36 protein-coding genes and 2 rRNA genes are annotated in these 55,028 nt (G+C 71.8%); 18 read left to right on the plus strand and 20 right to left on the minus strand.

The window, feature by feature from the left end:
• The 5 genes from G3I54_RS29410 to G3I54_RS29430 all read left to right on the plus strand — a co-directional run.
• Positions 1 to 1,524 (plus strand): FtsK/SpoIIIE domain-containing protein (locus tag G3I54_RS29410; protein WP_275408027.1); only part of this gene is annotated, 1,524 nt, incomplete at its 5' end.
• Between the two features lie 289 nt (positions 1,525 to 1,813).
• Positions 1,814 to 3,178 carry an ABC transporter substrate-binding protein gene (locus G3I54_RS29415; RefSeq protein ID WP_164618871.1) on the plus strand — a complete coding sequence of 455 codons (1,365 nt, stop codon included), beginning with the start codon at positions 1,814 to 1,816 and terminating at the stop codon, positions 3,176 to 3,178.
• Positions 3,179 to 3,284: 106 nt separating this feature from the next.
• Positions 3,285 to 4,571, plus strand: coding sequence for a sugar ABC transporter permease (locus G3I54_RS29420; RefSeq protein ID WP_164618873.1), 1,287 nt, complete (start codon positions 3,285 to 3,287; stop codon positions 4,569 to 4,571).
• Complete coding sequence (locus G3I54_RS29425) at positions 4,568 to 5,509, plus strand: carbohydrate ABC transporter permease (RefSeq protein ID WP_164618875.1); 942 nt, start codon at positions 4,568 to 4,570, stop codon at positions 5,507 to 5,509. Before G3I54_RS29420 ends, G3I54_RS29425 begins: the two co-directional genes overlap by 4 nt.
• 177 nt (positions 5,510 to 5,686) lie before the next feature.
• Positions 5,687 to 7,912 (plus strand): bifunctional glycosyltransferase family 2 protein/CDP-glycerol:glycerophosphate glycerophosphotransferase, encoded by a 2,226-nt coding sequence (locus tag G3I54_RS29430; protein WP_164618877.1) that lies wholly within the window; start codon positions 5,687 to 5,689, stop codon positions 7,910 to 7,912.
• Positions 7,913 to 7,936: 24 nt separating this feature from the next.
• On the opposite strand, the gene G3I54_RS29435 is transcribed toward G3I54_RS29430, so the two are convergent.
• The 6 genes from G3I54_RS29435 to G3I54_RS29460 all read right to left on the minus strand — a co-directional run bounded on the left by G3I54_RS29435 (position 7,937) and on the right by G3I54_RS29460 (position 18,623).
• On the minus strand, positions 7,937 to 9,079 hold the full coding sequence (locus G3I54_RS29435) for a glycosyltransferase (RefSeq protein WP_164618879.1): 1,143 nt from the start codon (positions 9,077 to 9,079) through the stop codon (positions 7,937 to 7,939).
• Positions 9,076 to 11,970 carry a CDP-glycerol:glycerophosphate glycerophosphotransferase gene (locus G3I54_RS29440; protein WP_164618881.1) on the minus strand — a complete coding sequence of 965 codons (2,895 nt, stop codon included), beginning with the start codon at positions 11,968 to 11,970 and terminating at the stop codon, positions 9,076 to 9,078. The genes G3I54_RS29435 and G3I54_RS29440 overlap by 4 nt, the downstream gene beginning before the upstream one ends.
• Complete coding sequence (locus G3I54_RS29445) at positions 11,967 to 15,416, minus strand: bifunctional glycosyltransferase/CDP-glycerol:glycerophosphate glycerophosphotransferase (RefSeq protein ID WP_164618883.1); 3,450 nt, start codon at positions 15,414 to 15,416, stop codon at positions 11,967 to 11,969. Before G3I54_RS29445 ends, G3I54_RS29440 begins: the two co-directional genes overlap by 4 nt.
• A 241-nt stretch (positions 15,417 to 15,657) precedes the next feature.
• Entirely contained in the window at positions 15,658 to 16,560 is a 903-nt protein-coding gene (locus G3I54_RS29450; protein WP_203687355.1) for a TylF/MycF/NovP-related O-methyltransferase, read from the minus strand.
• A gap of 11 nt (positions 16,561 to 16,571) precedes the next feature.
• Entirely contained in the window at positions 16,572 to 17,330 is a 759-nt protein-coding gene (locus tag G3I54_RS29455) for a methyltransferase domain-containing protein (protein WP_164618886.1), read from the minus strand.
• 117 nt (positions 17,331 to 17,447) lie between these two features.
• Positions 17,448 to 18,623, minus strand: a complete 1,176-nt coding sequence (locus G3I54_RS29460; RefSeq protein ID WP_164618888.1) for a CDP-glycerol glycerophosphotransferase family protein — start codon at positions 18,621 to 18,623, stop codon at positions 17,448 to 17,450.
• 101 nt (positions 18,624 to 18,724) lie between these two features.
• Between G3I54_RS29460 and G3I54_RS29465 the strand changes: the two genes are divergently transcribed.
• A complete protein-coding gene (locus G3I54_RS29465) occupies positions 18,725 to 22,678 on the plus strand; it encodes a CDP-glycerol glycerophosphotransferase family protein (protein ID WP_164618890.1) in 3,954 nt (1,317 codons plus the stop codon).
• An 85-nt stretch (positions 22,679 to 22,763) separates the two neighbouring features.
• Positions 22,764 to 23,999, plus strand: coding sequence for a hypothetical protein (locus G3I54_RS29470; protein WP_164618892.1), 1,236 nt, complete (start codon positions 22,764 to 22,766; stop codon positions 23,997 to 23,999).
• Positions 24,000 to 24,090: 91 nt separating this feature from the next.
• On the opposite strand, the gene G3I54_RS29475 is transcribed toward G3I54_RS29470, so the two are convergent.
• On the minus strand, positions 24,091 to 24,699 hold the full coding sequence (locus G3I54_RS29475) for a TetR/AcrR family transcriptional regulator (protein WP_203687356.1): 609 nt from the start codon (positions 24,697 to 24,699) through the stop codon (positions 24,091 to 24,093).
• A 156-nt stretch (positions 24,700 to 24,855) separates the two neighbouring features.
• Between G3I54_RS29475 and G3I54_RS29480 the strand changes: the two genes are divergently transcribed.
• Both G3I54_RS29480 and G3I54_RS29485 read left to right on the plus strand, forming a co-directional pair.
• A complete protein-coding gene (locus G3I54_RS29480; RefSeq protein ID WP_164618894.1) occupies positions 24,856 to 25,788 on the plus strand; it encodes an ABC transporter permease in 933 nt (310 codons plus the stop codon).
• Entirely contained in the window at positions 25,781 to 26,572 is a 792-nt protein-coding gene (locus G3I54_RS29485) for an ABC transporter ATP-binding protein (protein ID WP_164618896.1), read from the plus strand. Before G3I54_RS29480 ends, G3I54_RS29485 begins: the two co-directional genes overlap by 8 nt.
• Before the next feature lie 196 nt (positions 26,573 to 26,768).
• Here G3I54_RS29485 and G3I54_RS29490 read toward each other — a convergent pair whose 3' ends face one another.
• Complete coding sequence (locus G3I54_RS29490; protein WP_164618898.1) at positions 26,769 to 31,751, minus strand: NAD-glutamate dehydrogenase; 4,983 nt, start codon at positions 31,749 to 31,751, stop codon at positions 26,769 to 26,771.
• A 433-nt stretch (positions 31,752 to 32,184) separates the two neighbouring features.
• Between G3I54_RS29490 and G3I54_RS29495 the strand changes: the two genes are divergently transcribed.
• Complete coding sequence (locus tag G3I54_RS29495) at positions 32,185 to 32,739, plus strand: DJ-1/PfpI family protein (RefSeq protein ID WP_164618900.1); 555 nt, start codon at positions 32,185 to 32,187, stop codon at positions 32,737 to 32,739.
• A gap of 351 nt (positions 32,740 to 33,090) precedes the next feature.
• Here the strand turns inward: G3I54_RS29495 and G3I54_RS29500 are convergent, their stop codons facing one another.
• A complete protein-coding gene (locus G3I54_RS29500; RefSeq protein WP_164618902.1) occupies positions 33,091 to 33,777 on the minus strand; it encodes an HAD family hydrolase in 687 nt (228 codons plus the stop codon).
• Positions 33,778 to 33,839: 62 nt separating this feature from the next.
• The gene (locus G3I54_RS29505) at positions 33,840 to 34,346 is read right to left on the minus strand and encodes a hypothetical protein (protein WP_164618905.1); all 507 of its coding nucleotides are present in this window, start codon (positions 34,344 to 34,346) and stop codon (positions 33,840 to 33,842) included.
• 273 nt (positions 34,347 to 34,619) lie between these two features.
• Between G3I54_RS29505 and G3I54_RS29510 the strand changes: the two genes are divergently transcribed.
• Positions 34,620 to 35,066, plus strand: coding sequence for an Rv3235 family protein (locus G3I54_RS29510; RefSeq protein ID WP_164618906.1), 447 nt, complete (start codon positions 34,620 to 34,622; stop codon positions 35,064 to 35,066).
• 69 nt (positions 35,067 to 35,135) lie between these two features.
• Here the strand turns inward: G3I54_RS29510 and secA are convergent, their stop codons facing one another.
• Entirely contained in the window at positions 35,136 to 37,952 is a 2,817-nt protein-coding gene (gene secA, locus G3I54_RS29515) for a preprotein translocase subunit SecA (protein WP_164618916.1), read from the minus strand.
• A gap of 240 nt (positions 37,953 to 38,192) precedes the next feature.
• On the opposite strand from secA, the gene G3I54_RS29520 reads away from it, so the two are divergent.
• Together G3I54_RS29520 and G3I54_RS29525 are read left to right on the plus strand one after the other, a co-directional pair.
• The gene (locus G3I54_RS29520) at positions 38,193 to 38,804 is read left to right on the plus strand and encodes a GNAT family N-acetyltransferase (protein ID WP_164618918.1); all 612 of its coding nucleotides are present in this window, start codon (positions 38,193 to 38,195) and stop codon (positions 38,802 to 38,804) included.
• A 63-nt stretch (positions 38,805 to 38,867) separates the two neighbouring features.
• A complete protein-coding gene (locus G3I54_RS29525; RefSeq protein WP_164618920.1) occupies positions 38,868 to 40,055 on the plus strand; it encodes a crosslink repair DNA glycosylase YcaQ family protein in 1,188 nt (395 codons plus the stop codon).
• 20 nt (positions 40,056 to 40,075) lie between these two features.
• Here the strand turns inward: G3I54_RS29525 and G3I54_RS29530 are convergent, their stop codons facing one another.
• From G3I54_RS29530 to mtnA, 7 genes are all read right to left on the minus strand, one after another.
• Positions 40,076 to 40,831 carry a response regulator transcription factor gene (locus G3I54_RS29530; RefSeq protein ID WP_164618922.1) on the minus strand — a complete coding sequence of 252 codons (756 nt, stop codon included), beginning with the start codon at positions 40,829 to 40,831 and terminating at the stop codon, positions 40,076 to 40,078.
• Positions 40,832 to 41,014: 183 nt separating this feature from the next.
• Positions 41,015 to 41,704 carry a ribosome-associated translation inhibitor RaiA gene (raiA, locus tag G3I54_RS29535; RefSeq protein WP_103533270.1) on the minus strand — a complete coding sequence of 230 codons (690 nt, stop codon included), beginning with the start codon at positions 41,702 to 41,704 and terminating at the stop codon, positions 41,015 to 41,017.
• Between the two features lie 327 nt (positions 41,705 to 42,031).
• Positions 42,032 to 42,775, minus strand: a complete 744-nt coding sequence (locus tag G3I54_RS29540) for a ComF family protein (RefSeq protein ID WP_164618924.1) — start codon at positions 42,773 to 42,775, stop codon at positions 42,032 to 42,034.
• Positions 42,776 to 42,869: 94 nt separating this feature from the next.
• The gene (locus tag G3I54_RS29545) at positions 42,870 to 44,699 is read right to left on the minus strand and encodes an LpqB family beta-propeller domain-containing protein (RefSeq protein ID WP_164618940.1); all 1,830 of its coding nucleotides are present in this window, start codon (positions 44,697 to 44,699) and stop codon (positions 42,870 to 42,872) included.
• 34 nt (positions 44,700 to 44,733) lie between these two features.
• The gene (mtrB, locus tag G3I54_RS29550; RefSeq protein WP_164618926.1) at positions 44,734 to 46,773 is read right to left on the minus strand and encodes an MtrAB system histidine kinase MtrB; all 2,040 of its coding nucleotides are present in this window, start codon (positions 46,771 to 46,773) and stop codon (positions 44,734 to 44,736) included.
• Between the two features lies 1 nt (position 46,774).
• Positions 46,775 to 47,464 carry a two-component system response regulator MtrA gene (gene mtrA, locus G3I54_RS29555; RefSeq protein ID WP_007448372.1) on the minus strand — a complete coding sequence of 230 codons (690 nt, stop codon included), beginning with the start codon at positions 47,462 to 47,464 and terminating at the stop codon, positions 46,775 to 46,777.
• A 4-nt stretch (positions 47,465 to 47,468) separates the two neighbouring features.
• On the minus strand, positions 47,469 to 48,611 hold the full coding sequence (gene mtnA / locus G3I54_RS29560) for an S-methyl-5-thioribose-1-phosphate isomerase (RefSeq protein ID WP_164618928.1): 1,143 nt from the start codon (positions 48,609 to 48,611) through the stop codon (positions 47,469 to 47,471).
• A 152-nt stretch (positions 48,612 to 48,763) separates the two neighbouring features.
• Here mtnA and G3I54_RS29565 point away from each other — a divergent pair, with 152 nt between their 5' ends.
• The 5 genes from G3I54_RS29565 to G3I54_RS29585 are packed head-to-tail and all read left to right on the plus strand — an operon-like array spanning position 48,764 to position 54,271.
• A complete protein-coding gene (locus G3I54_RS29565; protein WP_164618930.1) occupies positions 48,764 to 49,975 on the plus strand; it encodes a hypothetical protein in 1,212 nt (403 codons plus the stop codon).
• 4 nt (positions 49,976 to 49,979) lie between these two features.
• Positions 49,980 to 50,669, plus strand: coding sequence for a DUF4129 domain-containing protein (locus G3I54_RS29570; protein ID WP_164618932.1), 690 nt, complete (start codon positions 49,980 to 49,982; stop codon positions 50,667 to 50,669).
• Positions 50,666 to 51,922: a DUF4350 domain-containing protein gene (locus tag G3I54_RS29575; RefSeq protein ID WP_164618934.1), complete on the plus strand. Its 1,257-nt coding sequence runs from the start codon at positions 50,666 to 50,668 to the stop codon at positions 51,920 to 51,922. The genes G3I54_RS29570 and G3I54_RS29575 overlap by 4 nt, the downstream gene beginning before the upstream one ends.
• Entirely contained in the window at positions 51,919 to 52,947 is a 1,029-nt protein-coding gene (locus G3I54_RS29580; protein ID WP_203687357.1) for a MoxR family ATPase, read from the plus strand. The genes G3I54_RS29575 and G3I54_RS29580 overlap by 4 nt, the downstream gene beginning before the upstream one ends.
• 10 nt (positions 52,948 to 52,957) lie before the next feature.
• A complete protein-coding gene (locus tag G3I54_RS29585) occupies positions 52,958 to 54,271 on the plus strand; it encodes a DUF58 domain-containing protein (protein ID WP_164618936.1) in 1,314 nt (437 codons plus the stop codon).
• A 148-nt stretch (positions 54,272 to 54,419) separates the two neighbouring features.
• Here the strand turns inward: G3I54_RS29585 and rrf are convergent.
• Both rrf and G3I54_RS29595 read right to left on the minus strand, forming a co-directional pair.
• A 5S ribosomal RNA gene (gene rrf, locus G3I54_RS29590) occupies positions 54,420 to 54,536 on the minus strand.
• A 77-nt stretch (positions 54,537 to 54,613) separates the two neighbouring features.
• A 23S ribosomal RNA gene (locus G3I54_RS29595) occupies positions 54,614 to 55,028 on the minus strand; the annotation flags it as partial.

Raw genomic sequence — 55,028 nt, forward strand, 5'->3', positions numbered from 1 at the left:
GCGCTGCCGCCGTCCGCCCGGCTGCTGGACGAGCTGGGCCTGGCCCGCGCCACTCCGGCCTCGCTGATGGCCCGCTGGGCGTCCACGGCGGAGGCCCAGCCCGGCGCCTCGGCGCCCCGGGCCTCGGCTGTCTCCGCGCGCCGCCAGGAGCTGGACAGCCCCAACTCCGGCCGCACCCTCAGCGCGGGCCCGCGCGTCGGACCCCAGCGCACGGCGGCCTCCTCGCAGCGCGACTCCGGCCGCACCCCGTACCCGGCGGCGGGCACCCCCGACCCGGACCGCACCCCGTACCCACCGCTGGACACCCGCGACACCGGCCGCACGCCCTATCCACCGCTGGACACCCGCGACACCCGCGACTCCGAGCGCACGCCCTACCTCGGTGCCCAGCGCTCCGGGCCGAGCCAGGGCTCCCGGGCCGGTGAGCAGGGCGACGCGGTCGCGGACCGGCCCACCGTGCACACCGGCCGGCCGGTCCTGGTGCTCGGGGCGGGCCCCCGGGGCCCCCTCAGCGTCGATCTCGCCGACGAGGGGCCGCATCTGCTGATCGAGGGGCCGCCGGGCAGCGGCCGCACCGAGCTGCTCCGGGCCGTCGCCGCCTCGCTCGCCTCCGCGGCCCGGCCCGACCGGCTCGGCATCCTGCTCGTCGACGGCTCCGGCGGTGAGCAGGGCGAGCGCGGCGAGGGCCTGCTGCCCTGTACGGAGCTGCCGCATGTCTTCACGCACCTCGTGGCGAGCGACCCGGTCCGGATGCGGGAGTTCGCGCAGGCCCTGGGCGGCGAGCTGAAGCGGCGCGCCGAGCTGCTCGGCGACCTGGACTTCGCCGCCTGGCACGAGCGGTACGCCCAACAGGAGGCTCAGCAGGAGGCCTCGCCCCGGATCGTGGGCCAGCGGCCGCCGAGCGGCGCCGAGCGGCGGGGCGATCTGGACTCCCCGGCCAGCGGCACCCTGCGGCTGCGCCCCGCCGCCCGGTCCGCGGACCCGGGCCCGTCCCCGCTGCCCCGGCTCGTCGTCCTCGCCGACGACTTCGACGCCCTGGTCGCCCCGGCGCTCGGCAGCCCGGGCCGGCCCGCCGCCGGTTCGGTGGTGCGGGCGCTGGAGGCCGTGGCCCGGGACGGCGGACGGCTCGGGGTGCATCTGGTCGCCGCCTCCGCGCGCCCCGACCGTACCGAGGACACCGAGCTGGCCCGCGGCGCCCGGCTGCGCATCGTGCTGGACGCCCCGGTGCTGCCGCCGTCCCCGGACGAACCGGCCCCCGGCCGGGGCCGGTTGGGGCATCCGGACGGCCGGGTGACGCCGTTCCAGGGGGGCCGGGTGACCGGCCGCATCCCGCGTACGGCGACGCTGCGCCCCACCGTGGTCCCGCTGGAGTGGGAGCGGATGGGCGATCCGCCGACCCGGCGCCCGGTCCGGGAGCTGGGCAACGGGCCGACCGACCTGGCGCTGCTCGCCAGTGCGCTGGAGCGCGCGGCCCGTTCGGTGAACGCCGAGCGGCTGCCCGCACTGGTCCCGTTCACGGCCTGAGACGACCTGGCACGACCCGCCCCCGACGCGCACAGGGCCACCGGCTCGACATGCCCTGTGCACGCGCACAGGGCCATCGGATCGACGCACCTCTGCCACTCCTCCCTGCCCCTGCCCGGAGCCATGGCCGACATGCACTGACATGACGTCACGAGGCGATCACGATCGCCGTGTTGGGCCCTCCGGCGGTATTGCGGGGCCCGTGCGCCGGGCGTAGGACTGTGCGCACGGACGACGTAGTCCGGGCATGCGGACATGGCCGGGTGCGTACGGAAGAGACGGGGCAGGAATGCGCACAACCCTTCGGATACGCAGGGCCGCACTCGTGTTCGCGGCGGTCGGCGCTCTGGCGCTCACCGGCTGCGGGGGCGACGGCGACGGCAAGAAGAAGACGGGCGACGGTTCAGGCAAGGGCACGGACAGCGCGTCCACGGTCGACCTGCCGAAGCTGGACGGGGAGAACGTCTCCGTCGCCGCGGTCTGGACCGGACCCGAGCAGGCCAACTTCACCAAGGTGCTGGACGAGTTCGAGAAGCGTACGGGCGCGAGCGTCACGTTCGTCCCGGCACAGGACCCGATCATCAACTTCCTGGGCACGAAGATCGCGGGCAAGCAGCCGCCGGACGTGGCGATGATCCCGCAGGTCGGCGCGATCCAGCAGGCGGCCGCGAAGAAGTGGGCCAAGCCGGTCGGACCCGAGGCGCGGGCCCAGCTCGGCCAGAACTACGCCAAGGTCTGGCAGGACCTCGGCGCGGTGGACGGCACCCAGTACGGCGTGTACTTCAAGGCCGCCAACAAGTCGCTGATCTGGTACAACGCCGCCGCGTTCGACAACGCGGGGGCCAGTGAGCCGAAGACCTGGAAGGACTTCCTGACGACCGCGGAGACCATCTCCGCCTCCGGCGTCACCCCGGTCTCGGTGGGCGGCGCGGACGGCTGGACCCTGACCGACTGGTTCGAGAACGTCTATCTCTCCCAGGCGGGTCCGGAGAAGTACGACCAGCTGGCGAAGCACGAGATCCCGTGGACCGACCCGTCCGTGAAGGACGCGCTGACCACGCTGGCCGAGCTGTTCGGGAAGCCGGAGCTGATCGCGGGCGGCGCGGACGGGGCGCTCCAGACGGAGTTCCCGGCCTCGGTCACCCAGACCTTCACCGGGGGCGACCAGCCCAAGGGCGCGATGGTCTTCGAGGGCGACTTCGTCTCGATCAACATCGCGCAGACCGAGGCGAAGATCGGTACGGACGCCAAGGTCTTCCCGTTCCCGGCGGTCGGCGCGGACTCCCCCGTGGTGACCGGCGGCGACGCGGCGGTGGCGCTGAAGGACACCAAGGGCGCGCAGGCGCTGCTGACCTGGCTGGCGTCGTCGGACGCGGCGAAGATCTGGGCCGAGGCGGGCGGGTTCATCTCCCCGAACAAGGGCCTGGACCTGAAGGCGTACCCGAACGACGTGCAGCGCACGATGGCCCAGGCGCTGATCGACGCCGGTGACGACGTCCGGTTCGACATGTCCGACCAGGCCCCGCAGTCGTTCGGCGGGACGCCCGGGAAGGGCGAGTGGAAGATCCTCCAGGACTTCCTGAAGAACCCGAAGGACATCGCGGGGACCCAGAAACAGCTGGAGTCCGAAGCGGTCAAGGCGTACAAGAGCTGACGCCGTGACGACAGCGACCGCGGGGGGCGCCGGTGCGGCGCCCCCCGCCGACGAGACGAGTCCGCGCCCGTCCCCGCCGCCGGATCCGAAGAGGTCCCGCCGGAGCGTGACCGGCACCCGCAGGGTCATCGCGGCGGCGTTCCTGCTGCCCGCGCTGGTGCTGCTCGGTGCGCTGGTGCTCTATCCGATCGGGTACTCGGTCTACCGGTCGTTCTTCGACCAGGCCGGTACGGGCTTCGCCGGGATCGACAACTACAAGGCGCTGTTCACCGACGCCACCATCCTCACGGCGGTGAAGAACAACGCGATCTGGGTGGTCTTCGCCCCGACGGTGGCCACCGCGCTCGGGCTGATCTTCGCGGTGCTGACCGAACGGATCCGCTGGGGCACGGCGTTCAAGCTGATCGTCTTCATGCCGATGGCGATCTCGATGCTGGCGGCGGGCATCATCTTCCGGCTGGTGTACGACCAGGCTCCGGAGCGCGGTGTCGCCAACGCGGTGGCGGTGAGCGTGCACGACACGTTCAACGAGTCCGCCGGCTTCCCGAAGGCCCGCCCGCTGCCCGTGCACCCGCTGGAGAAGGGCGACGGCGGGACGTATCTGTCCAAGGAGCCGATCCGGGCGGGTCAGCCGCTGCGGGTGCCGCTGGTCGGTGTGGCTCCGGCGAAGATGCCGGGTGACGCACGGCCCGCCGAGGGGTCTCCGACGGCCTCCGGTGACGGGATCAGCGGAACGGCCTGGCTGGACTTCACCCGGGGCGGCGGCGGTAAGCCGAATGTCGTCGACCCGAAGGAGCTGGGTCTGAAGGGCCTGAAGGTCGAGGCGGTGAAGGACGGCGAGGTCGTCGCCACCGCAACAGCGGGAGCGGACGGGGTGTTCACCCTGCCCGCCTCGGCGGACGGAGCCCAACTGCGCCTGCCCGCTGACAACTTCCGCGAGCCGTACAACGGCGTCGACTGGCTCGGGCCGTCCCTGGTGACGCCCGGGATCATCGGCAGTTACGTGTGGATGTGGGCCGGGTTCGCGATGGTGCTGATCGCGGCGGGCCTGGCCGGTCTGCCGCGTGAGCTGCTGGAGGCGGCCCGGGTGGACGGCGCCAACGAGTGGCAGGTGTTCCGCCGGATCACGGTGCCGATGCTGGCGCCGGTGCTGGCGGTGGTCCTGGTGACGCTGATGATCAACGTGCTGAAGGTGTTCGACCTGGTGTTCATCATCGCGCCGGGCTCCTCGCAGGACGATGCGAACGTGCTGGCGCTCCAGCTGTACCGCTCCTCGTTCGGCACGGACGCGGACCTCGGCATCGGCAGCGCCATCGCGGTGCTTCTGCTGCTGCTGGTGATCCCGGTGATGCTGTTCAACATCCGCCGGATCCGGAAGGAGGGACGCCGATGAGCGGCGCACCGGATGTGAACACCGCGCGCATCGGCCGCCAGAAGGCGGTCTCCCGGCAGCCGGGCGCTCCCGAGGCGCCCAGGGTCAGGCAGTCCCTCGGCGCCCGGATCGCCGCCCGGGCCGGCGGCGGGGCGATGCGGGTCTTCCTGATCCTGGTCGCCCTGTTCTGGCTGATGCCCACGATCGGTCTGCTGCTGTCCTCGCTGCGCGGTCCGCAGGACATCGCGGCGACGGGCTGGTGGAAGATCTTCACCGCCCCGTCCGAGCTGACCTTCGACAACTACCAGCGGCTGCTGGACAATTCGACGATCACCGGCTCGCTCGTCAGCACGATCATGATCACCGTGCCCTCCACGGTGCTGGTGGTGGTGATCGGCTCGCTCGCCGGATACGCCTTCGCGTGGATGGAGTTCCCGGGCCGCGACTGGTGGTTCCTGCTGGTCGTCGGGTTGCTGGTGGTTCCGGTGCAGGTCGCGCTGATCCCGGTCTCCGAACTCTTCGGCACCATCGGGATCTTCGAGACGACGCTCGGGGTGGTGCTGTTCCACACGGCGTTCGGCCTGCCGTTCGCGATCTTCCTGCTGCGGAACTTCTTCGCGGAGATCCCCCGTGAGCTGCTGGAGGCCGCGCGGCTGGACGGGGCGGGCGAGATCCGGCTCTTCACCCGGGTCGTGATGCCGCTGGGCGGTCCGGCGATCGCCTCGCTCGGCATCTTCCAGTTCCTGTGGGTGTGGAACGACATGCTGGTCGCGCTGATCTTCGCGAGTTCCGACTCGCCGCCGATCACCGTGGCGCTCCAGCAGCAGGTACGCCAGTTCGGCAACAACATCGACGTGCTCGCGCCCGGCGCGTTCGTGTCGATGGTGATCCCGCTGGCGGTGTTCTTCGCCTTCCAGCGGCAGTTCGTCTCCGGTGTGATGGCGGGCGCGGTCAAGTAGCCGACGCCGTACGGCCGTAGTACTGCACGTCTGTACGTCAACCAGGAGCGGCCCGGTTCCCCGGAACCGGGCCGCTTCGGCGTGCACGTCCCCCGAATGCCACGTCCGGCGTAACCCTGTCATTCCATCCGACGTTTGCGGGCCACCTGGTTCCCGCGAACGACCCATGGATGTGTAGTGCCCCGGTTCACTGTCATCGTGCCCGCATTCCGGGTCCAGGCGTATCTGCACGCGTGTCTGGATTCCGTGCTGAGTCAGTCCTTCAAGGACTACGAGATCATCGTGGTCGACGACTGCTCCCCCGACGCCTGCGGTCCGATCGCCGACGAGTACGCCCGCCGGGACCCCCGCGTCACCGCACTGCACCTGCCCCGCAACATCGGCCTGGGCCCGGCCCGTAACGCCGGCATGGGCCGGGCGGGCGGCGACTACCTGGTCTTCCTCGACGGCGACGACACCCTGCTGCCGGACGCGCTCCAGACCATCGCCGACCGGATCGACGCGACCGGCGAGCCCGACGTCCTGATGTACGACTACGCCCGTACGTACTGGACGGGCCGCAGCGTCCGCAACGTCCTGGCCGCCCACCTCGACGAGAGCGGCCCGGCCAGCTTCCGCCTCACCGACCGCCCCGAGCTGCTGCAACTCCTCATGGTCGTCTGGAACAAGGCGTACCGTCGCGCGTTCGTCGAGGCCGAGGGGTTCACCTTCCCGCCGGGCTACTACGAGGACACCCCCTGGACCTATCCGGTGCTGATGTCGGCCGGGTCGATCGCGGTGCTGGACGCGGTCTGCGTCTCCTACCGGCAGCGGCGGCGCGGCAACATCCTCTCCACCACCAGCGAGAAGCACTTCGACGTCTTCGACCAGTACGACCGGGTCTTCGCGTTCATCGACTCCCGCCCCGAACTCGCCCTGTGGCGGCCGGTGATGTTCCGCCGGATGCTGGACCACTTCTCGGCGCTGTTCGCCTCCCGGGACCGGCTGCCGCCGCACAGCCGCACCGCGTTCTTCCGCCGGGCGACCGCGTCCTGCCGCCGCTACCGCACCCCCGGGGCCCCGGTCCCGCGCCGCGCGCTGCTGCGGCACGGTCTGCTGCGGCTCGGCGCGCGGCGCACCTACCGGGCGCTGTCGGTGGCCCAGCGCCTCGGCGGACGGCTGCGCAAGGCGGCGGACGCCGTGCGCCGGGCGGTGCGGGGCGCGGCGCTGCGGGCGCACTACCGGATCCAGCTGCGGCTGCCGCTGCGCTCCCGGGACGCGGTGTTCACCGCCCAGGGCGGCCGGGGGTACGGGGGCAGCCCGGCGGCGATCGAGGCGAAGGTCCGCGAGCTGGTCCCGGGGGTGCGGACGGCCTGGATCTGCCGGCCGGTCGACGCCCACACCGTGCCGACCGGCAGCCGGCACCTCGCGCCCGGCACCTTCGCCCACTGGACGGCGCTGGCCCGTTCCGCGTACCTGGTGAACGACGGCTCCTTCGACCGGGGGCTGGTGAAGCGGCGGGGCCAGATCCTGTTGCAGACGCACGAGGGCACTCCGCTGCGGACCGTGGGCACCGATCTGCTGGACCGGCCCGCCGCCTCCCGGGGCACCGACTTCGAGCAGCTGCTGCGCTCGGTCGACACCTGGGACTTCTCCCTCTCGGCGAACCCGCACTCCACCCTCGTACGGGAGCGGGCCTATCCGTCCGCGTACACGACGCTGGAGTACGGCTCGCCGCGCAACGACGTGTACCACCGCACCGGTCCGGCCGAGGTGGCGCGGTTGCGCGAGACGCTGGGGATCCCGGCGGGCAGTACGGCCCTGCTGTACGCGCCGACGCACCGCGACTACCGGCGCGTCCAGCGGCCCGCCCTGGACCTGGAGCGGCTGATCCGGGTGCTGGGCCCGCAGTTCGTGATCCTGGCGCGCGCGCCCCGTCCGCCCGGCCCCGGGGGCGTCCGCCGTGCGCCGCATCCCCGGATCATCGACGTCCATGCGCACCGGTCGGTGGAGACGCTGGCGCTCGCCTCGGACGCCCTGATCACGGACTACGCGTCGCTGATGTTCGACTACGTCAATCTGGACCGCCCGGTGGTGCTGCACCTGGACGACATCGAGGCGTACGAGGCGGCCCGGGGCACGTACTTCGACATCACGGCGTTCCCGCCCGGCATCGTGGCCCGGGGTCAGGACGAGCTGTTCGACATCTTCGCCACGGACCACTGGCGGGGCTCCCGCTCGGCGCAGCTGCGGGCCGCGTTCCGGGCCCGGTTCTGCCCGTACGACGACGGATACGCCGCCGAGCGGGTGGTGCGGCGGGTGTTCCTCGGGGAGACGGACGGGCTGCCGGTGCCGTCCGCCGCCGGCCGGACGCCCGCCGCCCTGCCCGCGCAGGACGGGGCCGGGGCGGCCGTCGGAGGCTGAGCCCGGCCCGTACGCCAGGTCCGCTCAGCGTTCCAGGAAGGCGAACAGCTCCTCCCAGCGGCGCAGGGTCTCCGGCTCGGAGAACCGCTGGACGCCGGACCGGGCCCGCGCGCCCATGGAGTCGCGCAGCCGGGGGTTGCCGGTGAGCCGCAGCAGCCGGTCGGCGAGGGCGGCGACGTCCCCGGCGGGGGCCAGGAGCCCGTCCTCGCCGTCCCGGACGATCTCGCGCACCCCGGGCGCGCAGTCGAAGGCGGCGCAGGGCACGCCGCTGGCCATCGCCTCCAGGAGCGCGAGCGGGAAGCCCTCGCCCCGGGAGGACTGGACGAAGACGGAGGCCTCGGCGAGGGCCTGCTCGACGTCGTCGGTGCGGCCCATCCACTCCACCGAACCGTCGAGGCCGAGGGTGGTGCACTGCGCCTTCAGCGCGGCCTCGTCCTCGCCCGCCCCGTACACGCGCAGCCGCCAGTCCGGGCGGAAGGGAGCGACCTGGGCCCAGGTGTCCAGGAGCAGGTCGATGCCCTTCTGGTCGCTGAGCCGGCCGATGCTGGCGACGGTCCGCTCGGTGCGCGGGGAGGGCACGGCGGGGAGGCGGGAGAGGGCGTTGGGCAGGAAGCCGACGTTGTTCATGCCGTCCCCGGCCCACTGGTCGGCGTCCTCCTCGGTGAGGACGAGCCAGTGGTCGAGGTCCTTGTAGTGGTTCTTGATCCAGCGGTAGCGGTGGCTCGCGCGGGAGTAGCCGTAGGACTCGTGGCTCATGCCGATGACCCGCAGCCCGGTGGTGTCGGCCTCCCCGACCCACTCCATCGCCCAGACCTGGGTGACGATGACGACCGCGCCGGGGCGGGCGGTCGCGAAGAGCTCCGAGAGCCGTCCGACCGCCCGCTTCTTGGCGGCGACCCGGGCCGCCTCCTTGCGCCGGGTGGGGATCCGGAAGCGGTCGCGGATGCCGTGGGGCGTCCAGGGGGTCGGCGGGTGGGCGGGGTAGAGGGCGGTGACGGGGTGCGCGGGTGGTTCGGGCAGCACCATCGTGAGGTCGGAGGCGTGGATGCCGATGGCGTGCACCCGGTGGCCCTGGCCGGCGAGGAGGCGGGCGGTCTGGTGCATCCAGCCGGTGACGCCGCCGAGTTCGTCGGTGCTGTTGGAGACGATGAAGATGTCGCGGCTCATCGGCCGGCCCCCCGGTCGTGGTCGGTGATATGGCGGGAGCGGCCGGGTGCGAAGACGGCGGCGACGGTCCTGCGGGCCGCGTCGCCCCGGTCGTAGGACCCGAACCGCTCCGCGAATTCCCGGCGTTGCTCCGCGTACCGGGTGTCGGACTTCTTGAGTTCCGCGAGGGCGGCGAACAGCTCGTCCTGGGTCGCGGCCACCGGCCCGGGGGCGTTCTCCCGCAGGTCGAAGTAGCTGCCGCGGTCGTCCGCGTAGGCGTCGAGGTCGGGGGCGAACAGCACGACGGGCCGGTCGAGGAGTGCGAAGTCGAACATGATGGAGGAGTAGTCGGTGATCAACACATCGGTGAGGGCGAGGAGTTCGCTGACGTCGTGGTGGCGTGAGACGTCGACGACGGTGCCGGGCGGGCAGACCGGCAGCCGGGCGGACTCCAGGTAGTGGGACCGCACCAGCAGGGTGTGGGTGTCGCCGAACCGCTCCGCGAACTCCCGTACGTCCAGCAGGAGTCGGCTTCTGCGTTGCTTGCCGGGACCGCCCCGGAACGTCGGCGCGTACAGCACGGTCTTCTTGTGGTCGGCCAGCCCGAGCGCCGCGGCCAGCGGCGGGCGCGGCAGCCGCCCTTCGGTCTCGGACCGGTTCCGTTCGGCGATCAGGGCGTCGTTGCGCGGGTAGCCGGTGCGCAGGAGCTTCTCCTCGGGCAGCCGGTAGGCGCGGGCGAGGGTGTTCACATCGTGCTCGGAGCGGACGAGGAAGTGGTCGAAGCGGTCCACGGCCCGCTGGAGCCGTTCGCGCTGCGGGGCGTTCTGGAGCCGTACGCGGGTCTCGTCGAAGCCCATCCGCTTGTACGCGGAGCCGTGCCAGGTCTGGAGGTACGTGGTGTGCCGGGGCTTGCGCAGGTGCTGCGGGAAGCCCTGGTTGTCGACCCAGTACTCCGCGCGGGCCAGCGCCCACAGATAGCGCCAGGACCAGCGGCGTACGAGGCGGGCGTCGTCCGGGAAGCCGGCCGGGGCGGGGTCGTAGGACCAGGTGGCGTGCAGTTTCAGGCCCTGGCGGCGGATCTCCTCGTACAGGGCGCGCGGGCTGTCGCCGTAGCAGGTGCCCATGTGGCTCTCGAAGACGACGGAGCCCCGGCGTACGGGGAGCCGGGTGAGCCAGGTGTTGTAGGCGGCGGCCTTGAAGCCCCGGGAGCGGTAGCGGTCCAGGCGCTTGCGCAGGGCGCGGGCGAGGAGCTTCGCCTTGCGGGCGGGCCGGAAGCGGGTGGCGTAGCGGATCAGCCGGTGGGTGGTGCGGGCCGGGCGGCGGCGGGCGGTCAGCCGGAGCGCGAAGTGGTCCTTGAGCGTGATGTAGGGCTCCCAGGTGTCCCCGGCGAGCCGCCCGAGCCGGGGCCGGGCGGCGAACCGTACCGCTCCTGCCACCTGGTCCTGCGGGGCGAACAGATCGCTGACGGACCGGGGCCCGTCGGGGCCCTCCGCCTGTACGGTCAGCCGCGCGTCCCACGCCGTGTCACGGACGCCGACGGGGCGCAGACGGCGCGAGACGTCGGCCCGCGCGCGCCAGATGATCCCGTTGCCGTCGTGCCGGACCTCCTCGACCGGGAACGCGACGGCGCGCGCCCCGCCCCGGGCCCGGAACTCCAGGGTGGCGGTGAGGGGGGTGCCGGGGGCGGGTCCGCTGTGGCCGGGCAGCACGAGGCGGCCTTCGAGCAGCAGGCGGCCGTCCTCGGCGATGGCGCAGCGGGTGAGCCGGTTCATCAGCCGGATCTCGCCGAACGGGCGGTGCTGGTAGCCGAGTTCGGTGACGTCGAGGGGCGGCCCCGCCACGTCCTCGGCGACGCCGTCACCGTCGCCGCCCCAGGTCACCCGCCCGTCCGCGCCCGTCGTCAGCGGCGCGCACACGGTGGCGGGCCGGCTCAGCGCGTACGCCGCCGCGAGGACCCCTTCCGCGTCGCCCCGGGCCAGCAGGGTCACGGCTACCCGTTCCAGCGGCGGCAGCTCCGGCAGGTGCGAGAGGCGGGAGCCGGTCAGCGCGCGGGCGGCGGCCGCGGCGACCCGGGCGCGGCGGGCGGCGGGCAGCTGCGGGAAGGAGCGGGCGAGCGGCACCAGGTGGTCGCGGGCGAACGCCTTCTCCCGCTCCTCGCGCAGTTCGGGCAGCCCGCGCGCGAGGAGGGTGTTGGCGACCCGGCGGTGGGCCTCGACCAGGGCGGTGAGGTCGCGGGCCCGGTCGGGGACGGCCCGGCCGGTCACGATCAGCCGCCGGACCAGGGCGATCCGGCCGACCGCGGCGGCCGCGAGCGGGCCGAACAGGATCTCGCCGTGTGCCAGGTCCTCCTCGTACCGCAGCCCGTGCCGCCGGGCGGCCTCGCGGCGCAGGCAGAATCCGGTCACCAGGGCGTCCCTGACGACGAGTTCGGGGGCCTCGGTGTAGCGGGCGAGGGTGCGGGAGCGGGCGTACAGCCCGCCCTGCCAGGACGGTTCGCGCTCCTTGCCGTTCTCGTCGGCGATCCGGCTCCAGCGGCCGGCGATCAGGTCTGCGCGGCTGGTCTCGCCCGCCTGCCAGAGGTTGCGGCAGGCGTGCCGCTGGAGGCGTTCGCCGGTGGCGAGGACCAGGACGTACCGGCCGTTCGCCGCGTCCAGGCCCGCGTTGCGCAGGGCTCCGGTGGTGCGGACGGCCGGGTCGGCGTGGACGAGGCGGATGCGTCCGGGGGCCCGGTCGGCGAGGGTCCGGGCGGCGGTGCGGACGGCCGGGTCGGCGGCGGAGGCGAGGACCACGACGGCCTCGGCCCCGCGCAGCGACTGGCCGAGCACGGACTCCACGGAGGCGCGCAGGGCGTCGGCTCCGCCCGGCCCGTCGCTGTCCCCGCCGCCGGTGATCACACAGCTGAAGTCGCTCATGCCTGCTCCCCCTTGAGCATCCGGTCGACGACCCCGGCGGCGGCGCTCCCGTCGTCGAGGTCGCAGAACGCCTCCCGGAACCGCTCGTACGCCTCCCGGTGCCCGGCGGTGGCGGCCTCCGGGTCGCGCAGGGCGGCCACGATGCCGGCGGAGTCGGGGATCAGGGGGCCCGGGGCGCGGTGCTCGAAGTCGAAGCAGAAGCCGCGCAGGGTGTCGCGGTAGTGGGCCAGGTCGTAGGTGTGGAAGAGCATCGGGCGGCCGGTCTGCGCGAAGTCGAACATGATCGAGGAGTAGTCGGTGACCAACGCATCGCTGACCAGCAGCAGTTCGGCGACGTCCGGGTGGCGCGAGACGTCCCGTACGAAGTCGGTGTCCGGGACGCTGCCGCCGACGAGGTAGTGGCGGCGGACCAGCAGCACATGGTCCTCGCCGAGGGCCGATCGCGCCTGTTCCAGGTCGAGTTGGAGATCGAGCCCGTAGCGTCCACCCTGCCGGGGCTGATCCTCGCGCCAGGTGGGCGCGTACAGGATCACGCGCCGCCCCTCGGGGATCGCGAGCCGTTCGCGTACGGCGGCGGCGATCTTGTCCCGGTCGGGGGCGTACAGCAGGTCGTTGCGCGGGTAGCCGCACTCCAGGACCTCGCCCGAGTAGCCGAAGGCGCGGCGCAGGACGGGGGTGGAGAAGCTGTTCGGGGAGACGAGCACGCTCCACTGGGCGGACCGGTGTTCCATGGACGCCATGTACGCGGCGTCCGCGTGCGGGGTGCCCGCGAGGTCGCGGCCGATGCGCTTGAGCGGGGTGCCGTGCCAGGTCTGGACGACGCACTGGCCCTCGGCCCGCTCGAACCACTCGGGCAGATGGGTGTTGGTGACGACCCAGCGGCTGCGGGCCAGCGCCTGGTACCACTCGGCGCTGTGCAGGGCGACGGGCCGGACCCCGTCGGGCAGCGCCGCCTGCTGGTCGCGGACGACCCACAGGTGCTCGATGTCCGGTTCCCTGGCGGCGAGTTCGCGGTGGATGGCGCGGGGCGAGTCGGAGAACTGGCGGCCGTCGAAGCTGGAGTAGAGGACGGCGGGGCGCGTCGCGGCCGGGGCGACGGACCGGAGCACGGCATATCGCTCGCGCCGGACGCGCTGCCCGTACGGCCCCCGGTCGACGGCCGGGAGCGCGCTGCCGGACTCCAGGACGAGCCGGTCGTGGTGGCGCCGCTGAAGGGTGAAGCCCCGCCCGCCCGCCCGCTGTTGCCGTGGCAAGTCCTGGTGCAGCGGTGTGCTCGCCCGGACCGGCCGGTACGCCTCCGGGTCCCGCTCCCCCGGCTCGCGCAGGAAGAGGTACCAGCGCCCCTCGGCCAGCGGCAGGGCCCCGCCCGGCCCCTCGACGGCGGCGGGCGCGATCTCGGCCCGGAAGCCGTCGCCGTCTCCGCGCTCCAGGCCGAGGACGTTCTCCTCGTGGTGGCCGCTGTGCCGCAGGACGAGTTCGTGGGCGGTGGCGGCGGGCGCCGGGAAGGCGCCTTCCAGCACCAGCTCGCCGGACTCCCGCCAGGTGGCGGAGGTGACGACGGGCTGGACGGCCCGGTCGGTGAGCACGAGGTCGCCGGAGGGGTTGGGGGCCGCGTACAGCTCACGGCCGCCGGGCAGCGGATAGCGCCCGTCCTCGCCGTCGGTGCGCGCGGCGACCGTCAACGGCTTTCCTTCGCCGACGAGTTGCACGCCCCAGATGTCGTCCTCGCCCCGGAAGGCGCTGAGCGGGATCTCCGCCGCCCGGGAGCCGAGCGAGCCGCGCAGGGCGAACTCGCGGGTCTCCTTGGTGCGCCACTCGGTGAGCCGCAGGGCGACGGGTCCGGCGTCGCCGAGGACCTTCACTTCCAGGCGCACGGTGTCCTCGCCCGCCGACTGCCCGGTCAGCACGGCGGCGACGCGTTCGGTGCGCAGCTCCAGCTTGTTGCCGGACAGGACGGGGACGATCCGGGTCCGCTCGTCGGTGTACGTCACGGCGGGCGGGGCCGGGGTGCCGACGAGCCGCATGGGGCCCCGGCGCGGCCGGCCCGCGCCGATGACGACGGCCTCCAGCTTCCAGGTCGTGCGGCCTCCCTTGGCGATGAGCCGGCGCGGGTCGACGACGGCCTCGAACCCGGCGCGGTCGTAGCGGTGCAGGGAGCGGCCGGAGCAGGCGGTGGCCTCGTCGCCCGGGACCGGGCGGGTCCGCAGCGGGATCAGCCGCTTCCCGGACCGCAGCCAGCCGAGCCGGACCGGCCCGCCCGGGGCGTTGCGCACATAGGCGTACCCGGTCAGACGCAGCAGCCCGTCCCGCCAGACGGCCTCGGTGAGGTGGGCGTGGACGGGCAGATCGGCGGCGGTCAGCGTGGTCGTGGCGGGCGGCAGCGGGTCGCGGACGGCGGGGTGGTGGGCGCGGGGGCGGAACAGTCCGCGTACGTGGAAGGTGTCCCGGTCCTTCTTCTCGTCGGCGAGGAGGGCGAGGAGTTCAGGCAGGCGGCGTTCGCGGATGAGCTGCCACTTGACCCGCAAATGAAGCGGCAGTGCGGCGAGGACGCCGGGTTCGACGGTGGCGGCGAACGCTCCGGCGTGCTCCAGGAAGGCTTCGTGGAACTCCGCGTCGCCGTCCGGCAGGGCCTCGATGAACAGCCACAGGTCGCCGGAGAGCGCGTGGGCGTCGTAGCGGCGCTTGGCCTCGGCGGCGGGCCCTGCGGCCTCCGCCCGGTCGGCGAGGAAGCGGCTGACGGTGGTGACGGCGGCGACCCGGTCGCGGATGCCCCGGGGCACGGCCCGCCGGGTGGTGATCGAGCCGTCGCGGTCGCGCCAGTGGTAGACGGGCTCCTCGACGACGTCGACCGAGCGGGCCAGGAAGTGGGCGGGCAGGACGACGGCGATGTCCTCGTACAGCACCCCGGTGGGGAAGGCGAAGGCGTGCTCGTCCCAGAAGGTGCGGCGGAAGACCTTGTTGCAGGCGATGCGGTCGCCGAGCAGGATCCAGTCCCGGGTGACATGGGTGGCCGGGCGGGCCTTCTCCATCGGCTTGCGGAACATCGGGGACTGTTCGAGCTCCCCGTTCGCCCGCAGCCTGAGCACGTTGCCGGTGGCGAAGTCGGAGCCTGTGCGGTCGAGTTCGGCGAGCATCCGGGCGTACGCGCCGGGCGGCACGACGTCGTCGCTGTCGACGAACGTCAGGAACTCCGCCTCGGGGTGGGCCTCGCGGATCCCGGCGTTGCGGGCCGCGCCGAGCCCGGCGTTCTCCTGCCGGAGCAGCCGGAAGCGCGGGTCGCGGTCCACGAACTCCTGCGCTACGGCCGGGCCGTCGTCCGTGGAGCCGTCGTCGACGAGGACGACCTCCAGGTCCGGCATGGTCTGTTCGGCGAGGGATGACAGGCAGGCACCGAGGTACTCCTCGACGTTGTAGAGGGGGACGACGACGGTGAGACGGGGTGCCATCGCGGCGCACGATCCTTCCGGGGACTGGGGCTTCGGGGGCGTGGAGGGGCCCGCCGGGGGCCATGGGGTACAACCCGCGCCGGGATGACGGGTCACCCGAGGGGGTCCGTTCGAGTGACGCGGAGGGCGGAGTCGGGTGCCCGGGGGCGTGCCGGGAGCGCGTTCGAGCCCCGTACCGGAAAGGGCACGGGGCTCGGTGCTCTGGCGCTGCCGTGAAGGGCTCGGGCCTCGGGGCGCGGCGTCAGGGCTTGACGGCGATCCGGCCCTCGTCCATCCGCAGCAGGAGGAGCCGCTCGCCGGTCTTGTCGAGGAACTCGTCGACCGCCTGCCGCGATCCCTGCCAGTAGCCGTAGTCGTCGATCAGGAGGACTCCGCCGCTGACCAACCGGGAGTACAGATGCTCCAGTTCGTGCTTCGTGGAGGCGTACCAGTCGGTGTCCAGGCGCAGGATGGAGATCTGCTCGGGGGCCTGCGCGGGGACGGTGTCCTCGACCCGGCCCTGCACGTAGTGGACGCGCTCCTTCGGGTACGGGACATGCTCGAAGCCCGCCTTGACGTCCTCCAGCGAGGCGACCGCCCAGATCGGCCGGTCCTTGCCCTGGGCGTCCAGCAGCTCCTGGGCCGGCCGGCCGTCGCGTCGCAGGTCCTCGGCGGTGGGCGGGGTCATGCCCTCGTACGTGTCGAAGAGGTACAGGTCGCGCTCGGTCTCCCCGACGGAGAGCAGGGTCCGGGCGCAGGCCTGCATGGAACCGCCGCGCCAGACGCCGCACTCGACGATGTCGCCCGGGATGTCGTGCCGGGCGATGTACCGGGTGGCGAGGATGAAGGCGTTGAGCCGCTCCGGCGAGGTCATCGAGTACGGCTTGACCGCCCGGATGATGTCCTTCGCCTCGTCGTCGTAGTCCTGCGGGAAGGCCGGGGAGGGCTTCCTCGCCTTGGGCTTCGCGGCCGCCGGGGGCACATGAGCGGGGGCGGGGGCGACGGCCGGAGCGGCGGCCGACGCCGCTGCGGGACCGGCGGAAGCGGTACGGGCGGCGGGCACCGTGACGCGCCTGAGCTGATATCCGGTGAGCTGCTGAAGGACGCCGTTGACGGCGTTGCGCCAAGCCATGCCCCGGGACAGTACGCGCGGTTTGTGGCGCATGTCACCTTTCGTCAACCTGCCATTGATCGCGGCGGGTCCTGTTCGAGCGAGGGCGCCTGTACGGGCACGGCCTTCGGGCGTCCGCACTCCGCGCGGCCGTCGAGCGGCGCGGGCAGCGGGACGGAGTCGACGCCGCCGACCCGGTTCGCCCACCAGACGGCCAACTCCCGTACGGCGAACATGGTCAGGCGCGGATAGCGCCGCGGCTTGCGGAAGACGCCGACGGAGTCGCCCCAGTAGGCGGCCTTCTTGTCGATGGCCCGGTAGTCGTGCCAGATGCCCTTCCGCGGCGGGAAGTCGGTGTAGGCCTCGCGCAGTTCGAGCCGGGAGTGCGCGGCGAGCGCCCGGAAGCCGTCGGGGTAGTAGCGCCAGCAGTCCTGCGCGTCATGGACATGGCCGCGCGAGGGGGCGGTGATGAACGCGTGCCCGCCCGGCTTCAGGACCCTGGCGATCTCCAGCATGGAGGCCCAGAAGAACGGGATGTGCTCGAACGCCTGCCCGGACAGCACGACATCGGCGCTGTTGGAGCGGGCGGGGATGCGATACGGCTTCTTCATCACGGCGTCCACGTTGGGCCCGTCCTGCACATCGACGCCGAAGTAGTCGACGGGGTGCCCGGCGAGGAGCGCCCGGTGGGTGCGGGTCTGCTTGCCGGAGATACGCGATCCGAGGTCGACGACGCGGTACGCGCCGTTGCCGGAGGCAGGCCCTTCGACGGGCAGGTACTCCTTGATGCAGAGTTCCATCTGCTCGTAGGCGGACCGGTGCATGGACGTCTCCCAACATGGCGGGGTGAGCGAGCTGTTGGGCACAACGACCGCGCGGGGCGGAGGAATCGGCACGGGGAGCGCGTCGTGGGCCATTCGGGTGGCGGGCGCGGCCCCGGGTCACCCGGCCGGGGCGAAGAACCTCCGTACGACGCGTTCCGCCGCGTGCCCGTCGTCGTACGGGCAGAACCGCTCCCGGAACGCGGTGCGCAGCGCCGCCGAAGCGGGCGAGCGCCACTCTCCCGTCCGGAACACCTCCGCCAGCTGTTCGCGGGTGGTGGTGACGGGCCCCGGGGTGTCGCCGGGCCGCCCGGAGAGCAGGTCGAAGTAGGTGCCGCGCGCGGCCCGGTAGGCGGTCCAGTCGGGGGCGTGGACGACGATCGGGCGGTCCAGGCAGGCGTAGTCGAAGATGAGGGAGGAGTAGTCGGCGATCAACGCGTCCGCGGCCAGGCAGAGTTCCTCGACCCGGGGATGCGCGGTGACGTCGATGACGCGCCCGGTCGGCGCGCTCTCGCCGAGTCCGGCGGACCGCCCGTAGAAGTAGTGGGCGCGGACCAACACCACGTATTCCGGGCCGAGTTCACGCGCCAGCCGCTCCGGGTCGAGGTCGGGTTCGAAGCCGGTGCGGTAGTCGCGGTGGGTCGGGGCGTAGAGCAGGACGGTCTGTCCTTCGGCGATGCCCAGCTCGGCCCGGATCTTCGCGATGTCGTCGGCGGTGGCGGTGAAGTAGACGTCGTTACGGGGGTAGCCGAGGTCGATCCGTTCGTACGCGCCCGGGTAGACGCGGTCCCACACCTCCGTGCTGTGCGGGTTGGCGGAGAGGCTGAAGTCCCACTGCCGGACATGGGCGAGGATCTTGTCGAAGTCGGTCTTCCGGGCGAGGGCGGGGTAGGCGCGCTGGTCGAGCCCCATGGTCTTGAGCGGGGTGCCGTGGTGGGTCTGGAGATAGCGCTGACCGGGCCGTTTGGTGAATCCGCCGGGAAAGCTGGAGTTGTTGACCAGATAGGTGGCGGTGGCGATGGCCCGCCAGTAGGGGCGCGAGCCCTCGATGACGTACGGCACACCGGCGGGCATCCGGTCGCGGTGCCGGGAGGAGACGGCCCACACGCCCCGGATGTGCGGGGCCAGTTCGCGGGCCTTGGCGTGGATCGCGGCCGGATTGCAGGCGACGCCCCGGTTCCAGTACGCCCCGTAGACGGCGAGGTTCGGGTCGAGCGGGCGGTGCAGGTCGGTGCGGTAGACGGCCCGCATGGCCTGGCGGCGGACGAACCGCTTCACGGAAGCTCTGGTGGGCATGGCAGCCGAGCGTAATCGCGGGTCCGGGCGGCCGAGGGCCCGCGTTCACCCGTTCGGGTCAGCGCCGGTGACCCCGCGAGCCACCCTGTGTTGACCAGGACATGAAGCCACCCCTCCTCAGCGTCGTCGTCCCCGTCCACAACGTCGAGGCCTACCTTGAGGACTGCCTGCGGTCGGTGGCGGAACAGACCCTCGAAGCGATCGAGGTGGTCATGGTCGACGACGGCTCGACGGACGGAAGCGCCCGGATCGCGGCGGAGTTCGCCGCCCGGGACAGCCGCTTCCGGCTGGTCCGGCAGCAGAACGCCGGGCTGAGCGCCGCCCGCAACACCGGCGTCCGCCACACCACCCCCACCGTTCCCTACCTGGCGTTCGCCGACAGCGACGACATCGTCGTGCACGACGCGTACGAGCGGATGACGGGCTCGCTGGAGTCGACCGGTTCCGATCTGGTGACCGGCAATGTGTGGCGGCTGACCGGGCAGGGGCGGCAGCAGGCCTGGCAGTACCGCTGGCTGACGGGCACCGGGGCGCGTACGCACATCACCCGGGATCCGCGTCTGCTGGCCGACCGGGTGGCGTGGAACAAGGTGTTCCGGCGCTCTTTCTGGGAAGCGCACGGCTTCGCGTTCCCCGAGGGCAGGCTGTACGAGGACACCCCGGTGATGATCCCCGCGCACTATCTCGCGGGCTCGGTCGACGTCCTCGCCGAGCACGTCTACTACTGGCGGGTGCGAGAAGGTTCGATCACCCGGCGGCGGACGGACGTCACGGGCGTACGGGACCGGATCGCCGCGTGCGAGCAGGTCAGCGCGTTCCTGGGCGGCCGGGACGCGGGACAGCGGCGGGCGTACGACGCGTCCTGTCTGCGCGACGACTTCGGGTACTTCCTGGACGGCCTGCCGATGGGCGGCGAGGCGTACCGGGCAGCGTTCCTGGAGGGGGCCGGGGCCTTCGTCGACCGGGCGGGCCCCGAGGTGCTGGAGGGGTTGCCGGTGGAGCTGCGCATCAAGTGGCAGCTGGTACGGGAGCGACGCCTGGCGGAGCTGCTGGAGGTCCTCGCCTTCGAGCGGGCCAACGGGGCGGGCACGTTCGCCGTGGAGGGTCTTCCGGGGCGACGGCGGGCGGTGTACCCCGGCGTGCGCGGCGCGAGCGCCCGGCTCACGCGCACGGACATCCCGGCGGTGGCGCGGCTGTTGGAGGCGCGCTGGGGCGCGGACGGGAAGCTGCGGCTGCGCGGGTACGCGTATCTGCGCAACCTTCCCGCCGCCTCCGCCCGGCAGCGGCTCACGGTGGGGATGGTCCGGGCGGAGCGGGGCCGGCAGGTGCGGCCGGTGCCGGTGCGTTCCGTTTCCGCGCCCGAGGCGACGGTGAACTCCGGTCAGGAACTGCACGATTACGGCCACGCGGGCTTCGAGATGGTCCTCGACCCGGACCGGCTGCCCGCGACGGCGGGGGGCGGCGGCTGGCTGGTGGGCCTGGTCGTCGCCGGGCCCGGGGCGGTCCGCCGGGTGGCGGTGCGCGCACCGGACGCGGGCGCGGACCAGCCGCTGACGCACGACCTGGGCGACGGGCAACGGGCGGTGCTCGACTACCGGGGCGGCCGGCTCCGGCTGACCGTGTCACGGCTGCGGGCACTGGCCGAGGGCCACCGGGCGGTCGAGACGGAGGGATGCCCGCTGGAGATCACGGGCCGGCACTTCGGCGGGAGCAGGCCCACGGCACTGCTGCTGACCCGCGACGGGAGCGAAGAGCGCTCCTGCCCGGTGGAGTACGAGGACGAGGCGCACGCGGTGGACCAGGCGAACGGGGTCGCGTTCAGGGTGCGGGTTCCGCTCGCCGACCTCGCCGACGCCCCGCCGGCCCCGCACCGGGCCCCCCGCGAGGTCGAGGCGGCGAGCGGGGCCCGGTGGCGGGTCCGGCTGCTGCTCGCCGACGGCAGCCGCGTGCCGCTGCCCGCCGCCCCGGACCTGCCGCCGCCCGCGTACGCGGACCCGGCGGGCGACCTGGTGCTGGACCTGGCGGGGCTGCCGTACGCGGACGAGGTGGAGTGCACGCCGGAGGGCGGCGTACGCATCCGGGGGGCGTACGCCGGTACGGGGACCGCGTCCACGTCCTCGTACGGCAGCCGCCTGGTCCTGCGCCACGAGACGCTGCACGAGACGGTCCCGGTCACGGAGGCCGTCGTGAACGGGGCAAGCGGGGCTGACGGGGCTTCGGACGAGGCTGGGGCTGGGGCTGGGGCTGGGGCTGGGGCAGCATCCGACGCCGAGGCGGAGGCCGGGGCCGACGCAGGGGCAGCCGCATCCGAGGCCGGTACCGAGGCCGGGTCCGGGTCCGAGGCCGGGTCCGGGTCCGAGGCCGGGGCCGCATCCGAGGCCGGGGCCGGGGCCGGGTCCGAGGCCGGGTCCGGGTCCGGGTCCGAGGCCGGGTCCGGGTCCGAGGCCGGGGCCGCATCCGAGGCCGGGGCCGCATCCGAGGCCGGGTCCGAGGCCGAGGCCGGTACCGAGGCCGGTACCGAGGCCGGGGCCGGTACCGAGGCCGGGGCCGGTACCGAGGCCGGGGCCGGTACCGAGGCCGGGGCCGGGGCGGAGGCCGGGTCCGAGGCCGGGGCCAGTACCGACGCAGCTGCCGGCTCCCCGCCCCGGCACCCCGCCACCACCCCGGGCCGCTTCTCCGCGCTGATCGCCCCGCCGCTCCCGGAAGGCCGCTGGGAGCTCCGCCTGGACGGCCGCCCCGTACGCGTCCTCGGCTCCGCCGCCGCGCGGTTGCCCTGTGCCGGAGGCGAGGGCGCGCTGCGCCTGGAGCGGAGGCACGGCGACCGGCTGTCCGTGATCGCGCAGCCGGAGCCGGGGGCCGGGCCGGGCTCGCCGACGGCGGCCGCCGGGCGGAGTGCGTACGGCAGGCGGCTCCTGCGCGCCACGCACTACAGCGACCGGCGCACAACCCTCCCGCTCCGCGACACCGTCCTCTACGCGGGCGGCGACTCCCCACGCGCCGTGCACGCCGAGCTCGTGCGCCGGGGCACGGAGGCCGAACACCTGTGGGTCACCGGTACCACCCCCGGCCGCATCACCCACGTCCCGCCCGGCGCGCGGGCCGTCCCCCTGCACAGCGCCGCCTGGTACGAGGCGCTGGCCCGCTCCCGCCGGATCGTCACGGACGAGCAGCTGCCCGGGTGGTTCGAGCGGCGGCCGGGGCAGACCGTCGTCCAGACCTGGCACGGCACCCCGCTCGGCCGGTTCGGCGGCGGCCTGGCGAACACCCTCTACGCCGACCACCAGTACCTCGCCACCCTGCCGCAGCGGTCGGCCCAGTGGTCGGTGCTGGTCTCCCCCAGCCGCTTCGCCACCCCGTGGCTGCGCAGGTCGCTGGCGTACGAGGGCGAGGTGCTGGAGGCCGGGTCGCCCGCCAACGACGTGCTGTTCCCGCCCGCCCGGGACAAGGCCGCCGAGGAGGTGCGGCGCGGGCTCGGGCTCCCGGAGGACCACCGCGTCGTGCTGTACGCCCCGACCTACCGCGACCACCTGGCCCACCCCCCGGCCGCCTCCGCCGGCCGCGCGGCCCCCGGCCCGTACCGCTGGGATCCGGCGCTCGACCCGTACGCCCTGGTGCGGGCACTCGGCCCCGGCCACACGGTCCTGGTGCGCCGCCACCCCCGGGTCACCGGCGGCGTCCCGACCGGACCCGGCGTGCTCGACGTGTCCGGGCACCCGGGGGCGGCCGGGCTGCTGCTGGTGGCCGATGTGCTGGTGACGGACTACGCGGGGCTGATGTTCGACTTCGCGCTGACGGGCCGGCCGATGCTCTTTCACACGTACGACCTGGAGCACTACCGCGACACCGTGCGCGGCTTCTGCCTGGACTTCGAGACCCGGGCTCCGGGGCCGCTGCTGGTCACGACGGACGAGGTGGCGCAGGCGCTGCGCGACACCGGGTCGCTGGCGGCCCGGCACGCCGACGCGTACGAGAGTTTCCGCCGCGACTACTGCGACCTGGACGACGGCGGTGCGGCGGCCCGGGTCGCGGACCGCCTCCTGGCGGACGCGCCCTAGGGCGGGCGTCGGGGAACCGTCGACCGGAATCCCCCGGACGAGTGGCGGCGGGGAGAACGGCCCCGCCGCACGGAACCCATGAGACGTGCCCCTCTTCTCCGCTGCCTCCTCCGCCCCGTCCTCCGACCTGCCGCCCACCGGCCTCCCGCCCGCCGCGACCGGAGGCGGGGGCGACAGGGCGACCCGGCCGCCGCTGTGGCTGCCGTCGCCGTACCTCGTGCTGGGCGGGCTGCTGTGGGCGGTGCTGTCGGCGGCGGCCTGGCAGGCTCCGCTGTGCTGCGAGGCCGGGCTCCAGGCGGCGGTCGTCGAACGACTGCGGGTGAACCTGCTGCACCCGGCGTTCCCGATGACCGACCTGCCCGCCGTGGCGAGCGCGCACTACTCCCCGTACGCGCTGCTCCAGGGTCTGGCCGCCCGCGCCGCCGGGTTCTCGGGCTCGTCCGTCGTCGCGCTGGCCGCGTCGGTGAACCTGCTGCTCCTGCTCACCGGGATCGGCCGGCTCACCCGGCTGCTGACCCCGAGCCGCTGGGTGCCGGTGCTCCTGCTGGTGCCGCTCGCCCTGATCCACTGGGCGGACCCGGCCCGGTGGAGCGCGCCGAGCACGTTCGCGGTAGCGGTCACCTTGCACCTGTGGGCGTGGACCGGGCACGTGGCCGCCCGGACCGCGCGCCCCGGCGATCCGAAGCCCGGCCGGACGCCCCGGTGGCCGGAGGCGGCCGGGATCGGGGTGCTGCTCGGGCTGGTCCTGCTGGTCCACCCGCCGACGGCGATCGGCGCGGCGATCGGGTGCCTGGCCCTGATCGCGATCCGGACGCGGACCCGGATCCGGCCGGCCGTGTGGCGGTGGGCGTTCGCCGTCGTGTGCGCGGTGACCGTGGCGGCGCTGTGGCCGTACTACAACGGGCTCACCGCCGAGCGGACCCCCGCCGACGGCCGGACCACGGGGCCTCCGGCGGCCGAGGGGGTGCGGGCGGCCGGGGAGCCGTACGCCTGGGCGACCGCGTACGTGCCTCCGGGCGAGGTGGTCCTCACGGACAGCCGCCCGGCGATGTACGCGCTGGCCGGGCACGGGGCGTACGTACTGGCCGACGCACTGCCGGACGCGGGGCTCGCGACCACGGAGCGGCGGGAGAGGAGCCGGGCGGTGGCCGCCTACCTCGACACGTCGACCCCGCAGGCCCGGCGGGACGGGATCACCGCCCGGTACGGGGTGCGGTGGCTGCTGCTGACCCGCTTCCAGCGGCTGCCCGAGAACGCGACGGTGCTGGCGTTCGGCCCGCGCACGGGCGAGGTGCTGGCGCGGGTGCCGGCAGCGGGGTGAGCCCTCAGGCGTGCTTGAGGGCGTTGAGGGTCTTCAGGCGCACTTGAGGGCGTTGAGAAGCTTCAGGTGCGATTGAGGCCACGGAAGATCCTCAGGCGTGCTTGAGGGCGGCGACCGCCGAGGCGGCCAGATCGTCCAGGTAGCCCTTGGGCAGTTCGCCGCGGACGACGACGAGCCGCCAGTACAGCGGTCCGACGATGAGGTCGAGCGCCCGGTCCGGATCGCTTCCTTCCGGCAGCTCCCCCCGGGCCACGGCCTCCCGCACCACCACGGCGGCGACGCCCTGCTGCTGGTCCAGGAGCGCGGCCTTGATCGCCTGGGAGATCTCCGGATTGCGGGCCGCCTCGACCAGCAGGTCCGGGATGACCTGCGAGGCGACCGGGTGGCGCAGGGCGTAGGCGGCCAGTTCCAGGACGGCGCGCACATCCCCGTACAGCGAGCCGGTGGCCGGGGCGGGCATCCCCTGGGCGGCGACGGCCGCGACCAGGTCGAGGACGAGCGCCAGCTTGGACTTCCAGCGGCGGTAGACGGCCGTCTTGCCGACGCCCGCGCGCCGGGCGATGCCCTCGATGGACATCCGGGCGAACCCCACCGCGGCGAGTTCATCGAAGACGGCGGCGCGGATGGCGTCCGTCACGTCCTCACGCAGGACGGCGGCGCCTGCGGGGGCGCGGCGGCGGGTTCCCCGTTCGGTGGTCATGGCCCGCATGATAGTCGGCCGCGACGAAACGGTTGCGTTGCGACGTACAAGCGTCCTACTCTCAGCGTTACGACGATACGGTCCCGTCCCAACGAGGGCGTCCCTACGGGACCGTGCCGTCCCCTCCCCCTCCGCTTCCGTCGAAAGCGATCGTTCGTGGTGAGCCAGACAGCAGCTCCGCCGACCCCGGCGAGCACCCCCGACCAGGCCGTTCCCACCTACGCACCCGGTGAGCTGGCCGCCCTGGCCGCCCGGCACGGCCTGACGGTCAGCGGCGCCCGGCCCTCGCTGCCCGCGTACATCCGGCAGCTCTGGGGGCGGCGGCACTTCATCGCCGCGTTCGCGACGGCCAAGCTGACGGCCCAGTACAGCCAGGCGAAGCTCGGCCAGATCTGGCAGATCATGACGCCGCTGCTGAACGCGACCGTCTACTACTTCATCTTCGGCGTCCTGATGGACACCCGGCGCGGGGTGGAGGACTTCGTTCCGTTCCTGGTCACCGGGGTCTTCATCTGGACCTTCACCAGCAGCTCGATCACCGCGGGCACCCGGGCGATCAGCGGCAACATCGGCCTGGTGCGGGCTCTGCACTTCCCGCGCGCCTCGCTGCCGGTGGCCCTGGCGCTCCAGCAGTTGCAGCAGCTGCTGTTCTCGCTGGGGGCGCTGACCCTGATCCTGCTGGTGTTCGGCCAGTACCCGCGGCCGTCCTGGCTGCTGGCGATCCCGGCGCTGGCCCTCCAGGCACTGTTCAACACCGGCCTGTCGATGGTCATGGCCCGGCTGACGGCCAAGACCCCCGACATCGCGCAGCTGACGCCGTTCGTGCTGCGGACCTGGATGTACTCATCCGGCGTGATGTGGAGCCTGGACCATCTGCTGGCCGGCGACCGAGTACCGCACGCGGTGCTGGTGCTGCTGGAGTACAACCCGGCGGCGATCTACATCAACCTCATGCGGTACGCGCTCATCGACAGCTACAGCGGGCTGCCGGCGCACGTGTGGGCGGCGGCACTGGGCTGGGCACTGCTCTGCGGGGTGGCCGGATTCGTGTACTTCTGGAAGGCCGAGGAGACGTACGGACGTGGCTGACACCGAGAACGTTCCCGGGGACCGGCGCGTCCCGACCGTCGTCGTCGACGACGTCCACATCACGTACACGGTCAACGGCGCCCGTAAGGGCAGGGGCAGCGCCACCTCGGCGCTCAGCCGGCTCACCACCCGCCGCGCGACGCCCGGCGCCCGCAAGGTGCACGCCGTGAAGGGCGTCAGCTTCGCCGCGTACAAGGGCGAGGCGATCGGCCTGATCGGCTCCAACGGCTCGGGCAAGTCGACGCTGCTCAAGGCCGTCGCGGGCCTGCTTCCGCCGACCCAGGGCCGGGTCCACACCCAGGGCCAGCCCTCGCTGCTCGGCGTGAACGCGGCCCTGATGGGCGACCTGACCGGCGAACGCAACGTGGTGCTGGGCGGACTCGCGATGGGCATGACGCGCGAGCAGATCCGCGAACGCTACGACGGGATCGTCGACTTCTCCGGCATCAACGAGAAGGGCGACTTCATCACGCTGCCGATGCGCACGTACTCCTCGGGCATGGGCGCGCGGCTCCGCTTCTCCATCGCGGCGGCCAAGAGCCACGACGTACTCCTGATCGACGAGGCCCTGTCGACGGGCGACGCGAAGTTCCAGCGCCGCAGCAAGGACCGCATCAAGGAACTGCGAGCCGAGGCGGGCACGGTCTTCCTGGTCAGCCACAGCAACAAGTCGATCACCGACACCTGCGACCGGGCCCTGTGGCTGGAGGCGGGCACACTGAGGATGGACGGCCCGGCAAAGGAAGTAGTGGCAGCGTACGAGACTTTCACCAACCGGAAGTAACCAACTCCGCCCCAGCCATCCCAGCCCGCCCGGCCACTTCCAGCCCGCCCGGCGCTTGAGGGCATCTTTTCCAGTTTTCCAGCCCGTCCGGCGTTTGAGGACATCGGTTCAGCCCGTCCGGCGCTTGAGGACGGACCCCACGCCGAGGGGGCCGGCGCCACCAACGGCACCGGCCCCCACAGACGTACGCCAACAACTACGCGTGCGTACGCAACAACGTCCGCATGGTCCGCATGGCCACCGACAGATTCGCCAGATCAAACGCGTCCGACCCCTGGATCTCCTCCAGCGTCGACCGCGACCGAGCGAGAATCGCCGCGTTCTTCGACTCCCACGCCACGAACCGCTGCTCCGGCGTGGAGGACCCGTTCCCCACGCTCAGCACGTCCGACGTGAGCGCCGCATGCGCCGCGTACAGGTCCTCGCGGATGGACGCGCGGGCCATGGACTGCCAGCGGTCGGCCCGCGGCAGCTCGATGATCCGGTCCATCAGCTGCGTGATCCGCAGCCGGTCCGCGAGGTCGTAGTAGACCTCCGCGACCTCCAGCGGATCCTTGCCCGTACGGTCGGCGATCGCCACGATGTCCAGCGCCGGGAAGGCGGAGGAGAACCCGGCCACCCGCACCGCCAGCTCGTCCGGGACGCCCGCCGAGGTGAGCTCGTCCAGGATCGAGTGGTACCAGTCCAGGTCCGCGCCCTTGAGCAGCTTGGGCAGCTCGTCCCAGACCCGCGCGACACCGTCCCGGAACCCTTCGATGGTCTCCGCGATGGCGACGGGCTGCGGCCGGTTGCCCAGCAGCCAGCGCGAACCGCGCTCGACCAGCCGCCGCGAGTGCAGCCGGATCCGGGTCTGGACATCGGCGGCGACCTTGTTGTCGAGCGCCTCGACGGCGTCCCACACCGAGGACAGGCCGAAGATCTCGCGGGCCGTGAACTGGGCCCGCACGATCTCCTCGATCGACGCCCCGGTCTCCTCGCGCAGCCGGTGCAGGAAGGTCGAACCGGCGGTGTTGACCGTGTCGTTGACCAGCACCGTCGTGATGATCTCGCGCCGCAGCGCGTGCCCGTCGACCGCCTCGGGGAACCGCTCGCGCAGCTCGCTCGGGAAGTAGGCGTGCACCAGCTTCTGCAGGTGCGGGTCGTCCGGCAGGACGGTGGAGATCAGCTCGTCCGCCGTCGTGATCTTGGTGTAGGCGATCAGCACGGCCAGCTCGGGCTGGCTGAGCCCCGTCTCGTTGCTCAGCAGCTCCCGGATGTGCCGGTCGGCGGGCAGGAACTCCAGCGCCCGGTCGAGCGCGCCGTCACGCTCCAGCCGGCGCATGAAGCGCTGCTGGGCGTGGAGCAGCGAGGGCGCCTGCGCGGAGGCGTTGGAGAGCGCCACGTTCTGCGCGTAGTTGTTGCGCAGGACGAGCGCGCCGACCTCGTCGGTCATGTCGGCGAGCAGCTTGTTGCGCTGCTTGACGGTCATGTCGCCGTCCCGGACCAGACCGTTGAGCAGGATCTTGATGTTCACCTCGTGGTCGGAGGTGTCCACACCGGCGCTGTTGTCGATCGCGTCGGTGTTGATCCGGCCGCCGTTGCGGGCGAACTCGATCCGGCCGAGCTGGGTGGCGCCGAGGTTGCCGCCCTCGCCGACGACCTTGGCCCGCAGGTCCTCGCCGTTGACGCGGATCGCGTCGTTGGCCTTGTCGCCGACGTCGGCGTTCGACTCGGAGACGGCCTTGATGTACGTGCCGATGCCGCCGTTCCACACCAGGTCGACGGGGGCCTTGAGGATGGTCTGCATCAGGTCGGCGGGCGTCATCTTGCTCACCGACGCATCGATGCCGAGCGCCTCGCGGATGTGCGGGTTGAGCGGGATCGACTTGGCGCTGCGCGGGTGGATGCCGCCGCCCGCGGAGAGCAGGCCCGTGTCGTAGTCGGCCCAGGAGCTGCGAGGCAGGTCGAAGAGCCGGCGCCGCTCGGCGTACGAGGTGGCGGCGTCCGGGTTCGGGTCGATGAAGATGTGCCGGTGGTCGAAGGCCGCGACCAGGCGGATGTGCTCGGAGAGCAGCATGCCGTTGCCGAACACGTCACCGGACATGTCGCCGACGCCGACGACGGTGAAGTCCTCGGTCTGGGTGTCGTGGCCCAGCTCCCGGAAGTGCCGCTTGACGGACTCCCAGGCGCCCCGGGCGGTGATGCCCATGCCCTTGTGGTCGTAACCGGCCGAGCCGCCGGAGGCGAACGCGTCGCCGAGCCAGAAGCCGTACGCGACGGCGACCTCGTTGGCGATGTCGGAGAAGCTCGCGGTGCCCTTGTCGGCGGCGACGACGAGGTAGGTGTCGTCCTCGTCGTGCCGGACGACGTCGACGGGCGGCACGACCTCGCCGGCCACCATGTTGTCGGTGATGTCGAGCAGCGCCGAGATGAAGGTGCGGTAGGCGGCGATGCCCTCGGCGAACCAGGCGTCGCGGTCCACGGACGGGTCCGGGAGCTGCTTGGCGACGAAGCCGCCCTTGGCGCCGACGGGCACGATGACGGTGTTCTTCACCATCTGCGCCTTGACCAGGCCGAGCACCTCCGTACGGAAGTCCTCGCGCCGGTCCGACCAGCGAAGACCGCCGCGGGCGACCTTGCCGAAGCGCAGGTGGACGCCCTCCACGCGCGGCGAGTAGACCCAGATCTCGTACGCCGGCCGGGGTGCGGGCAGGTCCGGGATGGCCTGCGGGTCGAACTTCATCGAGACGTAGGAGTGCGGCGTGCCGTCCTCCGTGTGCTGGAAGAAGTTGGTGCGCAGGGTGGCCTTGATGACGGTGAGGAAGGACCGCAGGATCCGGTCCTCGTCGAGCGAGGCGACCTGGTCCAGGGCCCCGTCCAGCTCCTCCAGGAGCCCGTCGGTCAGCTCGGTGCCGGCGCTCTGCCGACCCGGCGACATGCGGGCCTCGAAGAGCGAGACGAGCAGCCGGGTGGTGTGGACGTTGTTGCGGAGCGTGGACTCCATGTAGTCCTGGCTGAAGGTGGACCCGGCCTGCCGCAGGTACTTCGCGTAGGCGCGCAGCACCATGGCCTGCCGCCAGTTCAGCCCGGCGCCGAGGACCAGCGCGTTGAAGCCGTCGTTCTCCGCCTCGCCCTTCCAGACGGCGGCGAAGGCTTCCTGGAAGCGGGCGCGGGCGTCATCGGCGAGGTAGCCGCCGTTGCCGTTGGCCAGCGGCATCCGCAGCCCGAAGTCGTAGATCCAGGCGTGGGTGCGGTCCGCGCAGCGCAGCTCGTACGGTCGCTCGTCGACGACCTCGACGCCGAGCTGCTGGAGCGCCGGGAGGACGGCGGAGAGGGAGACCTGCTCGCCGGTCCGGTAGATCTTGAAGCGGCGCTCGCCGGGGCCCGCGCCGACCGGCTCGTACAGGCTGAGGGCGAAGTCCTTCTCACCCTGCTTGAGGGTCTCCAGGTGGACCAGGTCGGCCACGGCGGCGCGCGGCGAGTGGTCGGCCTTGTAGCCCTCGGGGAACGAGTGGCCGTACTGGCGCTGCAGTTCCGCGCCGCGCTCCTCGCCCAGCTCGGCGTTGAGCGCTTCCTGGAAGCCGTCGGCCCAGGAGCGGGCGGCCTCGACGAGGCGGGCCTCGATCCGGTCGGCGTCGGCGTCCGTCAGATGCGGCAGCTCGGTGCCGGCCGGGACGCGGATGACGAAGTGCAGCCGGGAGAGGATCGACTCGGTATTCCAGGCGGTGAAGTCGACGCTGTTGCCGCCGAGCTCCTCCTTGAGGATGTCGATCAGCCGCAGCCGCACGCCGGTGGTGTAGCGGTCGCGCGGGAGGTAGACGATCGCGGAGTAGTAGCGCCCGTACTCGTCCTGACGCAGGTAGAGCCGCAGCCGGCGGCGCTCCTGGAGGTAGAGGACGGAGGTCACGATGGAGCGGAGCTGGTCGACGGGCGTCTGGAACAGCTCGTCGCGCGGGTAGGTCTCCAGGATCTGGAGCAGGTCGCGGCCGTCGTGGCTGTTGTACGAGAAGCCCGCGCCCTCGACGACCTCAGCGACCTTGCGGCGGATGACGGGCACCCGGCGCACCGACTCGGTGTAGGCGGCGGAGGAGAAGAGCCCGAGGAAGCGCCGCTCGCCGATGACGTTGCCCTTGGCGTCGAACTTCTTGACGCCGACGTAGTCGAGGTAGCTGGGGCGGTGCACGGTGGCCCGGCTGTTGGCCTTCGTCAGGACGAGGAGCTTGTGCTCGCGGGCCTTGGCGCGGGCGTCGGCGGGCAGCCGGTCGAAGGACGGGCTGACCGGGTGGGCCTCGTCCTCGCTGTGCTGCGGGTCGGAGCGCAGGATGCCGAGTCCGGTGCCGGGCACGGCGGCCAGCGCGTCGCTGTCCTTGAGCTCGTACTCGCGGTAGCCGAGGAAGGTGAAATGGTCGGCGGCCAGCCAGCGCAGCAGCTCGCGGGCCTCCTCGACCTCCTCGTCGGCGAGGTCGTCCAGCGGTTCGCCGGGCAGGTCGTCGGCGATCCGGAGGGCGGCGTCGCGCATCTTCCCCCAGTCCTCGACGGTCTCCCGTACGTCGGACAGGACGCGCAGCAGGTCGGCGGTGATCTGCTGGAGGTCGGCGCGGTCGGTCTCGCGGTCGATCTCGACGTGGATCCAGGACTCGACGAGCGCGTCGTGCGGCAGCTCGGCCTTCTCACCGGGCTTCGGGGTGCCGGGTCCGCCGGAGAGGACCTCGATGAGCTTGCCGGTGACATCGCGGCGGACGGTGACCTGGGGGTGGATCACGACATGGATGCCGCGCCCCTGCCGGGACAGCTCGTTGGTGACGGAGTCCACCAGGAAGGGCATGTCGTCGGTGACGACCTCGACGACGGAGTGGCTGCAGGTCCAGCCGTTCTCCTCGACGGTCGGGGTGTGCACCCGGACGTTCGCGGTGCCCTGGGGACGATTCTCGGCCAGCCGGTAGTGCGAGGCGGCGGCGCCGAAGACGTCGACCGGGTCACGGCCGCTGAGGTCCTCCGGAGCCGTATGCAGGTAGTAGCGCTGGAGGTAGGCGAGCACCGTGTCCTGGCCGGGACGGTCGCTCGCGTCGGCCCCGGCAGCGGCAACGCGCGCCCGGGGGACACCTCCCGGGCCACCGACACCACCGCCCGGACCGTTTTCAGCTACCTTGGCGGCCCCTGCGAGCAGCTCGGCCTTGGCTTCGTCCAGCTTGGTCTGCATGTCCTCTGGCTCCTGTCGCGCGCCGTTGCGTGACGTAGGTGAGAAAAGCGACGTACCGCCACGACGCGGGGTTTCCGGTCTGGGTCGACGCTATGCCGCTTCGAGAGTTCCCCGGGACCACATGGGCCATTTTTGACGGCCGGTCCGGAGTCGGAAGATCGCGGATCGCCCGGGTGCTGTGGCACTCCGGGCGGCGGCCGGGGGCTTCGCTGCCCCCGAGGCGTATCGCGCTGATCACGGCACCAGGCTATCGCCCTCGCACCCCACCGCGTCATGAGCCGCTTGTGTACAAAAGAACCCCCCGAACTTTGACACTCTGGACAGTGCGCCGCGCCGCCTTGGCGAACTCCCGAAACCGGGGCAATCTGTCTTTTACCGCACGGATTCAGGCCCTCGACACGCCATCGGGGCCACCGGCCCCGAGGAGCCCGCCATGTCGCAGAAGATCCTCATCGTCACCGGCGACGCCGCCGAATCGCTCGAAGTCCTCTACCCGTACCAGCGGCTGCTGGAGGAGGGGTACGAGGTCGACATCGCGGCCCCCGAACGCAAGACGCTGCGCTTCGTGGTCCACGACTTCGAGCCCGGCTTCGACACGTACACGGAGAAGCCCGGCTACACCTGGCCCGCCGACCTGTCCTTCTCCGAGGTCGACCCCGGGGCCTACATCGCCCTGGTGATCCCCGGCGGCCGCGCCCCCGAATACCTCCGCAACAACGCCGAGCTGCGGAAGATCGTCGGCGCCTTCTTCTCCGCGGACCGCCCGGTGGCCCAGATCTGCCACGGCCCCCTGATCACCGCCGCCACCGGCAACCTGAGCGGCCGCACCGTCACGGCGTACCCCGCCCTGGAGCCGGACATGCAGAGCGCGGGCGCAACGTTCCAGGACACGGAGGCGGTGGTGGACGGCCCCCTGGTCTCATCGAGAGCCTGGCCGGACCACGCGGCCTGGATGCGAGAGTTCCTGAAGGTACTCCGCACCCGGTAACCCCACCCACCACGCACCCCCTCAAGCCCATCCGGGCACGCCTTCCAGCCCGCCCAGCGCCCCCTCAAGCCCGCCCGAGCACACCTTCCAGCCCATCCGGCGCCCCCTCAAGCCCGTCCGGCGATTGAGGACATCTTTCAGCTCAGCCATCTCCGGGCCGCAGGGCACATCCCCAGCCCGCCCGAGCACCTCTCCAGCCCGTCCGGCGCTTGAGGACATCGTTTCAGCCCGTCCGGCGCTTGAGGACATCGTTTCAGCCCGTCCGGCGCTTGAGGACCGGGGCCCGGGGCAGCGCCCCGAAAACCCGCACCACCGCACCCCGCACCACCGCACCAAGGCACACCGCACCCGCTACGCGGAATACGTCTCCGCCAACGCCACCGCCTCCCCCAGGCTGTCCACCACCGGCACCCCCGCCCCCTCCAGACTGCTCCGACTGTGCGACCCACCCGTGTACAGCACGGCCCGCGCCCCCACATGCGCCGCCGCCACCGCGTCGTCGAGCGCGTCCCCGATGACCACCGCGTTCTCCGGCGAGAACCCGTCCACGCCCCCCACCCCGGCCAGCGCGGCGAAGTGCCGCTCCATGTGGAGCGCCTTGCTCCCGCCGGACGGCCCCGTACGCCCCTCGACCCGGACGAACCGCGGCTCGATGCCGTACCCCCGCACCACCGGCACCAGCTGCTCGTGCCCGTACATGCTCAGCAGCGACTGACTGCGCCCGGCCCGCTGCCACTGGTGCAGCAGCTCCTCCACCCCGGCGGTCAGCCCGCAGGCCACCCGCTGCTCCGCGTAGTACCGGTGGAAGATGTCGTCCATCCGCTCCCACTCGGCCTCGGTGGGCAGCCGGCCCAGGAACCGCTCGTAGAACCGGGGTATGGGGATCGTGTACATCTCCCGGTACTGCTCCAGCGTGATCGGCGCCAGCTCGACCTCCGCGAACGCGGCGTTCGTCGCCTGGATGACGGCATGGGTGTCGTCGAGCAGCGTGCCGTTCCAGTCCCAGACCAGATGTGTGCGTGTCGTCCCGGAAGTCATACAGAAAAAAATACCCGCCGGGTACGACAACGCCGCCGGCTCAGCACCGACCCGCCACCGACTCAGCCGATGAGCTGCGGAATCTCCTGGACGCCGAACCAGAGCAGCTCATGGTCCTCGGCACCGTCCACGGTGAACTGCGCGTCGTCGTCACCGAGGTCCGCCGCCCCCAGGGCGGCCGCCGCGGCGGCCACGTCCTTCTCCGCGTCGTCGGCGTCCACGTGCACCGCCGCCGCCTTGGCCAGCGGCAGCGCGGCGGCGATCCGCACCTCGCCGAGCGAGGCCGCGCTCAGCCCGTGATCGGGGTCGGCGGCGGCGGACCCGTCCGGTACGTCGACGGCGACGACGACCCGGCGGCGCACCTCGTCCGGATTTCCGGCGATCATCCGGAGCGAGGCGGCGGCGGCCCGGTTGAGCGCCGCGTACTCCAGCTCCTCGATGTCGTCGGAGACGTACCACTCACGCAGCCCGGGCGTCACCGCGTAGGCCGTCAGCGGTCCGGGGCCGACCTCGCCCGCACCGTGCGCCGCTGCGAGACCGGAGAGGGTCAGGGGGACGTACACGCGCATGGCAGGTCGCTTTCGTAGAGGGAGACGTCCTCAGGATACGTGGGAGCGTCCCCTTTCGGGTTTCGGCAACCGGGGGCCTCCGTCCACGGCCGACGGCCCGTCACCCTCGCCGTAGCCCATGCCGCACAAGGGCCGAGCCACAGATAGGTGAAACGCTCCACGCCCGTTCGGCGCCGAGAGGCCCCTTGCGTCGCTGACGACCGCACCCGTAGAAGATTCCCGACACAAGTTACCGCCCGGTAGAACCGGGCCCGGTCAACGGGGGCGATGATCATGAGCACGGACAGGACGAGGCCCGCCGGCCGACGCGACCAGAGCGGTCCCAGGTCTGTACCTCCGCAGCGGTCCCGCAGGCTGCAACCCCACCGGCCGCAGCGACCCCACCAATGGTTCGCCGAGCGCCTGCTCGCGGTCCTCAGCGGCCAGCGCCCGGTGCACTGGATGCTCGGCCACACCATCGGCGAGGCCTACGACCAGCTCGCCGAGCTGGCCCCGAGCACCCCGCTGGGGGCCGTCCGGGGCAGCCGCCCCGTCCTTCGGCACTGCCGAGGGGCCCAGCCCGCCACGGGCGTGGTGGAGGCGTTCGCCAGCATCGCCGCGGGCGACCGGGTCCGGGCGATGGCCTTCCGCCTGGAACAGGGCGCCGACCAGCGCTGGCGCTGCGCCGCGGTGGAGCTGGGCGGCGAACGCCTCACGGCCGGGGCCCCGGGCCCCCGGTGACCCGGCAGACGCGGCAGGGGCCGGACACCTCGTGGTGTCCGGCCCCTGCCGGGGTACTGCCCCCTGCTGCTACTTCTTGCGACGGCGACCGCCGCCGCCGCTCTTCTGGGCCTTGCGGCGCTCCGCACGCGTCATGCCGTCCGAGGAGCCGGACCGCGCACCGTCGTCGTCGCTGGCGAAGTCTCCCTCGACGACACCGCCCTCGCCGTCCACCGTGGGAGCGGAGAAGTGGAGCCGGTCCGGCCGCTGCGGGGCCTCCAGGCCCTTGGCGCGGATCTGCGGGGCGGCAGCGGCGCTCTCCTTCTCCAGCGAGGTGCGCTCGGCGCCGTCCTGCACCGGAACCTCCTCGACCTGCTGCTCGACCTGGACCTCCAGGTTGAACAGGTAGCCGACGGACTCCTCCTTGATGCCCTCCATCATGGCGTTGAACATGTCGAAGCCCTCGCGCTGGTACTCGACCAGCGGGTCCTTCTGCGCCATGGCCCGCAGGCCGATGCCCTCCTGGAGGTAGTCCATCTCGTAGAGGTGCTCGCGCCACTTGCGGTCGAGCACCGAGAGGACCACGCGTCGCTCCAGCTCACGCATGATGTCGGAGCCGAGCGTGCTCTCGCGCTCCTCGTACTGCTCGTGGATGTCGTTCTTGACCGACTCGGCGATGAACTCCGCGGTGACGCCCGCCAGGTCCCCGGCCGCGTCCTCCAGCTCCTCGACGGTGACCTTCACCGGGTAGAGCTGCTTGAAGGCGCCCCACAGCCGGTCCAGGTCCCACTCCTCGGCGAAGCCCTCGGCGGTCTCCTGCCGGATGTAGTCGTCGATCGTGTCGTCCATGAAGTGCCGGATCTGGTCCTGGAGGTCCTCGCCCTCCAGAACGCGGCGGCGCTCGCCGTAGATGACCTCGCGCTGCCGGTTGAGCACCTCGTCGTACTTCAGGACGTTCTTACGCGTCTCGAAGTTCTGCTGCTCGACCTGCGACTGGGCGGAGGCGATGGCGCGGGTGACCATCTTGTTCTCGATCGGGACGTCGTCGGGAACGTTCGCCATCGACATGACGCGCTCGACCATCTGCGCCTTGAACAGACGCATCAGGTCGTCGCCCAGCGACAGGTAGAAGCGGGACTCGCCCGGGTCGCCCTGACGGCCGGAACGACCGCGCAGCTGGTTGTCGATACGGCGCGACTCGTGGCGCTCGGTGCCGAGAACGTAGAGCCCGCCGAGGTCCTTGACCTCTTCGAACTCCGCCTTCACGGCCAGCTCGGCCTGCTCCAGAGCGGCGGGCAGCGCGGCCGCCCACTCCTCGACGTTCTCCACCGGGTCGAGGCCGCGCTGGCGCAGCTCCGCCTCGGCGAGATCGTCCGGGTTGCCGCCGAGCTTGATGTCGGTGCCTCGTCCGGCCATGTTCGTCGCGACGGTGACGGCGCCCTTGCGGCCCGCCTGGGCGACGATCGTCGCCTCCCGGTCGTGCTGCTTGGCGTTGAGGACCTCGTGCTGGACACCGCGCTTGGAGAGCTGCTGCGAGAGGTATTCGGACTTCTCGACCGAGGTGGTGCCGACCAGGATCGGCTGGCCCTTCTCGTGCTTCTCGGCGATGTCGTCGACGACCGCGGCGAACTTGGCGACCTCGGTGCGGTAGATCAGGTCCGACTGGTCGGCGCGGACCATCGGCCGGTTCGTCGGGATCGGCACCACGCCGAGCTTGTAGATCTGGTGGAACTCGGCGGCCTCGGTCATCGCCGTACCGGTCATGCCGGAGAGCTTGCCGTAGAGGCGGAAGAAGTTCTGCAGGGTGATCGTGGCGAGGGTCTGGTTCTCGTCCTTGATGTCCACCCCTTCCTTCGCCTCGATCGCCTGGTGCATGCCCTCGTTGTAGCGGCGGCCGGCGAGGATACGGCCGGTGTGCTCGTCGACGATCATGACTTCGCCGTCGATGACGACGTAGTCCTTGTCCTTCTTGAACAGTTCCTTGGCCTTGATGGCGTTGTTCAGATAACCGACGAGCGGGGTGTTCACCGACTCGTAGAGGTTGTCGATGCCGAGCCAGTCCTCGACCTTGGCGACACCGGACTCATGGATGGCCACGGTCCGCTTCTTCTCGTCGACCTCGTAGTCGCCGGTCTCCTCGATGCCCTTGAGCTGGTTGCCCGCCTCACCCTTGGTGAGACGCGTGACCAGCTTGGCGAAGTCGCCGTACCACTTGGTGGCCTGGTCGGCCGGGCCGGAGATGATCAGCGGCGTACGGGCCTCGTCGACGAGGATCGAGTCGACCTCGTCGACCACGGCGAAGTTGTGGCCGCGCTGGACGAGCTCGTCCTTGGACCACGCCATGTTGTCGCGGAGGTAGTCGAAGCCGAACTCGTTGTTCGTGCCGTACGTGATGTCGCAGGCGTACTGCTCGCGGCGCTGGGCCGGGGTCATGTTGGCGACGATGCAGCCGACGGACAGGCCGAGGAACTTGTGGACCCGGCCCATCATCTCGGAGTCACGCTCGGCGAGATAGTCGTTGACCGTGATCAGGTGGACGCCCTTGCCGGAGAGCGCATTGAGATACGCGGGCAGGGTACCGACGAGGGTCTTGCCCTCACCGGTCTTCATCTCGGCCACATAACCGAGGTGCAGGGCGGCTCCGCCCATCATCTGTACGTCGTAGTGGCGCTGTCCGAGGACGCGCTTCGCGGCCTCACGGACCGTGGCGAACGCCTCGGGGAGCAGGTCGTCCAGGCTCTCGCCGTCCGCGTACCGTTCCTTGTACTCGTCGGTGAGCGCCCGCAGCTCGGCGTCGGAGAGGTTGACGAAGTCCTCTTCGATGGAGCTGACCTGGTCCGCGATGCGGTGCAGTTTGCGCAGGATCTTGCCTTCGCCTGCACGCATGAGCTTGTTGAAGACGGACACTGAGGCTGGTCTCCTTGCCGGTCGGGCCTGGCACTGGGTCGTGTAATGGACTCTGGCGCGGGCACGGCAGGTGGGCCCCACCGCAACGGCCATCGTAAGCGAGGACACCACCGCGTCGGGAGGGCTGCCGTCGCGTGGACCTCGCCGCACCCTTATAGGACAACGGTCCAAAGGCGCGGAAGGTGCCGGGAAGCCCGAAAAGTGCTCGCATCACGGGAGCGGGTTCACAAGAATCGGTCCATGGAACCGATCACGCTCACCACGGAACGACTGCTCCTGAGGCCCTTCGGCCCGCAGGACACGGCCGAGGTGTACGCCGCCTGCCAGGACCCGGAGATCCAGCGCTGGACGGTGATCCCTTCCCCGTACCGCCTCACCGACGCGGAGCTGTTCACGACAAAGCTCTCCACGGCGGGCTGGCAGGACGACTCCGTCTACAACTTCGCCCTGGCCCTGCGGGAGACCGGGACGCTCGTCGGGGCGCTCGGCATCGACCGCCGCAGCCGGCCGGGGACGTACGAGGTGGGCTACTGGTCCGCCAAGGAGCACCGGGGCCGCGGATACGTCACCGAGGCGGTGCTCGGCTCCGCCCGCTGGGCCTTCGTCTCGCTGGGCGCGGACCGGCTGGAATGGCGGGCCGAGACCGGCAACCTGGCCTCGCGGGCCGTCGCCCTGCGGGCGGGGTTCCGGCTGGAGGGCGAGCAGCGGTCCGGGCTGCTCAACAAGGGGGTGCGGCGCGATGCCTGGACGGCGGCCCTGCTCCCGTCCGACCTGGGGCTCGCGGGCACCCACCCGTACGTCCCCGAGCCGCACACGCCCCGGTCCGGCGGAGCCTCTGATTCCGGACGGTGACCCTGTCATCGACGGGCGGAATCCGGATCCGGACTGTCAGTGGCGCCGTCTAGGGTTCGACGTATGACGCCTGTGCCTCCTCCCGCAGTCGAACTCTCCGCCGACCAGGCCCGCCGTATGGCGCTGCGCGCCCAGGGCTTCCTGGGGGCCCCGGACCGCCGGGCGGGGGTGCCCGGGGTGCTGCGTCACCTCGGCGCGGTCCAGCTGGACACGATCTCGGTGCTGGCCCGCTCGCACGAGCTGATTCCGTACGCCCGGCTCGGCTCCGTGGGCCGCCGGACGGTCGAGGACGCCTACTGGTCGGGCGGCCGGGCCTTCGAGTACTGGTCGCACGCCGCGTGCATCCTGCCCGTCGAGGAGTGGCCGCACTTCGCCTTCCGCCGCCGCGCCTACCGCTCCCGCCCGCACTGGGGCCACGACCTGCCCGACGGCGTGTACGACACCGTGATCAAGCAGCTGCGCGACGAGGGCCCGTTGACGGCGACCGAGCTGGGCGGCGCGAAGAACGGCGGCGAGTGGTGGGACTGGTCGGCGTCCAAGGTCGCCGTCGAGCGGGCCTTGATGTACGGCGAGGTGGTGTGCACCGAGCGGCGCGGCTGGAAGCGGGTCTACGACCTGGCCGAACGGGCCATTCCGGACGCCCTGCTGCACGACGAGCTGAGCGACGCCGAGTGCAGGCGGCGGCTGGTCGCGCTGGCGGGCAGGTCCCTGGGCGTCGGCACCCGTAGCGACATCGCGGACTACCACCGGCTCAAGGGCGAGGAGTTCGACGCCGTGGTGGCGGACTCGGGGCTGGTCCCGGTCGTGGTGGAGGGCTGGGCGAAGCCGGCCTGGGCGGACCCCGAGGCCCTCGCCAAGGAGCCGCGCGGACGCCACCGTACGACGCTGTTGTCGCCGTTCGACTCGCTGATCTGGGAGCGGGCGCGTACGGAGCGGATCTTCGACTTCACGCACCGGCTGGAGGCCTATGTGCCCAAGCAGAAGCGGATCCACGGCTATTTCGCGATGCCGCTGCTGGCGGGCGGGAAGCTCCAGGGCCGGGTCGACCCGGCACGCGAGGGCACCACGCTGGTCGCCCGCCAGGCATCACTGGCCGGCCCTAAGGCCGTGGTCCCGATGGCCGAGGCCCTGGTGGAGGCGGCGGCCTGGGTGGGCTGCACGGACATCCGGGTGGACCGGGTCGACGCCCCGGAGCTGCGCGAGCCGCTCAGGGCGGAGATCGGCCACGCGCTCCAGCGCGCCTACCGCTGACCGGTCACCGGGGCCGTTCCCTACCTGATCTCCAGGATCTTCTCGCGCATGGCGTAGACCACGGCTTCCATCCGGGAGTGCAGCTGCAACTTCTCCAGGATATTGCGGACGTGGTTCTTCACCGTGTTCTCGGAAATGAACAACTCCTTGGCGATATCCCGGTTGTTCATGCCGGTTGCCACGAGTTTCAGCACTTCCAGCTCGCGTTCGGTGAGCCGGGGCGCCGGAACGAGCCGACGCTCGTCGGTGCGCTGGATCATCGATTTGAACTCGGTGAGCAGCTTGGAGGCCATGGAGGGGCTGATCTGGGACTGTCCGTCGGCGACCGCGCGAATGGCCGTGGCGACCTCGTCGGTGGAGATCTCCTTGAGGAGGTATCCGGTCGCGCCCGCCTTGATCGCCTCGTAGAGATCGGCCTCCTCGTCGCTGATCGTCAGCATGATGATCTTCGCGCTGGGGGCCACCTCCTTGATGGCGGTGCAGGCCTCGATGCCGCCGCGCTTGGGCATCCGGACATCCATCAGAACGATGTCGGGCAGCAGGTCGGCGGCCTTGTCGACCGCCTCGGAGCCGTCGCCGGCCTCGCCGATGACCTGGATGTCCTCCTCCTGCGCGAGGACGATCTCCAGACCCCTGCGGAAGAGCGCGTGGTCGTCGACCACGAGGACCCTGATGGGCTCCTTGCGTGAAGCGCCGTCCGCGTCCGTGCCGGTATACGCACCGGCGTCGTCGTCGGAGTGATTCGCATCGCGCACGGGCCCGAAGGTGTCCGCCATCGTTCCTCCCCCTGAAGGCCACGGCCTGAAGTGTCGGTCGTTCGCCAACGGCACTTCACAGAACACCGATTGGCTCGGGCCGCCATGATTCCATGCCCGGACCCCGGCACGGTGGCCCTGTGCCCGTGCACGGGTGCCCCCGGTGGCGTGAAAACGCCCCGGGGGCACCTCGCCGATATGGCCTCAGCCGCCGAGCGCACCGCCCGCGCCGCCTGCTTCGTCCGCGGCGAGCGGGTCGGTCCTCAGGTGGATGACGCCGTAGTCGTAGGCGTGTCGCCGGTAGACGACACTGGGTTCCTTCGTCTCGGAGTCGACGAACAAGTAGAAGTCGTGGCCGACCAGTTCCATCTCGTAGAGCGCCTGGTCGAGCGACATCGGTGCGGCGGTGTGGGTCTTCTCGCGCATCACGAGCGGCCCTTCGCCCTGTACTTCGAGCGAGCCGATCTTCGTGGTGGGGACGGGCGCCGACGGCTGGTCGCCGACCAACTCACCGTCCTCGTCGAACGAAGCGACGCCGGGGACCACGTCCCCGACCTCGGCAGCAGACAGACGGCCGTTGCCACGGCGGCTGTAGCGCTTGTCGTGCTGCTTGCGCAGCCGGGCCTCCAGCTTTCCGGTGGCCAGGTCGAGCGCTGCGTAAGGGTCGCCCGCCGCCGCTTCCGCCCGGATGACCGGTCCCCGGGAGCGGAGCGTGATCTCCACCCGGTCGGAACGGTCGGCCTGACGGGGATTCGGCTCCTTGGACACCTCGACGTCGAGGCTGATCACCTTGCCGTCGAACTTCTGGATCTTGTCCAGCTTCAGCTTCTCGGCCACGTGCTTGCGGAACCGCTCGGGCACCTCGGTCTTGCGGCCCTTGACGACGATGTCCACGCAGAACTCCGTTCCCGGATCGCCCCGCTCAGCGACGGGGCATCTCCCTTTTGCACCAGGCCCCGGAGATCACCAGGGCCTCGGACTCGGTGGCTTTCGCCTCCTCCTCCCCCGCCGGAAGGGTCGCAACCCCACCGACTTTGCGTGCTTCTCCTACCGGTGAGTTACCTGCCCGAAACCTGATGGTGCATTCATCGAGGTCCGGCATTCACCGTTCCTCACAACCGAACATAGCCTGCGCACCAGGGTCTCGGCACCCGCTACTGGCACGTACCTCCGTTCAGGGGGTATTGCCCTCTCATTACCTGCAACGATGCAGTTTCTCGGTCAGTTCCGGTTTATTTCGAAGGCGGAGGGAGAGGCTGCGACGACCGCCGCCCGGCACCCTCCGTGCACGGAGGGCTCCCGACCGGCGCCACGCGCCTCCCCGACGGCCCGTGCCGCCTCCGCCAGCGTCGATCCCGTCGTCAACAGGTCGTCGACCAGGATCACCCTGCCGTGACGGAGCAGTCCGTTCCGGACCAGTCGCCCCGCCTCCGCCGTGAGCTCCAGCGCACCGGCCAGATTCGCCCGCCGCTGCCGTGCCCCGAGACCCGACTGGTCGGCGACCGCGCGCCGCTGCCGCAGCAGCGGGAGCACCTGGGCCGGCAGCCCCCGGCGCCGCAGGTCACGCGCGGCCGTGGCGGCGATTCTGCGCACCGGGTCGTGGCCGCGTGCCGCCGTCGAGGAGCGCGCGGAGGGCACCGGGACCAGCAGCAGGGGGCCCGCGCCGCCCGGTCGCCCCGTCCCGGCCCGTACCGAACCCGCCAGGGCCCGTCCGAGCGCCCCCGCCAGCCCGAGTGCCCCTCGCTCCTTGTGGGCCAGCAGAACCGCGCGTACGGCGTTCTCGTACGGCGCGGCCGCGTACACCGCCGGGAGGCCCGGGGGCCGGGGCGAGGGCCGGACCCGGCGGGCCGGCGCACCGTGCAACGCGGCCCCGCAGGCCGTGCACAGCTCGGTGCGCGGTCTGCCGCAGCCGGCGCAGACCACCGGCAGGAGCAGACCGGACAGCTCGTGCCACACGTTCCGCATGACCCCACTGTGCCGGGCCCTCATGGACCGGACCACCCCTGTGGAAAATCCCGGGCGCCCGGGGCGCCCCGGCGGAGCCGGACCGGCTCCCGGATCAGCCGGGGTAGACCAACGACGTGCCCTGCTTGAGAACCGTCTGCCAGTTGTCGCCCGGCGACAGCTTCACTATGCCGTCGCCGACGGTCTCCGCCATCAGGGGAAGCAGCTCGTCGTCGGCCGCGGCGACGGACTGGACCTGGTTCACCCCGGGCAGCGCACCCGAGGCCGACGTGGAGCCGTCCGCCTGCACGTAACGCACCTGCTGGACGCCGCCCTCCTCCTTGCCGACCACCACCAGACGGCTGCGTCCGGACCAGGAGATGGCCGTGACGTCCGCGAGTTGCGGTGCGGCCTGGCGCAGGTCCTCGACCGAGATCTCGGGCGTCACCGAGGAACCCCGGCGCTCGACCCGGCCGATGTTCAGCGTCGTATGGCCGTCCTTCGTCAGCAGCAGGGCGATCCGCACCCCGTCCGCGGACATTCGCAGCTCCTCGATGCGGGCGCCGTCGAGACCCGGCACCCGGACCTCCTGCGGCTCGCCCGCTCCTCCGGCCAGCCGCAGCAGCCGGGAGCCGGCCGGATCACGGTCGGCGACCCACAGATCGCCGCGGCCGTCCCAGCTCGGCGGCGACAGCCGGTCGCCGGCCTTCTTCGCCGCGCTGGTGACCAGGGGCTCGGCCAGCTCGCCGTCCGCCTCCAGGGAGGACACGTAGAGGTTCTGTCCGTTGGCGGAGACCGCGGCGGCCCGCTTCTCGTCCCGGGCCACCCCGACGGAGCCCATCGGAACGGCGCCCACGCCGAGAGGACCGGTCACCGGCTCGGGCGTGCCGGTGCCGTCGGTGGCGCCGGGGATCCGCTCCACCTGGCCCTTGTCGTTGATGAAGTACTGGCTGTCGGCCCCGTCGGAGCCGTGGTCGGCGGAGAAGCCCGGCGCGTCGTCGGCGTCCAGCGCGCAGAGCTTGCCCTCGCCGCCCTCCAGCTCCACCCGCTCGACCCGTGCCGAGGTCAGGTCCCGGAGCGTGAAGAGGACCTGGGCGGCCATCATCCGGCAGGCGCTCCGGCTCGCCTTGTCGGCCTTCTGGTTGAGCGGCACCTTCAGGACGTTCTGATCGTCCGGCGCCAACGCGGTGACGCCCTTGCGCAGGGCGGTGCCGGTCGGGAACCGGGAGTCGACGACGGGCCGCAGCCAGTTCGTCGGCCCGGCGAGCAGCGTCCTGACGGTCTGGGTGGCGGTGTCCATGCGCGTGACCGGATCCGTACGGTTGCGTACGTAGACGGGGTCCGCGACGAGCGTCGACTGACCGTTCGTACGCCCGGTGGCGAAGTAGTACTTGTTCACGGAGCGGTAGAGCCGCTTGAAGTCGGACTGCCCGAGGACCAGGCCGTCCGGCACGACGTCGATGCGCCACTCCTGCTTGCCCTCCGCCACCTTCTCCAGCACCAGGTGCAGGGTCTGGGAGTAGTCGGTGGGCGCGAGCGGCTGGTAGGAGCTCTGGGCGTCGACCGCCGCCACCTTCTCGCCGGTCAGCGTGTAGGTCGTCTCCCGGTCCCGGGTGGCCCGGTTGTCCTCGTCGTGGAGCAGGGGGCCGCTGCGGTTGGGGGCCTGGGCGAGCACCGTGGTGCCGCCGCTCGGCTGCCAGGTCCGCCGGGCGTCGGCGCTCAGATACTTCCGCGTGGTCGCGAACGCGGGATCGTCGCTGGTCATCGACTCCAGGAAGCCGTCGACGATCTCGCTGGGCGGCGCGCCGTCCCGGGGCGCCACCGCGTACACCTGCACCTGGGAGTCCCCGGGCTGCGAGGCGTCGACCGCCTTGACGTCCCCGGTCACCGGCATCGAGCCGCACCCGGCCAGCACGACGATGCCGCAGCCCAGCAGCGCGGACATCCGCACCGCCCGTCCGTGGCCGCCCGGACGGCGGTCAGTACCCACGAGTGGTGTCCTCCCGGTCGGAATTCTGTACGCCGCCGGCCGCGCGCCCACCGGGACGCTCCTGGGCCGGGCGCGTCACGACACGTGCTCCGTTGCCGGGCAGCGCGGCGGGGTGCACCGACGAGGGGGCGCCGGTGCGGACGGCGGGGCCGCGACCGGGCACGGGCAGCGGCGAACGGTCGCCGGCCCCGGGCTGCGGCGGCACGGACATCAGCCGGTGGTCGTCCGAAGCGATCGCCCCGGCCTCCTCACGCTCCCGGTTGTCCCGGTTGCGCCGCGAGTCCTCGGGCTCCAGCGGTATCGGCGAACCACGCAGGGGCTCGTCCGCCGTACGCGGCAGGGTCAGCCTGAACTGGGAGCCGCCGCCCGGCTCGCCCCAGGCCTGGAGCCAGCCGCCGTGCAGCCGGGCGTCCTCCACGGCGATCGACAGGCCAAGACCTGTCCCGCCGGTCGTCCGGGCCCGCGCCGGGTCGGCACGCCAGAACCGGTTGAAGACCCGGGTCGCCTCGCCGGGCTTGAGCCCGACCCCGTAGTCCCGGACGGCCACGGCGACCGCGCCCTGTGCCACGCCCATCCGCACCACGACGTCCCGGCCCTCGCCGTGCTCGACGGCGTTGACGACGAGGTTGCGCAGGACACGTTCGACGCGGCGGGCGTCGGCCTCGGCTATCACCGGCTGGTCATCGCCGATGACCAGGATCCGGCTGCCCTTGCGCTCGGCGAGCGGCTCGGCACCGCCGATCACCCGGTGCACCACGGTCCGCAGATCTATCGGCTCGGCCTCCAGGGCCGCGGCGCCCGCGTCGAAGCGGCTGATCTCCAACAGGTCGGCGAGCAGCGACTCGAACCGGTCGAGCTGGTCGCCCAGCAGCTCGGCGGAGCGTGCGGTGACGGGGTCGAAGTCGGCACGCGCCTCGTGGATGACATCGGCGGCCATCCTGACCGTCGTGAGGGGGGTCCGCAGCTCGTGCGAAACGTCGGAGACGAAACGCCGCTGCATCCGGGAGAGCTCTTCCAGCTGCTGGATCTTCAGCTGAAGGTTCTGGGCCATCTTGTTGAAGGCCTCGCCGAGCCGGGCGATGTCGTCCTCGCCGGTGACCTTCATCCGTTCCTGGAGCTTGCCGGCGGAGAGCCGCTCGGCGATCCCCGCGGCCATCCGCACCGGCGTGACGACCTGCCGCACCACGAACCAGGCGATGGCCCCGAGCAGCACGACGACGAACAGCCCGGCGGTCGCCAGGGTCGTCTTGACCAGCGTCAGGGACTTCTCCTCCTGCGTGAGCGGGAAGAGGTAGTAGAGCTCGTAGGGGTGCTGGTCGATGTCGTAGAGACGTTTGCCGACGACGAGCCCCGGCTGCGACTCCTTGCCGTACGAATACCGGATCAGGGAGTACGTCTGGAAGGCTCCCTGCCCCTTGCCCACGTCCTGGCGCAGGCGCTCGGGCACGCTGGACGCCTCGACGCTGCCCGATCCACGCGGGGCACGACTGCTCGCACCCTCGGTGACCGAGTCCGCGCTGAGCGCGACCACGTTGAAGGCGTTCTTGCCGCCGCTGGCGAGCTGGTCGACGAGCTCGGTGCGCCAGGAGGTGCTGCCGGTCATGCCGTCGGTGCCGTCGCTGCCCTGCCCACCCGGGGCGAGGGGAGCGTTCGCCTTCTCCTGGGCCGCGGCGAAACCGCCGGCGGCCTGGGTCTGGGCGGCCTTGCCCTTCGCGTCGAGCAGGCCGTTGCGCACCTGTCCGATGACGACGAAGCCGAGCAGCAGCACGACCCCGATCGACATCAGCAAGGTGCCCGCGACGACGCGAAGCTGCAGGTTGCGCCGCCACAGGCGGACGGCGGGCAGCAACGGACGGCGTACCCACCGCATCAGCAACCGCGGTACGGGCCCGCCGGGCGTCCGGTCCTCGAACAGCCGGCCGCCCTGCAGGAAACGGCTCATACGTGACGCCTTCCGTCCCGGGCCGGCAGCCCGCTCCGTACGGACTCCCGGCTCCCCGGGCCCCGGAGCAGCACTGCCTCCGGCCATCTCAGCTCGGTCCGGCCTTGTAGCCGACGCCTCGGACCGTCACGACGATCTCCGGCCGTTCCGGGTCCTTCTCGACCTTGGAACGCAGACGCTGGACATGCACATTCACCAGGCGGGTGTCGGCCGCGTGGCGGTAACCCCACACCTGCTCCAGCAGGACCTCACGGGTGAAGACCTGCCACGGCTTGCGGGCGAGCGCGACCAGCAGGTCGAACTCCAGCGGAGTCAGGGCGATGGACTGCCCCTCCCGCTTCACGGAGTGGCCGGCCACGTCGATGACCAGGTCACCGATGGTCAACTGCTCCGGTGCGGGCTCTTCGGACCGCCGCAGACGTGCCCTGATCCGGGCAACCAACTCCTTAGGTTTGAACGGCTTGACGATGTAGTCGTCGGCCCCTGATTCCAGGCCGACCACGACATCGACGGTGTCGCTCTTGGCAGTGAGCATGACGATCGGCACACCGGACTCGGCCCTGATCAGCCTGCACACCTCGATGCCGTCCCTTCCGGGCAGCATGAGGTCGAGCAGCACCAGGTCCGGCTTGGCCTCACGAAATGCGGCCAGTGCCTTGTCGCCGTCCGCTACGAACGACGGCTCGAAACCTTCTCCACGCAGCACAATCCCGAGCATCTCGGCCAGTGCGGTGTCGTCGTCGACGACAAGGACGCGTCCCTTCATAATCGACATCATCCCATTAGCTAATCGTTACCTGCGATGACCTGGCACACAGCTCTGCCAGTCCGACCCCCGTGACCGGGGAAATTGCGCCCTCCTCGGTGACGATCGCCGTGATCAGTTCCGGCGGTGTGACGTCGAAGGCCGGGTTGTACGCCGGGGCCCCGAGGGGTGCGACGACCATCCCGCCTCCGCCGTCGGCCGATACACCCCGCGGAGATGTGAGCTCCGTCACTTCCCTCCCGGAACGCTGCTCGACGATGATCGATGTGCCGTCCGGGGTCTCCAGATCCACGGTCGTCGTCGGCGCCACCACGATGAAGGGCACATGGTGGTACTTCGCGAGCACGGCCAGCGGATAGCTCCCCACCTTGTTGGCCACCGAGCCGTCCGCCGCGATGCGGTCCGCCCCGATGAGCACCGCGTCGACCTCGCCGGCCGCGAACAGCGACCCTGCCGCGTTGTCCGTGAGCAGGCTGTACGCCAGACCGTTGCGCGCCGCCTCGTACGCGGTCAGCCTGGCCCCCTGGAGCAGCGGCCGCGTCTCGTCCACCCACAGCCGGCGCAGCCGCCCGTGCCGGTGCACCCGCAACGCCACGGCGAACGCCGTCCCCTCGCCCCCGGAAACCAGCGCCCCGGTGTTGCAGTGAGTCAGCAGCTGATACCCACGACCCGGCAGCAGCTCCTCGAGCAGCGCCTCGCCGTACTCCGCCATACGCCTGCTGGCCTGGGCATCCTCCTGGTGCAGGGCCCGCGCCGCGGCCAGCGCCGCCGCGGCGGCCGCCTCGTCCCCCGCCCCCTTCCCGGCCGCTTCCCAGTAGGCCGCCGCCACCCGCCGCACCCCGTAACCGAGGTTCACCGCGGTGGGCCGCGCCCCCTCCAGCAAGCCGGCCGCCTCCGCGACGTCGTAGCCCCGCGCCGCCGCGAGCGCCACCCCGTAACCCCCGGCGATCCCAAGCAGTGGAGCCCCTCGCACCGCCAGCGTTTGGATCGCCCGCACCAGCGCGGGCACATCGGTGCACACCAGCTCGACCTCCTCGGCGGGCAGCCGCGTCTGGTCGAGGAGCACCAGCACGGGCCCTTCCGGAGGTTCGTCCCAGCGAAGTACGGAAAGGGCGGGAGGCTCGATGCCCACCGGCGATTGCGCGTCCTGATCAACCATCTGTCCAGTCTGCCCGGTGAGCCGCCCGCACATGAAGGCACGAAGCAGATCGCGCAGGAGACAGAGCGGCCGGTCCGCCCCGGGCCGCCGCGTGGCACGATGGCTGCCAACCTGCCGCCCCGATGAGCGGTCAGGACGGTGAAGGAGCGAGAATGAACGACTCTCCGGGCTGGGCGTCGCCCGGATCTGCCCCCTCCGACGGCAAGGAGACGGCGATTCCCCGCCCCTCCGACCCCCAGGACGGAAGCGGCCCGACGGGACAGTGGTCCCCCGAGCAGCCGCCGCCCGGGCAGTGGTCCCCACCGAGCAACCCCGGCAGCGGCCCCGGAACACGGCCGCCCGCACCCGGCTGGGGCGGCGGCCCACAGCGGCAGGGCTGGGCAGGACCGCCGCCGGCCGCGAAGCCCGGTGTCATCCCGCTGCGTCCTCTGAGCCTCGGCGAGATCCTCGACGGCTCGGTGTCCGCCCTGCGCGCCCACTGGCGTACCGCACTCGGCTTCAGCCTCGCGGTCTCGGTGGTCACCCAGATCGGCATCATCCTCATGCAGCGCTATCTGCTGCCGGAACCGACCTCCGTCGACCCGAACGCCACCGGCGCCGAGGCCCTCCGCCAGACCGCCGATTCGGCCCGCTCGACCCTGCTCTCCCTGGGCCCGGCCTCCCTCGTCTCGATGATCGCCACGCTCTTCACCGCGTCGATCGTCACGGTGGTCATCAGCCGCTCCGTACTGGGCCGTCCCACCACGCTCTCCGACGCCTGGGCAGAGGCCCGCCCCCGGGTCCTCCCGCTGCTCGGGCTGACCGTCCTGGTGGCCCTGATCATGGCCGCGATCATGACCGTGGGCATCGGCCCCGGTCTGCTGCTGGGCTCCGAGGCCGGAGCGGCACTCGCCTTCCTCGGCTTCGCCGCCGCCTGCGTCGTGATGCTCTGGCTGAACGTCAGCTTCGCCCTCGCCGCCCCCGCGCTGATGCTGGAACGACAGAGCATCCTGGCCGCGCTGCGCAGGTCGGCGAAGCTCGTCCGCGGCGCCTGGTGGCGCACCTTCGGAATCCTCGCCCTGACCTGGCTGCTGACCTTCCTGCTGACGTTCCTCGTCTCCATCCCGTTCGGCGCCATCGCGGTGATCGTCGACGGAACCGACGTCAGCGAGTTCTTCAGCAGCAACCCGCCGTCCTTCGGCTGGCCCTTCCTGATCATCACCGGGATCGGCGAAGTGATCGTCTCGACGCTGATCTACCCCTTCGTCGCCGGTGTGATGGCCCTTCTCTACATGGACCAGCGCATCCGCCGCGAAGCCCTGGACCTGGACCTGGCACGGGCCGCGGGCCTTCCCGGCTACGGCGCCGACACCCCCAGGAGCTGATGCCGTGTCGGGGGCGGGGGGCATCACCACAGCACGGCGGGACGCCGCAGCGGGCGACATACCCGTGGACACTCCACGTCTCCCCGCACGGGAGGCGGCCGAGAGCGAGCTGTCCAAGCCGATGTACCACGAGAACGACCCGAACTTCCTCCAGCGCGCCCTGAACCAGTTCTGGGACTGGGTCGCCGGAGTGTTCGACGCCGCCGCGGGCGCCGCCCCCGGCGGCCCGGCCGGACTCGTCGTCCTGGTCGTCATCGTCATCGGCCTGGCCGCCGCCCTCTGGTGGCGGCTCGGCACCCCGCAACGCTCCTCCCGGAGCGCCGACGCCCTCTTCGACAGCGACGGCCCCCGCAGCGCGGCCCAGCACCGCGCCGCGGCCGAGACCCACGCTGCGGCCCTGCGCTGGACCGAAGCCGTACAGGAACGCATGCGCGCCATCATCCGGTCCCTGGAGGAGCGTGCCCTGCTCGATCCCCGCCCCGGCCGCACCGCGGACGAGGCCGCGGCCGAAGCGGGCCGTGCCCTGCCCGAGCACACCGGCCGACTGCGTGCCGCCGCCCGGAGCTTCGACGATGTGACATACGGCGGCCGCACCGCGGACCAGACGGCATATCTGTCCCTGCGCACCCTCGACCTCGAACTCGACGAGGCCAAGCCGCTGCTGCCCGGAACCTCCCGAGGAGCAACCGGATGACCGCAGCGACCACCACTTCCCCCACCTCGACGGCGCCCACCCCCGGCCAGGTCTGGACCCGCGCCCGAGGCATCCTGGCCGTCGTCCTCATCCTCGTCGTCGCCGGCATCACGTTCGCCGCCGTACGCTCGGGAACGAACTACGGACAGCTCGACCCCCGCTCCGCTGAGCCCAAGGGCAGCCGCGCCGTGGCCGAACTCCTCGAAGCACGCGGCATATCCGTCACCGTCGCCACCACCCTCGACGAAGCCACCGCCGCGACCGGCCCGAACACCACCCTCCTGGTCGCCGGCCCCAATCTCCTGACCCGGTCGCAACAGCTCCGGCTGGACGAGGCGGCCTCCGCCTCCGCAGGACGCACCCTGCTGATCGCCCCGGGCCCGGGGGCCACCGCCCGGCTCGCCCCCGGTGTCCGCTCCGAGACACACCACGCGGTCAGCGCTCTCGCCCCGGCGTGCGAGCTCCCCGCCGCCCGCAGGGCCGGCACAGCGGACCTGGGCGGCACCCGCTACACGACGCAGGACCCGGCCGCCGTCACCTGCTACCCGAGCGCAGGCCTCCCGAGCCTGGTCGTCCTCCCGGCCGGAACGAGCGGCGACGGCGACACCGTCCTTCTCGGCTCCCCCGACTTCCTCCACAACGAGCGTCTCGACAAACAGGGCAACGCCTCGCTCGCCCTGCAACTCCTCGGTTCCCGTCCTCATCTGGTCTGGTACCTCCCCTCTCTCACCGATCCATCCGCAACAGCCGATGACAACGCCCCCGGCGACGGGAACGAGGAGCAGTCGGAGGGCGGGGCGCGAGACGAAGCGGCCGACGAGAGCAGCTTCCTCGACCTCGTCCCCTCCGGCTGGCTGTGGGGAACGGTTCAACTCGCCCTCGCCGCAACCCTCGCCGCCGTCTGGCGGGCCCGCCGGCTCGGCCCCCTGGTGACGGAACAGCTGCCGGTGGCCATCCGCGCATCCGAAACCGCCGAAGGCCGCTCCCTCCTCTACCGCAAGGCCAACGCCCGCGACCGGGCCGCCGACGCCCTCCGAGCCGCCACCCGCACACGCATCGCACCCCTCGCCGGCGTGCCCTCCCGCGACGCACACACCCCCGACGTCGTCCTCACCGCCGTGTCCACCCGCGTCACCACCTCGGACCAGGACCTCAACACCCTGCTCTTCGGCACGGCTCCCGCCACCGACGCCGCACTGGTCCTCCTCGCCGATCAACTCGACGCCCTCGAAAGAGAGGTACGCACTTCATGAGCGCCCCGACCCCCGAGCCGGCCGAGCCCACGGCGCCCACTGCGGCTCCCGCGAGGCCCGCGGCACCGGAGCCGTCCGACAGCGCCCGCGCGTCCTTGGAAGCTCTGCGCTCCGAGATCGCCAAGGCCGTCGTCGGCCAGGACCCCGCCGTCACCGGACTCGTCGTCGCGCTGCTCTGCCGGGGACACGTACTCCTCGAAGGCGTGCCGGGCGTCGCCAAGACCCTGCTGGTGCGGGCACTCGCCGCTTCGCTCGAACTGGACACGAAGCGCGTCCAGTTCACCCCCGACCTGATGCCCAGCGACGTCACCGGCTCACTGGTCTACGACGCGCGCACCGCCGAGTTCTCCTTCCAGCCCGGCCCCGTCTTCACCAATCTGCTGATCGCCGACGAGATCAACCGCACTCCCCCCAAGACCCAGTCCTCCCTCCTCGAAGCGATGGAGGAACGGCAGGTCACCGTCGATGGAACGCCTCGGCCACTGCCTGATCCCTTCCTCGTCGCCGCGACCCAGAACCCCGTCGAGTACGAAGGCACCTATCCCCTCCCCGAAGCCCAACTGGACCGCTTCCTGCTCAAACTGACGGTTCCGCTCCCTTCGCGGCAGGACGAGATCGACGTCCTCACCCGCCACGCCGACGGCTTCAACCCACGCGACCTGAAGGCCGCCGGGATACAGCCGGTCGCGGGGCCCGCCGATCTGGAAGCTGCACGCGAAGCCGTCGCGAAGACGACCGTCTCCCCCGAGATCGCCGGCTATGTCGTGGATATCTGCCGTGCCACGCGCGATTCCCCCTCGCTCGCCCTCGGTGTCTCCCCTCGAGGCACCACCGCACTGCTGTCGACAGCCCGCGCCTGGGCTTGGCTGACCGGCCGGGACTATGTCATCCCGGACGATGTGAAGGCCCTGGCGCTCCCCACACTCCGTCATCGCATCCACCTGCGGCCCGAGGCGGAAATGGAAGGAGTCACCCCGGACTCCGTCATCGCCTCAGTGCTCGCCCACGTCCCCGTACCCCGATGAGGCGGTGACCATGGCCCTCACCGGACGTACCGCGCTGCTGGCCGCTCTGGGGTCACTCCCCGTAGGCATCCTCGCTCCCAGTTGGACCGGGATGCTCGCGGTCAACGCACCGCTCTCACTGGCAATTCTGTGTGACTATGCCCTGGCCGCGCCAGTGCGCACGCTTCGATTCACTCGATCCGGTGATACATCTGTTCGACTCGGTGACGCGGCAGAGGTGCAACTGACGGTGACCAACACGTCGCGCCGCCGTCTGCGCGCCCAGCTCCGGGATGCCTGGCCTCCCAGCAGCTGGACCTCGGGCACCGAGCGCGGCGCTTCCCGTCACGCGCTGACGATTCCCGCCGGGGAACGTCGACGCCTGGTCACGGTTCTGCGCCCGACCCGGCGCGGCGAACGGCGGGCGGAACGCATCACGATCCGCTCGTACGGCCCCCTCGGCCTCGCCGCACGCCAAGGGCAGCACCGGGCCCCGTGGACCGTACGGGTCCTGCCTCCGTTCACCAGCCGCAAGCATCTGCCTTCCCGGCTCGCCCGGCTCCGTGAACTCGACGGCCGTACCAGCGTTCTGACGCGCGGTGAGGGCACGGAGTTCGACAGTCTGCGGGCCTACGTGCCCGGGGACGACACCCGCTCCATCGACTGGCGGGCCACCGCGCGCCAGTCCGCCGTAGCGGTCAGGACGTGGCGACCCGAGCGCGACCGGCACATTCTGATGGTCCTCGACACCGGGCGCACGTCAGCGGGCCGGGTGGGCGACGTCCCCCGCCTGGACGCCTCGATGGACGCCACACTGCTCCTCACCGCACTCGCCACCCGGGCGGGCGATCGCGTGAGCCTCCTGGCCTACGACCGCCAGGTCCGAGCCAGGGTCCAGGGCCGGACGGCCGCGGGAAATGTTCTGGCCACCGTCATCAACACCCTGGCCACGCTGGAATCCGAGCTCATCGAGACGGATGCCCGCGGCCTCAGCAACGCGGCCCTCACCGACGCGCCCCGCGGTTCGCTGATCGTTCTCCTCACGACGCTGGAGGCTGCCCCCATCGAGGAGGGGCTCCTCCCAGTGCTGCCGCAGCTCACTCAGCGCCACACCGTACTGCTGGCCGCGGTCTCCGACCCCCGGATCGAGGAGATGGCCAACGGCCGGGCAACGGTGGACTCGGTGTACGACGCGGCCGCCGCCGGTCAGGCCCAGTCCGACCGTCGCCGCACGGCTGACAGGCTCCGTCGCCACGGCGTCGTCGTCGTGGACGCCACTCCGGACAATCTCGCTCCCGCATTGGCCGACGCGTACTTGGCCCTGAAGGCCGCAGGCCGCCTCTGAGACTTCCGAGACGGCCTGCCGGCTGTCTGCCGTTTCCGTCAGCGCAGGAGAACCGGGCTGGAGCCGGCCTGATCTCCTCGCGGTCGATTGTCCCTGGAACGCAGAAAAGCCCCGCACCAATAAGGTGCGGGGCTTTCCCGGAAAAATTGTTCGGCGGCGTCCTACTCTCCCACAGGGTCCCCCCTGCAGTACCATCGGCGCTGAAAGGCTTAGCTTCCGGGTTCGGAATGTAACCGGGCGTTTCCCTAACGCAATGACCACCGAAACACTATGAAATTTGAACACCGGATGAAAACACGGCCGTTCGTTATTTCAGAACTAACACAGTGGACGCGAGCAACTGAGGACAAGCCCTCGGCCTATTAGTACCAGTCAGCTCCACCCCTTACAGGGCTTCCACATCTGGCCTATCAACCCAGTCGTCTACTGGGAGCCTTAACCAATCAAGTTGGTGGGAATACTCATCTCGAAGCAGGCTTCCCGCTTAGATGCTTTCAGCGGTTATCCTTTCCGAACGTAGCCAACCAGCCATGCCCTTGGCAGGACAACTGGCACACCAGAGGTTCGTCCGTCCCGGTCCTCTCGTACTAGGGACAGCCCTTCTCAATATTCCTACGCGCACAGCGGATAGGGACCGAACTGTCTCACGACGTTCTAAACCCAGCTCGCGTACCGCTTTAATGGGCGAACAGCCCAACCCTTGGGACCGACTCCAGCCCCAGGATGCGACGAGCCGACATCGAGGTGCCAAACCATC

It is taken from the genome of Streptomyces sp. SID14515 (assembly GCF_010548505.1).
In the GTDB taxonomy this organism is placed as follows: domain Bacteria; phylum Actinomycetota; class Actinomycetes; order Streptomycetales; family Streptomycetaceae; genus Streptomyces; species Streptomyces caviscabies.

What these genes read in the sequence shown, in the direction of transcription:
- mtnA (WP_164618928.1), bottom strand. Translation starts at nt 48,611, where the DNA reads ATGGTTGATCAGGACGCGCAATCGCCGGTGGGCATCGAGCCTCCCGCC.
- G3I54_RS29585 (WP_164618936.1), top strand. Translation starts at nt 52,958, where the DNA reads ATGGCCCTCACCGGACGTACCGCGCTGCTGGCCGCTCTGGGGTCACTC.
- G3I54_RS29540 (WP_164618924.1), bottom strand. Translation starts at nt 42,775, where the DNA reads ATGCGGAACGTGTGGCACGAGCTGTCCGGTCTGCTCCTGCCGGTGGTC.
- mtrB (WP_164618926.1), bottom strand. Translation starts at nt 46,773, where the DNA reads ATGGCCGGAGGCAGTGCTGCTCCGGGGCCCGGGGAGCCGGGAGTCCGT.
- G3I54_RS29520 (WP_164618918.1), top strand. Translation starts at nt 38,193, where the DNA reads ATGGAACCGATCACGCTCACCACGGAACGACTGCTCCTGAGGCCCTTC.
- G3I54_RS29580 (WP_203687357.1), top strand. Translation starts at nt 51,919, where the DNA reads ATGAGCGCCCCGACCCCCGAGCCGGCCGAGCCCACGGCGCCCACTGCG.
- G3I54_RS29490 (WP_164618898.1), bottom strand. Translation starts at nt 31,751, where the DNA reads ATGCAGACCAAGCTGGACGAAGCCAAGGCCGAGCTGCTCGCAGGGGCC.
- G3I54_RS29495 (WP_164618900.1), top strand. Translation starts at nt 32,185, where the DNA reads ATGTCGCAGAAGATCCTCATCGTCACCGGCGACGCCGCCGAATCGCTC.
- G3I54_RS29425 (WP_164618875.1), top strand. Translation starts at nt 4,568, where the DNA reads ATGAGCGGCGCACCGGATGTGAACACCGCGCGCATCGGCCGCCAGAAG.
- G3I54_RS29450 (WP_203687355.1), bottom strand. Translation starts at nt 16,560, where the DNA reads ATGCGCCACAAACCGCGCGTACTGTCCCGGGGCATGGCTTGGCGCAAC.
- G3I54_RS29500 (WP_164618902.1), bottom strand. Translation starts at nt 33,777, where the DNA reads ATGACTTCCGGGACGACACGCACACATCTGGTCTGGGACTGGAACGGC.
- G3I54_RS29545 (WP_164618940.1), bottom strand. Translation starts at nt 44,699, where the DNA reads ATGTCCGCGCTGCTGGGCTGCGGCATCGTCGTGCTGGCCGGGTGCGGC.
- G3I54_RS29475 (WP_203687356.1), bottom strand. Translation starts at nt 24,699, where the DNA reads ATGACCACCGAACGGGGAACCCGCCGCCGCGCCCCCGCAGGCGCCGCC.
- G3I54_RS29460 (WP_164618888.1), bottom strand. Translation starts at nt 18,623, where the DNA reads ATGCCCACCAGAGCTTCCGTGAAGCGGTTCGTCCGCCGCCAGGCCATG.
- G3I54_RS29435 (WP_164618879.1), bottom strand. Translation starts at nt 9,079, where the DNA reads ATGAGCCGCGACATCTTCATCGTCTCCAACAGCACCGACGAACTCGGC.
- G3I54_RS29525 (WP_164618920.1), top strand. Translation starts at nt 38,868, where the DNA reads ATGACGCCTGTGCCTCCTCCCGCAGTCGAACTCTCCGCCGACCAGGCC.
- G3I54_RS29530 (WP_164618922.1), bottom strand. Translation starts at nt 40,831, where the DNA reads ATGGCGGACACCTTCGGGCCCGTGCGCGATGCGAATCACTCCGACGAC.
- G3I54_RS29565 (WP_164618930.1), top strand. Translation starts at nt 48,764, where the DNA reads ATGAACGACTCTCCGGGCTGGGCGTCGCCCGGATCTGCCCCCTCCGAC.
- G3I54_RS29505 (WP_164618905.1), bottom strand. Translation starts at nt 34,346, where the DNA reads ATGCGCGTGTACGTCCCCCTGACCCTCTCCGGTCTCGCAGCGGCGCAC.
- G3I54_RS29465 (WP_164618890.1), top strand. Translation starts at nt 18,725, where the DNA reads ATGAAGCCACCCCTCCTCAGCGTCGTCGTCCCCGTCCACAACGTCGAG.
- G3I54_RS29455 (WP_164618886.1), bottom strand. Translation starts at nt 17,330, where the DNA reads ATGCACCGGTCCGCCTACGAGCAGATGGAACTCTGCATCAAGGAGTAC.
- G3I54_RS29445 (WP_164618883.1), bottom strand. Translation starts at nt 15,416, where the DNA reads ATGGCACCCCGTCTCACCGTCGTCGTCCCCCTCTACAACGTCGAGGAG.
- G3I54_RS29440 (WP_164618881.1), bottom strand. Translation starts at nt 11,970, where the DNA reads ATGAGCGACTTCAGCTGTGTGATCACCGGCGGCGGGGACAGCGACGGG.
- mtrA (WP_007448372.1), bottom strand. Translation starts at nt 47,464, where the DNA reads ATGATGTCGATTATGAAGGGACGCGTCCTTGTCGTCGACGACGACACC.
- G3I54_RS29575 (WP_164618934.1), top strand. Translation starts at nt 50,666, where the DNA reads ATGACCGCAGCGACCACCACTTCCCCCACCTCGACGGCGCCCACCCCC.
- G3I54_RS29415 (WP_164618871.1), top strand. Translation starts at nt 1,814, where the DNA reads ATGCGCACAACCCTTCGGATACGCAGGGCCGCACTCGTGTTCGCGGCG.
- G3I54_RS29510 (WP_164618906.1), top strand. Translation starts at nt 34,620, where the DNA reads ATGAGCACGGACAGGACGAGGCCCGCCGGCCGACGCGACCAGAGCGGT.